Raw genomic sequence first — 48,871 nt, 5'->3', positions numbered from 1 at the left:
CACCGTCACCGTCGCACTGCCGACGTAGCTCCCGGAAGCGTCCTTCGTACCCGACACCGACGCCGACGTGTCCGGCGGAGTCGTGTCGTTCCCGGGGGCCGCGGTGACGGTCAGCTCGCCCGACATCATGTGGCCCGGCATGGCGCAGTAGTAGTGGTAGACGCCGGGGGTCAGGGTGACCTGGGCCGTGTGCCTGCCTCCGCTGGAGTCCGACGGGCTCGCCTGGATGTTGAGGTCGACGTCGGTGTTGTAGTCGGGGTTGGACGTGTCGAACGTCAGCGTGTGCGGCATCCCCGTCGTGTTGCCGGTCGCCGCGCTGTTCTCGAACACGATCGTCGCCGGGCCGGCCACCGCGGTGGTGGGGGCGGACGTGTAGCCCATGTAGCCGTCGCCGGCCGTCCAGGTGAGCACCTGGGTGTCCGTCGCGGCGGCATCGCGGCTCTTCGCCGCCCATGCGGCAGGCGCGGCCAGCGAGAACGCCGTGAGCACGACGGCCACCAGCGCCACCAGCACCGAACGCGGGCCGAAGCGGCCCTGTGGCGCGGATCTCGAGGGGGGCGGATCCGTCTGGGTATGGAGCAGTCTTCTGAACACCGCTGCACCTTTCGCGAATCGCTGGTTGCGGGACCGCGCACGGATCCGCGGTCCCGCCGGATGGACGACCAGCCGCCGGGACGACCACGTCGGGGCCCGTCCGGCCGGGTGCCGCGCGGAGCTCGGCCCGGGGCGGCGGTGGCGCACGGTCCGTCGCCCGGGCGCCTTGAACTCAAGAGGACCGAGAGGGGCTGGGGGTGGTCGCCGGGCAGTGACGACGGCGACCGGCCGACACACGAACGAGCGGTGTCAGCTCCGCCTCGGACCGAAGCGGTGACGCCACAGGCCCGCGCGCGGACCTCACCCACCTCTCCTGGATAGCGGCAACGAGGGGAAGTTAGCCGTCTTTTGATGGACAGCCAAGACCTATGACCACAACCCAACGAACTTTGACCTGAGTCTGGAAAAACTGGTGAAGCGCCGTTACGGTGGGGCCGTTCCGAGACGCAGTCCGCCTCGCCGAGCCGAGCCGAGCCGGACCCGGACGTACGGCCGGACCGCTCCCGGACCGGATCCAACCCGACGACCTCTCCGCCGGCCCCGCGGGGCCGGAGGCCCGGCGCACCACCACGACCAGCCCGTCCGTATGCCGTGCTGCCGGGGCATCGCACCTCACGACCACGAAACGCCGTCAGGCACCCACGCCTGTCGAGGATTGGAGAGCGATGACCGACTCAGGCGTAGGCACGCGACGCCTCTTCTCCCGGCGATCGTTCGCCACCGGAGCCGCGGCCGCGGCCGTCGTCCCCGCGGTGCTCGGCACCATCGCCGCCGCGCCCAAGGACAAACCCGCTTCGAGTGGCGGCGGCGAGGTCCGCAACCTGACGCTGTACATGGAGAAGCTGCCGAACGGGGAGATGGGCTACGGCCTGCATCCCGGTCAGGCGACGATTCCGGGCCCGCTCATCGAGCTGACCGAGGGCGACACGATGAACATCGAGGTGGTCAACAACCTCGACGTCGCAGCCAGCCTCCATGTGCACGGCCTGGACTACGACACCGCCAGCGACGGCACCAGGATGAACGACAGCGTCGTCCAGCCCGGCGCCCGGCGCACCTACGTCTGGCGCACCCACGCGCCGAGCCGCCGCCACGACGGGACGTGGGAGGCCGGAAGCGCCGGCTACTGGCACTACCACGACCACAACGTGGGCACCGAGCACGGCACCGACGGGATCAGGAAGGGGCTCTACGGCCCCGTGGTGGTGCGCCGCAAGGGCGATGTGCTTCCGGACAAGACGTTCACGGTCGTCTTCAACAACATGACGATCAACAACAGGACCGCCCCCGACACCCCCACGTTCAAGGCCGTCCGCGACGAGCGGGTGGAGTTCCTCGTGATCACCCACGGCGACTTCTTCCACACCTTCCACGTGCACGGCCACCGCTGGACGGACAACCGCACCGGGATCTGGCAGGGTCCGCAGGACGTCAGCCAGGTCATCGACACCAGGACCACCGGCCCCGCGGACTCCTTCGGGTTCCAGGTGATCGCCGGTGAACGGGTCGGTGCGGGCGCCTGGATGTACCACTGCCACGTCCAGAGCCACTCGGACATGGGGATGTCCGGGGTCTTCGTCGTGACCGAGGCCGACGGCACGGTCCCCGGCGACCCGCACCCCATGTAGCGGGCGCGGCCGGTGCCCGTCCCGTTCCCACCCCCTGAGCCACGCCCGTCACACCTGACCGGACGGTCTGCCGGGCGTGTACCACCTGCCGCCGGCCGGTCCCGGGCCGTGAGGACCCGGGGCGTCCGCGATCCCACCGGTTCCGGCGCCCCGGCCGCCCTCGGACGTGCCGCGGCCGATCCGGACCTCCTCGCCCGGCGCGTCCGGGCGAGGCCGTGCGGCAGCCCTTGCTCCACCCCCTGGCCACTCTCCCGCTGTCGGATCGAGTCAAGGAGCAATCATGGGCCGAAGAGACCGGTTCACGATGTCACGACGAAGCGGGGCGCCGCCGTCGCGTCCCGCGCGGATCCCCCGCCACGCCTCGCCCTGGCGCCGCGCGGTCGTCCTGCTGTCCAGCTCGGCGCTGGCACTGGGACTCTCCGCGCTGCCGGCCGTGCAGGCACAGGCGCAGGCGCAGTCCGCGCACGGTCGGGGCCAAGGCGCCGAGACCGAAGCCCCGGTGAACGTCCTGGTCTTCCACGGGCCCGCCGCCCAGCAGGACGACCCGGTCGGGGCCGCCGTCTCGACGATCAAGGAACTCGGGCAGAAGAACGGCTTCACCGTGGACGAGTCGGACGATCCGGCCGTCTTCACCGCCGAGCACCTGGCCCGCTACCGCGGCGTGGTCTTCCTGTCGGCCAAGGGCGTGTCCCTCACCTCCGACGAGGAGTCCGCGTTCCAGGCCTACGTCAAGGGCGGCGGCGGCTTCGTCGGCGTCCACGACGCCGCGCGCGCGGACGCCGACTCCACCTGGTTCACCGGCCTGATCGGCACACGCCCGGCCTCCAGCCTCTCCGCCTCCGAGAAGGTGGCGGAGGTCACGGCGAGCGACGACAACCCGCCGAACGAGACGAAGGACAAGCTGTTCGACGGCAGCAACAACACCAAGTGGCTGGCCCACCAGCCGACCGGCTGGGTCACGGCGAAGATGCAGAAGTCCGTCGCCGTGGCCCAGTACGCGCTGACGTCGGCCAACGACTATCCGGGCCGGGACCCCAAGGACTGGAACCTCCAGGGCTCGCAGGACGGGAACACCTGGAAGACGCTGGACACCCAGACCGGCCAGAACTTCCCCGACCGTTTCCAGACCAGGCAGTACACGTTCTCCAACACCACGGCCTACCAGTACTACCGGCTGAACGTCACCGCCAACTCCGGTGAGCCACTGATCCAGCTGGCCGAGCTCCGGCTGTTCGGAGCCGACCCGGCGCCCGCGCCGGAGGCCAAGGTGCAGCAGGCGGTCGTGGACCTCACCGACCGCCGGCACCCGGCGAACAAGGGCCTGCCGCTGAAGTGGACCCGGTCCGACCAGTGGATGAACTGGGACCCGAATCCGAACGGCAAGGTCCAGACGGTCGCCCAGGTCGAGGAGAACTCCTACGACGCGGGGCCCGCGGGCAACGGCCCGTTCCACCCGATCTCCTGGTGCCGGGACTACGACGGCGGCCGGTCGTTCTACACCGGCATGGGCCGCACCGAGGACAGCTACACCTCGGACACCAAGTTCCGCAGTCATCTGCTCGGTGCCATCGAGTGGACGACCGGCATGGTCCGCGGTGACTGCCAGGCGACCATCGCGTCGAACTACTCGGTCGAGCGGCTCACGGGCAAGAACCAGCCGGGCCGGCTCGACCAGATCGGCGAGCCGCACGGTCTGACGATCGCCCCCGACGGCAAGGTCTTCTACATCGGCAAGGCGGCCTGCCCGAGCGGCCCGATCCCCGACTGGAACGACCCCGAGGTGGGCCTGGGCTGCGGCACCATCCACCAGTGGGACCCCAAGAGCAAGCAGGTCAAGCTGCTCACCACGCTCGACGTCATGGGCAACCGGGGCAGCGGCAGCGAACTGGTCAAGAACGAGGAGGGTCTGGTCGGCATCACGCTCGACCCCAAGTTCGAGCAGAACGGCTGGATCTACGTCTACTGGATGCCGCACGAGTCGGTCGACCGGGACAAGCAGACGGGCCAGCGCACCGTCTCCCGGCTGACCTACGACTTCAAGGATCAGTCGATCGACAAGAGCACCCGCAAGGACCTGCTGCACTGGACCGCTCAGATCCACAGCTGCTGCCACACCGGCGGCGGCATGACCTTCGACAACGACGGCAACCTCTACGTCGGCGTCGGTGACGACAACTCCTCCCAGGGAGCCGGGGCCGGCTACTCCGGGAACAACTGGACCCAGGACTACAAGGGCCTGTCCTTCCAGGACGCCCGCCGCACGGCCGGCAACACCAACGACCTCAACGGCAAGATCCTGCGGATCCACCCCGAGCCCGACGGCACGTACACGATCCCCAAGGGCAACCTCTTCACCGGCCAGGAGGAAGGCGGCGGCAAGACCCGCCCGGAGATCTACGTCATGGGTGTCCGCAACATCGCGCGGATCGCCTGGGACAGGACCAACAACTGGCTGACCGCCGCCTGGGTCGGCCCCGACGCCCCGCAGCCCGACCCGGAACTCGGCCCGGCCAAGTACGAGACCGCGACCGTCATCACCTCCGCGGGCAACCAGGGCTGGCCGTACTGCATGGGCGACAAGCAGCCGTACCGCGACCGCAGCAACACCGACGCCAGCGTGCTGACCGGCTGGTACGACTGCGACCACCTGAAGAACACCTCGCCCCGCAACACCGGTCTGGTGGACATCCCGCCGGCCCGCGACAACATGATCTGGTACTCGCCGCAGGGCGGCGGCGTGGTCTACCCCCGGCGCAGCGACGGCAGCGGGCTGCCCACGTACGTGCAGAGCGACGAGAAGTACACCGAGCCCTACCTCAAGGGCGGCGGCCAGGCCATCATGGACGGCCCGACCTACCACCGCTCGGAGGTGGACACCGGCAGCGGTGTCGCCTGGCCCTCGTACTGGGACAACAAGTGGTTCATCGGTGACGAGTCCAACGCCAGCAACCGGGTCGCGGTCACCGTCGACCAGGACAAGGTGAAGGACCAGGGCCCGCCGGTCTTCGGCGAGGACCTGCGCCAGACCCTCCCCGGCGGCAGCGGGGACAACAAGGTCCAGAGCTGGATGGACGCCAAGTTCGGCCCGGACGGCGCGCTCTACGTGCTCGACTACGCCGGCGGCTTCTTCAGCCTGGACCCGAACCAGAAGCTGGTCCGCGTCGCCTACCACGGCGGCCCGGCCACCCCGAACCCGAGCGACGCCTCGGGCCGCCCGGTCGCGCAGAGCAAGCCGCGGACGATCCAGTTCTCGGCCGCCAAGGCGGGCGGCATCGCCTGGGAGTGGGACTTCGGTGACGGCAGCCAGCCGTCGCACGAGCCCAACCCCGTCCACACCTACGCCTCCTACGGCACCCACCACGCCACGCTCAAGGTGACCTACGCCGACGGCGAGCAGTCCACCGGCAAGATCGACGTGACGGCGGGCTGCACGGCGCCCGACGCCCGTTCCACGGTCCGGCTGCTCGACAGCGACACCGGTGTGGCCAACCACGAGGCCGGCGGCGGGTGCACGATCAACGACCTGATCGACGACGAGGGCACCTGGGCCAACCACGGCGCGTTCGTCAGCCACGTCAACGACCTGGTGGACCAGTGGCGCAAGGACGGTGTCCTCGACAACCACGAGGCGGCGGACCTCAGCAAGGCCGCTGCCCAGTCGCCGATCGGCAGGACACCCGGGTACAAGTCCCTCTTCGACGGATCGGCGGCGAGTCTCGCCGGATGGAGCCAGGCGGGCGCGGGGCAGTTCTCGCTCCTGCCGGACGGCACCATGCGCAGCTCCGGCGGTATGGGCATGCTCTGGTACAGCAAGCAGGAGTTCAAGGACTACTCGATCCGGCTGCAGTTCCGGGACGTCGCTCCGGACGGCCACCGGGCCAACAGCGGTGTCTTCGTGAGGTTCCCCGACCCGCGGACGCCACTGGACCAGCGGCCTGCCGGAAGCTGCGGCACTCAGGGTGCGGCTCGCACCGCTCCGGAGTGGGTGGCGATCTACTGCGGCAACGAGATCCAGATCTACGACGGTGACACCGGCGAACCGCAGAAGACCGGCTCGGTCTACAACTTCGATCCGCTCGGCCTGGACCAGGCGAAGGTCACCCCGAAGGACCAGTGGAACGACTACGAGATCCGGGTCGTCGGGCAGCACTACACGATCATCCGCAACGGCGTGGTGATCAACGAGTTCGACAACACGCCCGGCAAGTCGTCGTCGCGTGCGGGCGACCCGCCCACGGACCTGCGTCAGTTCTTCAGCGGCTACGTGGGCCTGCAGAACCACAGTGACAACGACCTGATCGAGTTCCGCAACATCCGGGTGCGGAACCTGTAGCACGGGAGCGGCCGGTGCCGGGTTCGGGGCGGCTGTCCCGAACCCGGCACCGCCGCGAGTCGGCGTGCTCGAGCGCCGGCGGCAGACCCTCCCGGGCCGTTCCGCCAGCGGATCGACCCGTTCGATCCGGCAGAAGTTTTCGTGTAGAGCGCACCAAACCCGGACCCATGCAGCAGCGCGGCTCTTGACCGTGCGCTGGCGAACAGTTACGCAAGCTACAGCAGTTACCCACTTGACACGTGATAGGCGATTGACATCCCGCGGTCGATCACGGGTTCGGGCCTCCCGTCCGGGTGGCGGCCTCCCCCGCGTTCCCTGCCGGCCGCACTCGGCGAAGGAGGACGAACGTGTCCACGCTCAGCTACGAGACGGACCGGCAGCCCCAGCCTGACAACGTTGCCCTGCGCGGCGACGAGGTGCATCTGCTGTCGCTCCTGGCAACCGGCCTGCCGGTCGAGTCCGTCGCCCGACGGCTTCATGTCTGTCCCCGCACGGTGCGGCGACGTTGCCGGGGCGTGTGCGACAAGATAGGCGTCAGCAGCGTCATCGAGGCCGTCGCGTGGGCGGCGCGACGCGGACTGATCTGAACCCGCCCCTGAGAGCCGCCGGGAGTCCCTGAAGTCCCCAACGCGCCCTGGCGCGCCCTCGAGGGCGCGCCAGGGCGCGACAGGGTCTGACGGGGCACGGTCGGTCCCCGCAGGGGCGCCGCGCGCGAGGGCGACCGGGGCTCAGCCCGCGGGTCCGCCGTAGGCCAGCTCACTCGCCAGCACGGCGGCGCCGACGACCCCGGCGCGGGCGCCCAGCTCGGACAGCACGATCGGAAGGTCGCCGGTGGCCAGCGGCAGCGACCGCTGGTAGACGACGCTGCGGAGCTCCGCGAGCAGGATGTGCCCGAGGTCGGCGAGGTCGCCGCCGATGACGATCATGGACGGGTTCATGAAGCTCACCAGCCCGGCGAGGACCTGTCCGACCCGCCGCCCACCGGCCCGGACGATGCCGATGCAGACCGCGTCACCGGCCGCCGCCCCGTCGGCGACGTCGCGGGCCGTGAGGGAGCCCTTGGCCGCCAGGCGCTCCGCCAGCACCGGGGACCGGTCCCCGTCCGCGGCGGACTCGGCGTGGCGCGTCAGCGCCTCCCGGCTGAAGTGCGCCTCCAGGCACCCTGCGTTCCCGCAGAGGCAGACCGGGCCGTCCCCGTCGACCTGGATGTGGCCGATGTCCCCGGCGCAGCCCGTGGCGCCGCGGTAGACGCGGCCGTCGATCTGCACTCCGCAGCCGATGCCGCTGCCGATCTTCACGAAGATCAGGTTGTCCACGGTCCGGGCGACGCCGCTGTGCCGCTCGCCCAGGGTCATCACGTTGACGTCGTTGTCGACGGCGACGGGGCAGCCGTGCTCGCCGGAGAGCACGTCACGCACCGGATGGCGGTCCCATCCCGGCATGAGCGGCGGGGAGACGGGGATGCCGTCGCGGAAGCTCACCGGGCCGGGCAGGCCGATCCCGATGGCGTCCAGCCGCGTGAAGCGGCCCTCGGCGCGGATCTTGTCCAGGATCTGCGTCACCCGTCCCAGGACGGTCTCGGGACCGGTGCGAATGTCGCAGTGCTCGCTGTGCGACGCCACTGTCCGCAGGCAGCCGTCGGTGACCTCGACGCCGACCGCGCGGGCGTCGAGGTCGATCGCGGCGAAGCGCAGGCCGGGGTCCAGCTTCACGAGAGTGGAGCGGCGTCCGCCGCGGGAGGCGGTCGGGCCCGCCTCCACGATCGTCCCCGCCGCCGTCAGGCGGTCGAGCTCGGCCAGCACACGCGGCCGCGGCACCTGGAGACGGCCGGCCAACTGGGCGCGGGACTGCGGCCCGTGGTCCCGCAGCAGGGCGAGCAGACCGTAGCGGACGCTCACTTCGCTCACCTCCTGGTGGAAGGCACTGCTCGCCGGGCCGCGTGGTCGGGGCCGGCGAGGGCATGAGAAGCGTCCACCCCGTTCCGCCGCTCGCCCCGGCACGTGCGGGGGAACGGCGGAACGGGGCGGTGACGGCAGGTCAGGAGAGCAGGTCCGCGAGCGCCGTGTAACTGCGCTGCGCCGCTCCGAACGAGCCGGGCGGGTCGGGCTGGGTGTCGGGGGCGGTGTCCTGCTCCCAGATGCCGTGGTGGTTGCCGAACGGACCGATCGCGTGGATGAACCGCTGGTAGGGCATGTTGCCGGCGCCGAACTCGGTCATGTCGTAACCGTCGCCGACGTCGGGGTCGGACGTGCCGTCCTTCATGTGGAACAGCGTGTACCGGTAGGGGTGCTCGCGCACGTACGCGGCGGGGTCGAAGCCGGGGTAGCGGTACTGGCCGACGAATGCCCAGAACACGTCCATCTCGAGGAAGACGTTGGCGGGGTCGGTGTTCTCCAGGAAGACGTCGTACAGACGCACCGCGGGCTGGTCGGTGGCGAAGGCGAACTCCGCCCAGTGGTTGTGCTGGTAGAGCTTGAGTCCCCGCGCCGACGCCGCCGCGCCCCAGCGGTTGAAGTCCTCGGCGGCCGCCTGGTACCCGGAGACCGTGGCGGTGTCCGAGGGGGCGTTCGGGGTCCCGATGTTCGGCATGCCGAGGATCTGGGCGTTGTCGAGCTCCTTCTGCAGGTTGCTGCGGAAGCTGCCGATGCCGATGTGGCTGCCGATGGCTCGCAGGCCGTTGTCGTCGAGCAGCGTGCGGATCTCCTGGAGGGTGATCTGCCGGCCGAGGATGGACGGGTCCTGGGTGTAGCCGGCGAACTCGACCTCCTTGTAGCCCATCCGCGACAGCTCCTCGAAGACGACGCGGAAACCGAGTTGGTAGACCTTGTCGCGGACGCTGTAGAGCTGGATGCCGATGGCGTCCTTGGGGATGCTCAGGCCGGCGCCGTGCTTCTCGGCGCCGGGTCCGGGCGTCTGGGCGGCGGCGGGGAGCGCGCCGGCGAAGGTCGCCGCACCGATGGCCACGGTGCCTGCGGCTGCCGCGCGCAGGAAGCCTCTGCGGTCGAAGTCATGGGCGAACTGACCCATCATCACTCCTTTGTTGTGGAGCACCGAGCCGCGATGGGGCCGCGGCAGGGGCCGTCAGGGGAAGACGTCCTCGCTCGTTGTCCGGACGGGGCTGGTCGTAGGGGGCGTTCGTCGGCCCGGAACGCCTGGCGGACGGGCGGTCGGCGGAACTGGTGCCGGGGCGAACGGAGTCGCGGTCGGTGAGCGAGGGCGGTACGGCTCGCCGGGGCTCGGTCTCCCCGCGGACCGCGCGACGGCTACGGGACGGCCTCGACGATTTCTCAGAGGACGATGAACGTCTGAGACCGCCGATAGTTCACCACGAACGGCTGTGACTTTTCACCGGATGAGCAAAAGATGTGGCCACTTCAGGCCATGAAACGCGGCTACCGAGCAGTACCTGCTTGACAGTCCATCGTCACGGCCACACGCTCATGACGCTTCTTCAGGGGGCCGCGAACCCCTCCGAGCCCTCTCTCCACGTCCCGCCCCGGACCGCGCGACCGCATCCGCCTCCGTCCGCGGTCACATCACCCCCGAGACCCGTCGCCGGCGGCGTGCCCAGCAGGCCCTGTCCATCGCTGAACCGGCGTACGCGGGCCCGGGCATCCGGCCCCGGCCCGCCGCCCCGCGCGACGCGACCGCTCGCACGACGTGCGGCGCAGTGCCCCAAGAGAGGTAGGCAGTCACGTGCGTACACCAGTAGGCCGACTACTCGCCGCCACGTTGAGCGCAGCGCTCAGCGTGGGCGTCGCGGTGGCTGGATCGACGTCCGCGCACGCGCGGACCCAGGCATCAGGCAGAACGGCTGCGGCCGCCCCCGCGGCCGCAGCGTCCGACTTCCAGCAGGTCACCCTCGCCAAGGGAGCGGACCAGGTGGGCGAGCCCATGGGGCTGGCCGTGCTCCCCGACGGCAGCGCTCTGCACACCTCCCGTGACGGCACCGTCTACTACACGACCCTCGACGGTCTCACCGACGTGGCGGCGAAGCTGTCGGTCTACACCCATGACGAGGACGGGTTGCAGACCATCGCGCTCGACCCGCACTTCTCCAGGAACCACTGGGTCTACGCGTACTACGCGCCGAGACTCGACACCCCCATGTCCGACGCCCCGGACAACGGAACGGCCGCCGACTTCGCGCCCTACAAGGGCCACAACCAGCTGTCCCGGTTCACCTTCACCGACGGCAGGCTCGACCTGTCGAGCGAGAAGAGGATCCTGCAGGTCGGCACCGACCGCGGGCAGTGCTGCCACGTGGCGGGCGACATGCACTTCGACGGCAACGGCAATCTGCTGCTGAGCACCGGCGACGACTCCAACCCCTTCGCCTCCGACGGCTACGACCCCATCGACCGGCGGCCCGACCGCAACCCCGTCTACGACGCGGAGCGTTCGACGTCCAACACCAACGACCTGCGGGGCAAGCTGCTGCGGATCAAGGTGCACGACGACGGCACGTACACCGTTCCGGACGGCAACCTGTTCCCGAAGGGCACCGCGAAGACCCGTCCCGAGATCTACGCGATGGGCTTCCGCAACCCCTTCCGGTTCAACGTCGACAAGAAGACCGGCGTCGTCTACCTGGCCGACTACGGTCCGGACGCCGGCAGCGCGAACCCGCAGCGCGGGCCGGAGAACACCGTCGAGTACAACCGGATCACCAAGGCCGGCTACTTCGGCTGGCCCTACTGCATCGGTGACAACACCCCTTACGTCCAGTACGACTTCGCCACCAAGAAGTCCGGCCACGCCTTCGACTGCGCCCACCCGGTGAACGACGCTCCCCTGAACACCGGTCTGAGGAACCTGCCGCCGGCGCAGCCGGCCTGGATCTGGAACCACTACGCGGGCAACCCGAAGTTCCCCGAACTCGGCGGCCAGGGCGCACCGATGGGCGGCCCCGTGTACAACTACGACGCGGGGCTGAAGTCGGCGGTCAAGTTCCCCCAGAGCTATGACGGCCAGTTCTTCGCCTACGAGTTCAGCGACCACTGGATCAAACCGATCTCCTCCGACAGCAGCGGGAAGATCCAGTCGATCAACACGTTGACCGACGGCCACGACTGGGCCCACCTGGTCGAGCCCATCGACACCCAGTTCGGTCCGGACGGCTCACTGTACGTGCTCGACTACGGCAGCGCGTGGTTCGGCGGCTCTCTGGACGCCGGGCTCTACAAGATCGAGTACGCACCGGGCAACAAGGCGCCGACCGCGGTGATCAAGACCGACACCTCGTCGGGCAAGGCGCCGCTGGCGGTCACGTTCGACGGTACGGGCTCGACCGACCCGGAGAACGACAACCTCACCTACGCATGGGACTTCGACAACGACGGCAAGACCGACTCCACGAGTGCCGACCCGACGTACACCTACACCGCGAACGGCCAGTACCACGCCAAGCTCACGGTGACCGACCCGAGCGGCAGGACGGGCGTCGCCGCCGTCCTGGTCACGGTGGGCAACACCGCGCCGGTGCTGTCGTTCTCCCAGCCGCCGAACGGGCTGACGTTCAAGGACGGGGACCAGGTCGCGTGGAAGGTCGACGTGAACGACCCCGACGGCACTCCGGTGGACTGTTCCAAGGTCCAGGTCAGCTACTCCCTCGGCCATGAGATGCACTCCCACAACCTCTCGCAGGCGACGGGGTGCAGCGGTACGTTCTCCATGACTGCGGCGGGCCACACCGACGCCGAAGACTTCTACGGCATCTTCTCGGCGAGCTACACCGACACCTCCCCGACCGCCGGGGTGCCCGACCTCACCGGCACGACACAGATCGTCCTGCAGCCCAGGTCCCGGCAGGCCGAGTTCTTCCGCACGCAGTCCGGCGTGCAGACGAGCTCCGACGCCGGCGCCCAGGGCAACGCGGCGGTCACGTCGATCGACAACGGTGACTGGATCGAGTTCGACCCGTACGACCTCCAGGGTGTGAGCAAGATCGACTTCCGGGCCGCGTCGAGCGGTGGCGGCGGCACCATCGAGGTCCACACCGACGCGCCCGACGGCCCGCTGGCCGGCACGGCGACGGTCGGCGACACCTCCGGCGCCTACACGACGGTCGGTGCACCGGTGACCGACCCGGGCGGGACGCACAAGCTGTACTTCGTCTTCAAGGGCGGCAGCGGCGACCTGTTCCGTCTGGACTCCTTCACGATGAGCTGACACCGCGGTCCCGTCCGCCCCGCCGGGCCGTCACCGACGGCCCGGCGGGGCGGTCCGTCGGTGACGGCCCGGGTGACGGGCAGGCGGACCGGACGGCGTACTTCCGCGTGCCCTCCGCCCGTCGCGACGCCACAGTGGGACCGGAGAGGCCTGTTGGAAGGGAGCGCCCACCCGTGGGGATCCGGAGCCTGCATCGCTTCCCGGGGACGGGCGCCGGCAGAGGGCCACGCCGGCCGGGCAGTCCCCGGCTGCGCAGCGCAGCGGTCACGGTCGCGCTCGCCGCGGCGGCGGGTTGTCCCGTCTCCGGTCCGACGGGCCGTACGGCGACGTCCCACATCGCGGCGGAGCGGCGTATGACACCGGCCGTGACCAGGGTGGACCACACCTATCAGGTCCCCGATCCGCTGCCGGCCGCGGAGCCGGGCACGCTGATCGCGGCCACGGACCACGGTCGCGACGCACGGCTGGAGGGCGCCCGGCGCTACACGGTGCTGTACCACTCCACCGACGCGCGCGGTGCGGACGTCGCCGTCAGCGGCACCGTACTGCTGCCGTCGGGCAGCCCGCCCCGGCAGGGCCGGCCGGTGGTCTCCTGGGCGCACGGCACCACCGGCGTGGCCGACGCCTGTGCCCCGTCCCAGTCGCCGAACCTGGGCCTGGACGTCTTCGCCGAGGAGCTGCGCGCGCTCCTCCGCGCCGGGTACGCGGTCACCGCCTCGGACTACCCCGGACTGGGCACCCCGGGCCCGCACACCTATCTGGTCGGCGCGGACGAGGGCAACTCCGTGGCCGACATCGTCACCGCGGCGCACCAACTGCTGCCCGGCCTGGCGCCGGTGTGGTTCGCGGTCGGCCACTCACAGGGGGGTCAGGCCGCGCTGTTCGCCACCCACGCCGCGCGCCGGACGGGCGCCCAGCGTCTCGGCGCGGTGGTGGCCGTCGCCCCCGCCAGTCACCTGGAGGCGATGCTCGCGGGGGTGAAGGCCTCCCACGTGCCCAGCGAGCTGTCGTTCGCCTTCTACTCGCTGGTCGGCCTGGCCGCCACCGAACCCCGCGGCCGTGCGACGGACCTGTCCTCGCTGCTGGGGCCCTCGGCGGCCACCACGGCCTCCCGGGTGATCGCCGACTGCGTGACGGACAGCGACCCCGCGCTCAGGGGGGTGAGCACCGAGCAGATGCTGCCGCTGCCGGGGGACCGGTTGCGGCGCATGGGCGAGCGGATGGGCGCCTACGGCGATCCGGACCGCTCCGCCCTCACCGTCCCCACGCTGGTCGTCCAGGGTGACGCCGACGAGGACGTACCGCCCGCCTGGACCGACGAAGTGGTGGCCCACCTGCGCCGCCTGGACTCCCCCGGGCTGATCTACCGCACCTATGCCGGTGCGGGCCACAGCCAGGTCCTGGGCCGGTCCGTCTGCGACGTCCTGGCGTTCCTCCGCTCCCACGGCGGAGCCCGCTCCGTCGCCTGCACCCCGCCGCCCAGCAGCCGCAGTTGAACCGGCCGGGCGGCCCGCGGCCGTGCTCCGGGCCGCGCCCCGACCCACTCGTCGGCAGCGCGAGCCGACCTCCTCCTCGAAGCGGCGGCTCCGCCAGACCGACGCTCGGTCATGAGTCCACCATCTGGCGGGAGTTCGCCTGCAACGCAGGCCGCCTGTGACCCTTGACACAGCTCCTGCACCATTGCATTCTTCCACCATTCGGTTGGTGTCTACCGAGTAGTGGAATCGACCTCGAACTCGGCGAGCGCATCACGGTGCCGACCCGTCGCGCGGCCCAGCCCCTCCTCTCCGGTGTCGTAGAAAAGGGTGCTCCATGACTCTCGCCAACTACCGGCAGGACTACAGTCCGGTGAGCCATTCGCTCGGGCTGTCGTCCGCCATCGCCATCCTTCCCCTGCTCGTGCTGTTCGTCCTGCTCGGCGTGGTGCGGATGAGGGCGTGGCTCGCCTCGCTGATCTCCCTCGCCGTCGCCGTGGTGCTCGCGGTCGCCGTGTACGCGATGCCGTTGGCCGACGCGCTCGACAGCGGGCTGCTGGGTGCCGCGTTCGGCTTCTTCCCGATCATGTGGATCGTCATCAACGCGATCTGGGTCTACAACCTCACCGTCGAGACCGGTCACTTCGACGTACTGCGCAGGTCGTTCGCCTCCATCAGCGACGACCAGCGGGTCCAGGCGATCATCATCGCCTTCTCCTTCGGCGCCCTGATGGAGGCGCTGGCCGGTTTCGGCACGCCCGTCGCGATGAGCTCGGTCATGCTGATCGCCCTGGGCTTCAGGCCGCTCAAGGCCGCCACCGTCGCCCTGGTCGCCAACACCGCACCCGTGGCGTTCGGCGCGATAGCCGTGCCGATCACCACGCTGGCGGGCGTCACCGGCCTGCCCGTGGACGACCTGGGAGCGATGGTCGGCCGGCAGACGCCGATCCTGGCGCTCTTCGTGCCGCTGGCTCTGGTGTTCATCGTGGACGGCCGACGGGGGCTGCGTCAGACCTGGCCGCCGGCGGTGGTCTGCGGCGCGTCCTTCGCGGTCTTCCAGTATCTGTCCTCGAACTTCTGGTCCGTGCCGCTCGCCGACATCGTCGCCGCGCTCGCCTCCGCGCTGGCGGTCCTGGCGTTCACCCGGGTGTGGCACGCCGAGGAGACGTACCAGGAGAGCGACGAGGACGACGGCCTCGGCAGCGGCCTCGGCGGTGCCGGGGCCGCCTCTCGCGAGCCGCGGACGCCCGGCGGCGAACCGGACTCGGGCGGCGACGAGTTCGTGGACACCCGGGTGCTGACCCGGGCCCGCGCGGACGCCGACCGCGACACGCACGACTCACCGCTGGACGTCTTCAGGGCCTACGCGCCCTACCTGGCCATCATCGTGGTGTTCGTGCTGGCCACCCGGGTGCCGGCGATCACCGGAACGGCACCGGCCAAGGTCGGCATGACCGGTACCGGCCTGGAGTCGGTGACGCGCATCGTCAACTGGCCGGGGTTGCACATCATCAAGCCGAACGGCGACCCGGTCGCCACCACCTTCAAGCTCAACTACCTCTCGGCGGCGGGGAGTCTGCTGCTGATAGCCGGCCTCATCAGCATGGTCCTGCTCCAGGTCGGCCCGCGCCGCGCCCTGCGCGCCTACGGACGCACCCTGAACCAGCTGAAGTTCGCGGTGCTCACCGTCATGCTGGTGATCGGGCTCGGCTACATCATGAACGAGTCCGGTGAGACCACCACGCTGGGTCTGTGGGTGGCCGGCGCCGGCGGGGCCTTTGCCTTCCTCTCACCGATCCTCGGCTGGCTGGGCGTCGCCGTCACCGGCTCCGACACCTCCTCCAACTCCCTGTTCGGCGCCCTCCAGATCACCGCCGCCCACCAGGCCGGCCTGTCGCCCACCCTCATGGCCGCGGCCAACTCCTCCGGTGGCGTGCTCGGCAAGATGATCTCCCCGCAGAACCTCGCCATCGCCGCGGCCGCGGTCGGTTTCCAGGGCCGCGAGGGGATCATCTTCCGCCGGGTCATCGTGTGGAGCGTGGTGTTCATGCTCTTCATGTGCGTGCTGGTCTACCTGCAGAGCACCCCGGTGCTGGACTGGACGGTCGTGAGCACACCGACGGCGGCTCCCTGACAGGGACGGGTGCCTCGCCCCGTACGGGGCGAGGTGACGTCCCGGGCCCGGCTCGGCATCGTGCTTCGGGCGGGCGAAGCGGTGATCGGCCCGCCGGGTCCCGGACGTACCGGCGGTCGTCAGCCGCGTGAAGGCGGCGTCGCGTCCAGGAATACGGGGTTGGTCAGCGCGGCCATCGGGCCGAACATCAGCGCGGCCCCCATGGTGTTGCCCTGTCCCGGGGTGCCGTCCGGCATCGGGTGCCGGACTTCGGCGCGCACGTACGCGGCGAGCGAGGCGGTCGTCCGCCACACCACCGTGCCCGAACCGGAGGCGTCCACCGACTCCTGGTGCATCTGCCCCTCGTCCGTGATGAAGCGAACCGTCCCGCCGGGCACGCCCCGGACGTCGAGGCGGACATCCACCGGCGCGTCGGCGGGCACACCGAGCCTCTCGCCGATGCCGGCCTGCCTGCCGTGGCCGCTGGCGGTGAAGGTCAGCTCGACGGAGGACGACTCCGCGATCCAGTTCCGGCCGGCGCGGATGCCCTCCATGAGGGAGTCGGTGGCCAGGTCGTCCGCGAGGACGACGTTGTGCGGCAGGCCGATGACCTGCGGGTCGCTGTGCGCGTCGCTGTTGCCCATGGCCGGCAGCCAGCGCCTGCCGGCGCGGACGGCCTCACCGAGCTTCTGGTCCCAGGTGCTGACCGCGTGCTCGTCGTCGTAGGTCCACGGACCGGTCCACACCTCCGTGGCATCGGCGTCGTCGAAGCCGAACTTCCACTGGCAGGCCACGTACGCGCAGTACATGTGTGCGGGCACCACGAGGCCGCCGCCGCGGTGCACCTGTCGCGAGAAGCGACCGAGCGCGTCGTCCCGCGAACGGTAGCGCCAGTCGATCCACTCCCCCGCCGGGATCCCGAGGGCCAGCCAGTGCCCATTGCGGGTGGTCACCTCCTCACCGGTGATGATCAGCAGGTCCGGTCCGGCGTACCGGCCCCACACCGCGTGCGAGGCGGGTGTGTTGTGGTCGGTGGAGACCATGAAGTCGAGCCCGGCCGCACGCGCGCCGGACGCCACCTCGGCCGGCAGGCGCTTGCCGTCGGAGTACACGGTGTGCAGGTGGCAGTCGCCGCGGTACCAGTCGCGACCGCGCCCCTTGGCCCGCTGCGGAGGATAGTGCTTCACGTAGTCGGGCCCGGGCTCGCCGTAGGTGAGGGTCACCTGGACCTGGTAGTGCATGCCCTGCGGCGCCACCTGGTACGGGCCGAGCACGACGTTCCAGGTTCCGGCGTTGACGGGGCCCGGCAGATAGCCGGGCGTGGCATCGCTGTTGCTGATCTCGAACGAGGACCGGGAACCGCCGGACCAGCCGCGGAAGCCGCGGCCGCCGAGCGCGGTCCCCCGCTCGTCGAACACTCCGACGTCACAGGCGTTGCCCGGCGTGCCCGCGGGGACGGCGGGCTTGTCGTAGGAATACGAGACGGCGATCTTCTGCACGCCCCGGGGGACCTCCACCGGCAGGTGGACGAAGTCCGCGGCCCCGGTCTCCAGGAAGCCGGTGATGGTGCGGGTCGCCTCGGTGCCGGCGGCAGGTGTGCCGCCGGAGGTACCGTCGGCCGCCTGCGCGAAGGAGACCGGGAAAAGGGTCAGCGCGGCCGCACCGGCCATCCCCGCGCCGAGGAGCCGTCGCCGGCCCAGTCCCGCACCCGAGTCGTTCGCGGCCACGGCGTCGGGCGGGAGGGGGTCGGCGTTGTGCTCGCAGTGTCCGTCAAGGCACATGTTTCCTCAGCAGGGTCGGTGATAGGTGCACGATGAATACACCCGAAGCCCCCCAGATGCTCATCCGCCTCCGTGGACGGTCGATGGCCTCGGAGTGACGGCACAGCGGCGAGCGGGCATCGACCTGCTGCCCAGAGGTGGGGCGCGGTGACGACCCCGGCGTCCGCCCGGTACCACCCGGACCGTCCGGCCCGGCGCGGAGACCGGGGCCCGATGCCGCGCACCCGCTCCATCAGGGGTGACGCCCTTCAGACGCCGCGTGCGGTACCGGCCGGCTCGGCGCGCCCCCAGACGCTCTCGAACGTCAGTCGCAGGCAGTGGGCGAGCGCCGGGTGCTCGATGTAGAGCGCGGTGGTGGCGCCGGTGCCGGCCACCGGGTCCGGCATGTCGCAGAGCACGAGCGAGGCGTCGGCGATGATCAGCTTGAGCGGCAACTCGGAGGTGAACCGTGCCTCCTCCCCGGCCTCGCCGAAACACCGCACGTGCTCGAGGACTTCCGCGTCGCCGAGAGCGTCGTGGGTGTAGACGGCCCGGGCCCGGCCGCCTGCCCTGCGCAGCCGGCGCACCGCCGCGATCCCCTCGGTGTTGGCGACCGGGGCGAGGAAGGGCGGTCGGCAGAAGCTCAGCAGTTCGCGTCCGGCCTGTTCCTGAATGTCGGCGAAGCGCTCGGCGATGGCCTTGGGGTCGCGCAGCACCTCGATGTAGTCGAGCGGGTCGGTCTTGGTGCGCCCGTCGGACCAGACCGGCAGCAGAGCGGTGACCAGCGCCGAGGACACCTGCTCGAGCCGTTCCAGGGACTCGCGTTGCAGCGCCATGAGCCGGGCGGTGGCGAGTTCGGGTGCGACCGCGGAGAACGTGGCCACCCGGCCCTGGCGGACGGTGGCGAGCCGGCGCCGCACCAGGCCGTCGAGTACGTCGTAGACGCGCTGGCGGGGCACGTCCGCCTCACGCGCCACCTCGGTGGCGGTGTACGACTCGCGCCTGACCAGCGCGAGGTAGACCCGCGCCTCGTAGCGCGCCAGGCCCAGTGCCGTGAGGTCACCGACCGATCCGTCATCCACGTCCATGGGGTCACACGCTATAACCGTTACGCTCCGGACCCCCCGTGAAGGACGCGCGACATCAAATCCGTCCCGATTCCGACGGGTTGGGGCTCGCCTGCGCCCCTTGAACGAGGGAAAGACTTTGCCGTCGGCGGATAGTCGACCGGGGTGGAACTCAATAGCATCACATCCGGCCACCACTCTCCGGGGTGGCAGTACAGCTCACATCGAAGAACGTGCGCTCCCCCAAGCCCCCCGGCACCAGTTGACCAGCGTCGTAGCCAACAGGCGACTTGTCATGCTCTGGTCACCCCCGCTTCTCGCCGTGGGGCGCCGACTCCCCAGGAAGGTCAGTCTTTTGCGATCGCAGAACCCGGACCACGCGAGACCCCACCCGCTCCGGCGGTTCACCCGCCACGGATCCGCCGTCCTGATGTCGGCCGCAGCACTGGTGGTCGGCGGCATGGTGGCCGCCGCACCCCAGGCGGCAGCCGCCGCGCCGAAGGCGTCGAGCCACTCCGTCGTCAACCCGTACAGCCCCGCGTACAAGCACGCGTACCGGCACGGCGTCGTGCCGACCCTCCAGCAGCACGCCAAGATGAAGGCGTGGGCGAAGTCCCAGCCGTCGACGGCTGCCGCGACCGGGCCGGAGACGCTCGCCTACGGCGGCGGCATCGACGGCATCGGTGTCCAGAGCGGCCACTCCAAGGTCTACCTGGTCTTCTACGGCAACCAGTGGGGAACCCAGGGCACCAACAGCAAGGGCGACGCGACCTTCACCGGTGACGCGGACGGCGCCGCGCCGGTCGCCCAGGAGATGTTCAAGGGCATAGGCACCGGCAACGAGCTGTGGTCGGCCGACCTGACCCAGTGGTGCGACGGCCCGAACGTCTCGGCCGGCGCCACCAGCTGCCCCTCGAACGCCAACTACATCCCCTACCAGAGCGGCGGCGTGCTGGCCGGCGTCTGGTACGACAACTCGACCGCCTCGCCGAGTGCCGCGTCGGGACACCAGCTCGGCGTGGAGGCCGTCAACGCGGCCGCCCACTTCGGCAACACCACGGCCGCGTCGAACCGTGACGCGTACTACGTGATCCTGTCCCCGCACGGCACCAACCCGGACTCGTACCAGGGGCAGTACTGCGCCTGGCACGACTACAACGGCGACTCCACGCTGACCGGTGGCGCGGTGACGTCCAACTACGGCGACATCGCGTTCAGCAACCAGCCGTACAACATGGACTCGGGCGCGGGCTGCGGCGTCGGCTTCGTCAACTCGCCCGGAACGCTCGACGGCTGGACCATGACCCTCGGCCACGAGTGGCACGAGATGATGTCGGACCAGAACCCGGCGGGCGGCTGGACCAACCAGACCGGCAGCTCGTACAACGGCCAGGAGAACTCCGACGAGTGCGCCTGGATCTCGCCGGGCTCCACCGGCGGGGCGGCCAACATCACCATGGGCACCGCCGGCACCTTCGCGGAGCAGGCCAGCTGGTCCAACGACACCAACGCGTGCGCCATCTCCCACCCGATCGTCGGCGGCGGCAGCTCGGGCAACACGGTCACGGTGAACAACCCCGGCAACCAGACCTCCACGGTCGGCACCGCCGTCTCGCTGCAGATGAGCGGTTCGGACTCGGCCTCGGGCCAGACCCTCACCTACAGCGCGACGGGGCTCCCCGCCGGGCTGAGCATCTCCTCCAGCGGCAAGATCACCGGCACCCCGACCACGGCCGGCACCTCTTCCGTCACGGTGACCGCCAAGGACACCACGGGAGCCTCCGGCAGCACCTCCTTCACCTGGACCGTCAGCAACACCGGCGGCGGCTGCGCCAGCCCGGGTCAGAAGCTCGGCAACCCCGGCTTCGAGACCGGCACCGCCTCGCCGTGGACCGCCAGCACCGGCGTGATCGACAACTCCAGCGGTGAGCCGGCCCACTCGGGCAGCTGGAAGGCCTGGATGGACGGCTACGGCAGCGCCCACACCGACACCCTGTCCCAGTCGGTGACCATCCCGTCCGGGTGCAGCGCCACCTTCTCCTTCTACCTGCACGTCGACACCGCCGAGACCACCACGACCTCGGCCTACGACAAGCTGACCGTCCAGGTCGGCTCCACGACCCTGGCCACCTACTCCAACCTGAACGCGGCGAGCGGCTACGCGCTCAAGTCCTTCAACCTGTCCAGCTACGCCGGCCAGACGGTGACCCTGAAGTTCACCGGCACCGAGGACTCCAGCCTGCAGACCAGCTTCGTCGTCGACGACACCGCCCTCAACGCCTCCTGACCTTCTGAGGCCCCCGGGCACAGTTCGACACGCTCCGCCCCGGCAGGGAACCACGGCCGGGGCGGAGCCGTCCCATCGGCACAAGAACGCCCGGAAATGAGGAGGGGCTCGTTCATGACGCTCCCGCGCACCCACGTGGCACTCCGCTTCGGCGCATGCCTGGCTCTCGCCACCCTCTCGGCCTGCGGCGCCGACACCGTGCAGCCCGCCGCGCCGGCCACGCCCGCACCTCTCCGGCTGGACGAGCACGCGAACCGCACCACCGTCTCGGCCACGGTGGGCACCCCGGTGGTGGTCACGCTGCACAGCACCTACTGGTCCGGCCTCACCAGCAGAACACCGGCCGCCCTGGCCGCCGCCGGCACCCCTCGGGTCGCACCGGCCCACTCCTGTGCCCCGGGCGCCGGATGCGGCACCGTCGAACTCGACCTGCGGGCCGTCCGGTCCGGCTCGGCGGAGATCACGGCCCACCGCACCAGTTGCGGCGAGGCCCGGCCGTGCGTCGGCGGCGCGGGCACGTACACCGTCACGGTGAAGATTCGCGGATGAGCCGGACACCAGCAAGACCCCTGGTGAACAGGGGCCTTGCTGGTGTCCGAGGGATGATTCGACGGCTGACGACACGGTCGTGGTGGCGCAAGAGAGGCTCTACCTCTGATGAGGTGCGTTCGGGAGACAGGGTGACCCGCAGGATGGCGTGAGCAGCGGCGTGGGATCCGGTGATCACGTAGATGCCCACGGCGGCCGCCGGCAGCACCATCGCCCGGAGCGCCCTGCGGACGCGCCGTCGGCGCACGAGGCGTTCTTTCCGGGGATCCTGGGCCGGCGGCAGCTGGGTGTGCCCAACCGTCGCAGGCGGAAACGGCGGCGGCAGGGTGACCGTCGTGGCACGGCCTGCCAGTACCTTCCCGATGGCGTCGCGCATCTCTTCGGCGGTCTGGTACCGGTCCGCACGATCCTTGGCCAGGGCGCACAGCACCAGGGTGTCGTGGGCGGCAGGCAACGGCGGGCCCGAACAGCGAGTCAGGCCCGCACCGGACCCTGGCGGCGCCGCCAGGGTCCGGTGCGGAATCGCGTCGAGCAGGAGCATGAACTGGTTGAAGCCATGACGGTTCCCTCCGGTTGGCGGGACGGCGACCGGAGTGCCGTACACATCGGTGATCAAGCCTTTCGGTCCGGCAGTTGCTTGCCACGCGGGTGGCGAGAGCAGCGCTCGCGGTTGGCCTGCGGCGGCACCCGGGCCAACAGCAGAGGCAACCCCACACCTCCGCGAGGTGTCCGCCGAGCAACGAGCCGATCCGCACCAGCCTCATGGTGACGGCCGCAGGCATGATCCTGTCCCCCCGTGCTCGTGGCCGTGTACGCGCGCGACCGGGACGGGCGCGCCGAAAGCGAAGTCGAAGGACAACGGTTCGATCTCTGTGCGCGCCAGGGGCTGACACCGGAGTCCTGGTACGCGGTACCGTGCGCGCTCGGTCCGATCATCGTACTGTCCGGGGACTGTTATGCCTGAGCCTTCCACGCCGCCGGACGACCGGCAGGTGTCACCCATGACCGCCCGGACGGCCGAGTCACGAAGTGGATTCCTGAGGCGGCGTCAGGTGCTGGCAGCCGTGCTGCCGCCGGGCGTGGTCGCCGTGACCGGTGTGGTGGCCACCGCGCTGGTCAGCGATGGCCACCTGGACCGGGCGGACCAGGGAGCGGTGTTCACCGCCCTGGTCCTCATCGGCGCCGTGGCGTCCGGGATCGCGGGCATACGGGCTTCGGCGAAGGCCCGAGCAGTCACCAGGCACTGGGCGGAGTTGTCCCGCGCGGCCGACCGGAACCGTGCCGAGCTGGCCGAGCTGACCCGTGCCACGGCGGAGGGCAGGGCCGAACTGGAGTCGCTGTGCCGCCGGTTGCGGGCTGGGGAGCGGGCTGTGCGGCGCCGGCCGGAACTGCCGCCGCAGACCGGCCCGGACGAACTCTCCCGCCTTGGATTCGAGATCGCTGCGGCCCGGCACGAGGCGGAGGCAGCCCTGCTGGAGACTGCCGCCTGTGCGGTCGGTGCGGAACACAGCTCCCGACTGGAGCAGCTCGAGGTGTTCGCCAACCTGGCGCACCGCCTGGAGTCCCTGGTGCACCGCGAGATCGGCCTGCTGGACAACCTGGAGAGCGAGGTCGAGGACCCCGACCTGCTCAAGGGGCTGTTCCGGGTGGATCACCTGTCCACCCGGATCCGCCGCTACGCCGAGAACCTGGCCGTGCTCGGCGGCGCGAACACCCACCGCCAGTGGACCCGCCCGGTCGGCCTGACCGACGTGCTGCGTTCCGCCGTCGCAGAGATCGACCAGTACGCTCGGGTCAAGCTGGTGCCGCCCATCGATGGAACGGTCAGCGGCCACGCCGTGGTCGACGTCGTCCATCTGCTGGCCGAGCTGCTGGAGAACGCCACGGTTTTCTCACCGCCCCAGACCACCGTGCACGTGCGGGTGGAGCCCGTCGCCGCGGGGGTGGCGATCGAGGTCGAGGACCGGGGCCTGGGCATGTCCCCGGCCGAACGCAACCAGATGAACACCGTTTTGAGTGCACCCGACAAGGTAGCCCTCGGCGAGCTGCTGCAGGACGGCCGGATCGGCTTGTACGTGGTCTCCGCCCTGGCTCAGCGGCATGACATCGCCGTGCAGTTGCTGAGCAACGTCTACGGCGGCACGCAGGCCGTCATGGTGCTGCCCAAGGCACTGCTCGGCCCGCAGCCCGCAGCTCCCGCGTCCGTCCACCACACCGTCCCGGCCTCTGACGCCGGGCCGCAGGACCCGGTGGAACCTGGGACGGCGGACCCCCGTGCCACAGTGGTGGGTGTCCTTGCGGATCCGCTCGTGTCCGAGTCCGGAATCCAGCCCGCCCCGGTGCCCTCCGACGGCGAGGACGACCGTCCGCGGCTGCCTCGGCGACGCCGCCAGGACCACGCCGCCGAACGGCCGCACCCGGTCCCCAGCGCCGGTGCCGCCGAAGACATCGCACACGACCCGGGCCTGATGGCCGCGTTCCAGACCGGACTGCGCAGAGCCGAGGAAGCGGAGACGCACTGACAGCCGAGCAGCCCCGAAGGCCCGGGGCCCCGTCCAGCAAGCCGTTTCCTTCCGTCGAAGAGGAGTACACGATCGTGGCGAGCGAAGACCTTTCCTGGCTGTTGACGGGTCTGGTGAACCGGGTGCCACACACCCGAAGTGCCTTGTTGCTGTCCTCGGACGGGCTGGTGAAGGCAGCGGAGGGACTCGACGAGGACGCCGCGGACCAGTTGGCCGCCCTTGCCAGTGGGCTGTACTCGTTGGCGCGCAGCGCGGGCCGGCACTTCGACGACGGCGGTGACGTGCGGCAGATCGTGACGGAACTCAGCACCTCGCTGCTGTTCGTCTCGGCCGCCGGGCACGGCGCGGTGCTGGCGGTGCTGGCCGGACGCGAGGCGGACGCAGCGGTGCTGGGCTACGAGATGGGGATGATGGTGAAGAGCGTGCGCCCGCACCTGGCCACACCGCCCCGGCACCCGGTGGGGTAACCGATGACGCCGGTCCTTCCGGACGGACCGCTGATCGACGAAGCGGTCGGGCGGCTGGTCCGTCCCTACACCGTGAGCGACGGCCGGACCAGGGCCACGTCCCACTTCACGCTCGTGACCGTGGTGCAGGCCACTGGCGCCCAGACGCAGGGCGCCTTCGGACTGGACCATGCGCAGGTGCTGGCGCTGTGCGAGCGGCCTGTGAGCGTCGCCGAGGTCGCGGCCCGGATGCAGGTGCCCGCCGCCGTGGTCAAGGTGCTGCTGTCCGATCTGGCCGAGGGAGGAGCGGTGGTCGCAGATGATGCGCCCCCGCCTTCCCCGGGCCACTGCGCACGACCTGATCGAGACCTCCTGGAAGCGGTACGCGATGGCCTCCTCAAACGACTGTGATCCGCTGCCCGCCGGAGTCCTGCCGGTGGGAATCAAGGTGCTCATCGCCGGCGGGTTCGGCGTGGGAAAGACGACCTTCGTCAACGCGCTCAGCGAGATCGAGCCGCTGAGCACCGAGGAGATACTGACCGCCGTCAGCGCGGCCACCGACCGGCTGGACGGAGTGGAGAACAAGGCCACCACCACGGTGGCCCTGGACTTCGGCCGGATCACGCTCAGTCCGTCCCATGTCCTGTACCTGTTCGGCACGCCGGGGCAGGAACGCTTCTGGTTCATGTGGGACGAGCTCTCCGAGGGAGCGCTGGGGGCGGTGGTCCTCGCCGACACCCGCAGGATGGAGCACTCCTTCGCAGCGGTGGACTTCTTCGAGCGGCGTGGCATCCCCTTCGTCGTGGCCGTCAACGAGTTCGACGGCGCCCACCGCTACCGCGCGGAGGAGGTGCGGACCGCTCTCGACCTCACGCAGGAGGTGCCGGTCGTGCTGTGCGACGCCCGCGTCCAGAGCGCGGGCATCCGCGTGCTGCTCGAACTGATTCAGCATCTGCTCACGACAAGGAGTTCCCATGGCAGCGACACCGACCAACTCCTCCGGGCCTGAGTCCGGGATCGCCCTGCGCCACCTGCTCCTTCCCCCGGAGGACCCACAGGTGCGTACCCGAACCGAGCGGCTGCGCGAGCTGGGCATCGAAGCCCGTCCGGATACGGAACTCGACGCCTTCGCACGGAATCTGGCACACCGTACCGGTGGCTGCTACGCCGGCGTCAACTTCTTCCTCGACGCCGACCGCCAGTACTTCGCAGGGCTGTACAGCATCGCACAGGACACCACGGTCCACGTGGGACCGCCGTTGCTGGAGGACCCGGTGCCCGGCCGCGTCATGCCCCGCGACATCGACATGGGCATCTGCCCGCACGTGGTCAAGCGCCGCCGGGCGCTGGTGCTGGAGGACATCCGGGACTTCCCGCGGTTCGCCGGCAACCCCGTGGTCGACGCGATCGGCGTCCACTCCTACCTGGGCGCACCGCTGATAGACAGCACCGGCGTGGTGCTCGGCACGATCTGCGTAGTCGACCAGGACCCGCACCCCTGGGGGCGTACGGGGCTGGAAACGATCAAGGCCATGGCCGCGGAACTGGTCGAACAGCTCGAGGAGTCGGCGCGCCGTCGGATCTGACCGGCGCTGCCGAACCCGCACGCGGCCGCCCCGGAAAGTGCCCGGCGCGGCCGTCCAGCACCCGCCCATAGCGAAAATTGAGCCTTCGAAGCCGCCCAGCGGGCCCGCAGGCAACGCGCCCGCACCTACCAGCGGCAGGAACGCCCTAACCGGCGAAGCAGCCGGCGGGTCTACGTCCTACGAGGCCGGGCGAAGTGCACTCCGTGCGGACGCAAGATGCAGCCCTCTGCGATCCGCGACCGCGTCTACTACCGATGCGAGTACGAGGAACAGGAAGCAGCCCTCTACCCCGGACTCGATCATCCGCGCACCATCAACCTGCGCGAAGACATCATCTGCCGGGCACGGGATGCATGGATCGCCCGCGCCTGCACCCCCGAGCGGCTCACCGCCACCATCACCGCACTCAGCCAGGCCGGCATCGCGGCAAACGCCGCACAGCCCCAGACCCCCGAGCAGGCCCAAGCCCGCCCGGCGATCAAGGAATGCGAGCGGCGCCTCGCCCGCTACCAAGCCGCCCTCGGCTCCGGAGCCGACCCGGCCGTCGTCACCCAGTGGATCAACGACGCGCAACTGACAGACTCGGAAACATCGCACAACGTGTCCAAGCCGCCGACGCCGAGGAGAGAGAGCCCCTTTACGACGTCCTGGGCGTCACGATCATGTACGACAACGCAACGAGGACCGCGACCGTTAGGTCGAGGCCCTCGATTCCGCATCGCTATAAGGAGTAAGGAGTGTCCGAGGGGCGAGTCGACCGCTGACGATACGGTCGTGGTGGCACGAGGGATTCTCTACCTTTGATGAGGTGTGCGGGGAGGCAGGATGACCCGCATGATGGCGTGACGTAGCGCCCGGCTGCGAGGCGAGGGTGTCTGCTCACGCACTCGGTCGACGGGCGTGCCAGGGTGAGGGCACACTCGGTGCCGGATGGGCTGGACGCGTACGCCGACTGCCTGAGCGCTCGATCGGGCTTCATTCATCGTCTCGCCGATCAGCGAGGGTGCCGCGACCCGGGGACGACAGGGGCCCACTGCTGGTGACGTCTGCACCCCAAGCCTGAACGCCACAGGGCGGTTGGGCCCCCCGGCAACCTTCCCATCGTGGAGGCAACGCTAGTGCACCTCGCGGTAGAACGCCTGCCCGGCAACCTCGGCCCGAAGCCACTGGCCGTGTGGTGCGCCACGTTCGGTGGCCGGGATGACGCGGCGTTGGCCCTGGTCGACGAAGACGACAGATGGCGGGCTCCCTGCCGGCCCGGTGCGCTGGGGCCGGATGGTCACCGACCGGCCGGGCACCGCCTGTGAGACCTGGGGCGTCCCCGACATCGCCCAACGCTCCAACACCAGGCAACGCCACGAGCGCCTCGCCCGCCTCACCGCACAGGAAACGGCCCGAGCCTATGGACTGATCGGGCGTTGCTAGGGTCTGGTGGTGATCTCCCTCCGTGAGCCCGTCTTCTTCACCCGCCTGCGCGAGGCGGACCGGGTCCTCGTCGCCGGTGCGGGCGGGGGCTTCGACGTCTACGCCGGACTACCCCTGGCCCTCGCACTGCGGTCGGCCGGCGCCCAGGTCCACATGGCCAGCCTGTCCTTTTCCGACCTGTACGGCCTGGACCTGGGATCCTGGGTGGCGGAAGACGTCGCCGCCGTCCGCCCGGACACCCCACTGCGTGGCGACTACTTCCCCGAGCGCTCCCTCGCCCAGTGGCTCCACTCGCAGCAACTGCCCGACACCGTGTACGCCTTCCCCCGCACGGGTGTCCAGCCGCTGCGCGCCGCCTACCGGGCCCTCCTGGAGCACTTGGGCGGCGTGGATGCGGTTGTACTCGTGGACGGCGGAACCGACATCCTGATGCGCGGGGACGAGCACGGCCTCGGCACTCCGGAGGAGGACATGGCCAGCTTGGCGGCCGTCGCCGGGCTCGACGAGGTCCCGCACCGGCTCGTGGTCTGCGTGGGCTTCGGTGTGGACGCCTACCACGGGGTCAACCACTCTCTGGTGCTGGAGAACCTGGCCGCCCTGGACCGCGCCGGAGGCTACCTGGGTGCGTTCTCACTCCCCCGCAAAAGCCCTGAGGGTGCCGCCTACCTCGACGCGGTGGCCCATGCCCAGCGGTGCCACGCAAGTCATCCGAGTATCGTGCACGGCTCCGTTGCCGCCGCCGTGCGGGGAGAGTTCGGCGACGTACGCTTCACCGAGCGCACCCGCGGCAGCGAACTGTTCGTCAACCCGTTGATGGCACTGTACTTCTGCGCCGATCTGCCCGTCCTCGCACGCGCAAACCTCTATCTCGATCAACTGGAGGACACCGTTCTGATGCGCCAGATCAGCTCCGCCATCGCTGCCTTCCGCGAGGAACTGCCCAGGCAGCGGCCGCCCCGGGCATTCCCGCACTGAGCCCGGCAGCAGCATGAAGACTCCTGTACCGATGAGCGAGTTTGCGATCCTCTCGCGCAGCGGCACAGGAGTTTTGCATGAACTTTATGGATCTCAGTCCGTCGGCCTGAACGGTCCAAAGCGGGAGGGCGTCATGGAGTTCCCCTCATCTTCGTGCCATTGACAGTGTGTCGCATGGACATAGCCAACACCCTCGTTGACGATGAACCATTTTCCTCGCGGGCTCTCGATCTCCACCCCCGGCATGATGAACTGATCGTCCTCGTGCACCTCAAACCGGTCGAAATCGGTGGGTAGATGCATAAAGTTGACGTTTGAGAAGAGCACGTCCACTCGAGTCGGGGAGTACTCGGTCAGGCTGCGCAGGAGCAGTCGCTGATAGCTTACCGAGTAGTCCCACACCCGAAACCTGCGTTCCCATCGAGCAGGAGGCATTTCAAGAACCCCCTAGGTACTTGGATCCCGAAAAGACTTCATCGGTGACGTCTTTTCCTCCCAGATAGAAGGTGAGCCTGTTCCGGGGCAGCTCACCTACGCGGTAGGCTCGTTCCAGGTATGCCATCTCCTTCTGCGTGGTATACCAATATTTCCCCTGGCCTTCCTTGACGGCGTCGTCGAAGAGTTCGGCGGGGGTTCCACCGGCCTTGCCTCCCGACAATTTGAAGCCATCAAGGCGCACATGTACGTGCGTTTCGGGATGGCCGTTCAACACATCGCGAACGGCAGCCAAAGCGTCCTCCATGGAATTGCCCATGAAATGCGTGTAGCCGTTGCCGTTCGCCCAGTCCTCAAGCCCGTGATCGGAAGTCCCGAGCGCGACATCGGGAATTTTCGCGTCACAGTTGTGCACGAGGATCGGCGTCGTGCCGGCCAGCACATAGTACGTGTGGAAGCTGTCGACTGTGAGGTTGTAGGTGCGAGTGTGCTGGTCGAAGGGGCGGTTGGCCTGGACCCGGACGGGGGCGTTGTGGGTGCTGAGGAGGGTGGTGCCGGGTGTGAGGTCGTGGGCCTTGATCCAGTGGTGTGCTGAGGGGCTCCAGAAGGGGTGTTCGTAGGTGGCGGTGAGTTTCCGGGGGCCGTCGGGGGTGGCGATGGTGAGTTCGTCGAAGTGCTTGTCGCCGTCGGTGATGATGAGACGGCTGACCTTGCGGGGTGCGGTGCGGCCGGTGAGCGGGTCGGTGGCCAGGACGGTGTCGCCCGGGTGGATCGTCTCGATGCTCCGCGGGCCGGCGTTGGCCATGAGGACTTTGGTGCCGGCTGGGAAGCACTGGGTGCACGCCTTCAAGTAACGGAGGCGGCGCAGGTCCTGAAGCGCTTCCACGCCTTCTTCGAGGAGCTTCCACTTGCTGCGGAACGCCTGGTCTTCAGCGAGTTGCGTGCAGGCTTCGAGGTCGCCCTTGCTGCAGGGGTACCAATTTCCGAGGCCGAAGTCCTTCTCCACGGTCCACAGCTCTTCGGCCGCGACCTCGGCGCCGGGGCCCATGGAGGCGAGGTCGCACAGCACCTCGTTGTGCTGGCAGTAGCGGGCCGGGTGTTCCACGGGGTCGCAGCCGAGCATGCCGCACCGGTAGCGTGCTTCATCCTGGGCCCCGGTGTCCTTCTCGGCGGCCTTGCGTTCGGCTTCCTTCTTCTGCACGGCCGCCTGGAAGGCGTCCGCGAAGGCCTGGTCGGCGGCCTTGGAGTCCTTGCCTGCCGCGAGTTCGGAGGCGCGGCCCTGCTCTCCGGCGGTGTAGGCGGCGGTGGCGGAGGCCTGGGCCCACTGGGCGGAGCCGGCGGCGTCGACGGCGGAGGTGGCCGCGTCGCTCGCGGCCTGGTTGGCGGAGGCGGCGGCCTTGGAGGCGGTGTGGGCGGAGGCGGCCGCCTGGTCGGCGGAGGCCTGCGCGTCCTTGGCGGACTGGGCCGCCTGGTCGGCGTAGCCCTTGGCCTGCTTGGCCGACGCATCGGCCTTCTTCGCCCAGTCGGCAGCCTTGTCCTGGGCCCTGGCCGCGAGAGCGGCGGCCCTGTGGGCCTGGGCGGCGTTCTGCTGGGCGGTGGCCGCAACCCCGGCGGCGTCCGCGATCAGCTGGGCGATCTGCGCGGTGTGGGTGGCGCCGAGGAAGTCCTGCCGCTGCGCCTTGTACTGCCCGACGTGGATGAACTGGTCCATCAGGTCATCGGGGCCCTCCAGGGCGATGCGGGCCGCGGACTTCACGTCCGGGCCGCTGGCGCTGTTCTTGGGGTCGGCGAGCTGGGCGGCGCGGACACGTTCGTCCTGGTTGCGTGCCTGGTACTGGCCGGTGGTGAGGAACTGCCGGTATTTCTGCGGGTCATTCGAGTCCAGTGCGGCGCGGCCGGTCTGCTGCACCACAGGTCCGCTGGCGTCGATGATTTGGGCGATGGCGACCCGGAAGTCCTGTGCCCCGGCCTCGTACTGCCCGGTGGCGAGGAACGCGGAGACCTGGTCGTCGCTGCCCTTGAGCGCGTCCTCGGCGGCACTGCGCACCGAGGCCAGGGAGCTTTCCTGGGCCAGGGTCTGCACGCGGTAGCGGTCGTCCTGGTGGGCGGCCTGGTCACGGCGGGTGGTGAGGTAGTCGAGGACGTCTTGGTCGGTGCCGGTCAGGGCGTTCTCGGCGGCGCCCTGGCTCCACGGCCCACCGGTCTGCATCGTCGCCAGCGCGACCTTGCGGCCGGCCGGGGCAATGGTCTTGGGGTCGGCTCCGGGCTGGGCGGCCTGCGCCGCCAGGCTCTTGGCCTGGGCGTCGGTGTCCTTGGCCTGCTGGGCGGCTGCCGTGTCGGCGGCTGTTTGCTGGTCCTGCTGGGCCTTGAGGTCCTTGGCTTTGGCGATGCCGAGGTTGGTGCGCTCGGTCAGCTCCTCCGTCTCGATCTTGACGGTGGTGACGTGGGTCTTCTGGGCTTTGGCGACGGCCGCGGTGGCGGCGTCGGCCGCGCCCTGGGCGGCCTTGGCGTGTGCCGCGGACTGGGCTGCGGCAGTGGCAGCTTCGCCGGCGTGCTTGGCCGCGTCATCGGCGTCCTTGGCGGCGTTGTCCGCATGCGTGGCCGCCGCGTTGGCCGCGTCCTCCGCGTCGCTGGCCGCGCTGGCCGACTCCGCGGCCAGCGACGCAGCCGAGTTGGCGGCGCGGTTGGCTTCCTGGGCGTGGCGGTGGGCCGCGGCTGCTTCGGCACCGGCCTCGGAGGAGTGGACGCCGGCCTGGTTGGCGTAGGTGTTGGCCTGGTCGGCGGCGTCGGCGGCGGCGTCGGCGTTGGTGCCGGCGTCGGCGGCGGCCTTGGCCGCGTTGCCCGCGTCGGCCGCCGCGTTGCCGGCCTGCTTGGCGGCGTCCGCCGCCAACCGTGCGCCCTTGGCTGCGGTGCGGGCGTCGTCGGCCGCCTTGCGCGCCGCGGAGGCCTTGCCCGCGTCCGTGGCCGCGTCCGCGGCGGCACTCTGCGCGCGGGATGCGGCCTGCGCGGCACCCACCGCCGCCGAAGCGGCCTGCTCGGCGGCGCTCGCCGCCAGCCGGGCGGAGTTGTTGGCGGCGGTCGCCGCGTCGATCGCTTCCTGCGCGGCCTCCGCGGCCTGCTTGGCCGCCGACGCCGCCCGGCTGGCCGCCGAAGCGGCGTGCACCGAGTCGTTCTTCGAGGCCTGGGTCTCGGCCGCCGCCTTCTGTGCAGCCTCCTTGGCCAGCTTCGCCGCCGTCACGGCGCGCGCGGAGGCGTCCTTGGCCGCCTTGGTCTGCGCGGCCGCACTGCTCCCGGCCTTCGTGGCCTGCGCCGCCAGCTGGGCGACCGTGGCGTGTTCCTGGTCGCGGGCGCGCGCCACGTACTGGCCGACCTCCAGGAACTCGTGGATGTCGTCCGCCGAACCGTTCAGCGCGATCCGGCCTGCCGCCGCCACGTTGGAGCCGCCCACGCTGATGATCTGCGCGACCTCGACCCGCTCGTCCTGCGCCCGCCGGTCGTATTGGCCAGTCGACAAGAACGCCCTGATGTCGTCCGGCGTCCCGTTCAGCGCGGCCTGCCCGGCCTTCTTCACCTCCGGACCGCCCGCATCGATGGCCTGCGCGACCTGAACCCGCTGATCCTGAAACAGCGGGTCCTGCCAGCCGGAGTCCAGGAAGTCCTCGAGGTCGTGTTGTGTTCCGTCCAGCGCCTTGCGGGCCGCGTCCTGCAGACTCAGTCCGCCCACGCTGGCGAGCTGGGCCACGGCGACACGCTCGTCCTGGAACGTGGCATCCTGCGCTGTGTCGAGGAAGTGGCGTACGTCATCGTCACTGCCGGTCAGAGCGACTTCCGCGGCGGCACGCACCTCGGGGCCGCCCGTCGACCACAGGTCGAGCGCCCGACCGCGGTGGGTCACCTCGTCGGTGGCCGAAGTGCCGCCACCGGTCGGAGTGCCGTCGGCCATCGCACGGGAGGCAGTGCTCCCGAGCAGGCCGATTATGAGTGCAAGAGGCAGCAGACACAGACAGAGCATCCGTGTCGTATGCGCAACTCTTCTCACCGCGATGCTCGCGGGTTTCCTTGTTTTCAACTGTCTCTCATATCGTTCGTGGTCACCTGACAGTCACGCCGGAGACGTCGGAGCAGGCGACGACTAGGGGGCGGCTCGACGGTCGTCCGCGAGCCGCCCCCTCGCCCGTAAAGTGGCCGTGTCCAAGTGGTTCAGTTGGCGGGTGCGAGCTGGATTTCGTCGTGGAGGCCCTTGGCGTCGACGCCGGTGAAGTAGCTGACGTGGCCGTCGTTCCAGCGGACGAGGATGTCGTTGGCGGTGGTGTTGGTACTGAAGGCGCCGACGGTGACCGCGGCTGCGTTGGTCCAGTACGACTTTTCGGGCCGGATCCTGATCTCACCGGGCAGGGCTTTGCCTGTCATGCCGGGGTAGATGGTGGTCTCTCCGTCGATCCAGCGCACCAGCACATCGTCGGTGGTCTTGCCGGTGAAGGAGCCGCTGGCGAGTTTCTCGGCGTAGGGCCAGGTGTTGTTCTTGGCGACCGTCTGGGTCTGCTTCTTCAGCCCGTTGACCGCCAGGTCACTGAAGACGGAGACGTGGCCGTCCTTCCAGGTGACCAGCAGGTCGTCGCGCAGGCCGTTCGCGGTGAACCGGCCCGCGGTCAGCTGCTGGGCGTCGTTCTGCCATTCGGCGGTGTGGGGCGGGGCGAGCTGCTTCTCGCCGTGGAAGCCCTTGGCGTCGACCGTGGTGTAGAGGGTCATCTCGCCGTCGGACCACCGCACCACGACTCCGTCGGTGCCGCCGCCGGTGTTGGTGCTGGTCACGTTGACGGCGTGGGTCCAGATGCTCTTCTCGGGCTGCAGTTGGTGTTCTGCGGCGAAGGGGCGCGCGGGGTCGTTGCCGTAGCCGCCCTGGTAGAGGGTGACCTTGCCGTCGTCCCAGACGACGATCAGGTCCATGTGACGGGTGCCGCCGGCCGAGTCGCCCGCGTAGTAGCCGGCCGTGATCTGCACGGCGTGCTTCCACGGTGCTGCCGCGAAGACGGGGGCGTAGGCGACCTGCTGGACCCAGGAGGACAGGTCGTCGACCCGGGCGGCCACCGCGCCCGTACGCGTCTCGGCGGGGTCGGTACCCAGGCAACCGCCCTGCCAGGACAGGCTGCTGACACCCACGACCGCTCCCGTGGTGCTCAGGACCGGACCACCGGTATCGCCCTTGCAGGTCGCCGCCCCGTCCGACTTTGCGGCCAGATCGAGAGTTGTGGCGGCGGTGTCCTGGACGGTGAAAGCAGCCACGTGGACCTGATCGGGCACCCACTCCTCGTGAGTACGTCCATAGCCCGCGGCCTGGACCTCGTCCCCGGCGGCAGGCGCGGCGCCAGTCACCGGGATCGGGGTGATACCACTGGCGGGCTTGGCCAGTTGGGCCATCACCACGTCACGGTCCGTGCGCGGCACCAGATTAACCACCTGCTGGGCGCTACCGCCGATGGTGGCGGTCGTCTTCAGCTTCGGCGCACCGGACGCGAGCGTGCCGCCCGAGGCGTCGGCGAAGCAGCTCGCGGCGGTCAGAAGCCACTGCGCGGCGACCAGGGTGGCTGAACAGCCGCGCTGGCCACCGACATCCAGGCGTGCGGTGGCGGCCGAGACCGTGGCAGAAGCCGTGGGGCCGGACACGGCACTGGCGGGTGTGGCGATCAGGGAGACGGCCAGCGATGTGGCGGCGATCAGGCCGCCGGTCCACGCGACGCGCGGACGAAAGCCAGACATGGAAAAGTTCCTTGCTGTCGTGCGAAAGCGGAGAGAGGGCGGGCAGACGTGCCGGTCAGCCGGTGACTCGGAGTTCCAGCAGCACGGCCGGGGAGCCGCCGGCGGCTCCCTCGCCCACGCTCTGGTAGGCGTTCTTGTCGACAGTCACCGTCTTGGTCGGCGCGGAGGGATCGGCCTGCGGCCGCAGATCGGCGCTGATCGGGTGGTCGGCGGTCTCCAGGGCGAACACCCGCGGGAGTTCGAGGGTGAGATACCCGGTCTTGGCGCTTGCCTTGAAGCAGTAGGCGCCCTGGGTGTCGCCGCTGGGCCCCTGCACGGTGAGGACCTTGATCTGCTGAGCGGAGTCGCCACATGTGGCGAGGGTGATGTGCCCGTCCCCCTTGATCAGCTTGATGCCCTGATCGTGCTGGATCTGATCCGCGTTCGGATACGCGTAGTCCTCCACCGCGGACGGCGGCGTGGCCCCGGTGGTTCCCCCTGTCGGCTGCGGGTCGGCGGACGCGAGCATCGGCGTGCCCGCCAGCGCCAGGACGGCAGCAACCCCCGCGACGGGAAGCATCCTGCGCATTTGAGGATTCACCCGAAGTCCTTTCCAGGCACGGGTGACGGCATGACGAAATAACATCTGCAGCCCCCATGCACAGATGTAAAGCAAAAATAAGTGGTCGATCAAGACCCTAAAACGGCGTCAGATCCGAAGGCAACGTGACCATCGTCATGCCCAGTTCACGGAACCTGTGCAGCAAATTCACAGTACGACCTGGGCATAACTCCACACACTTCGCACTCTACGACCAAGGCCGACGCGCGAGCCGTCGAGCTGCACTAGATGTCACCACGATAGTTTTAAGCTGCATATATTTAGCGAAGTCTTACCGTAAATTAGAGATGTGGAAGGAACGAGAGACATCCCTCGCTACCTCTCTCCTACTCAACACACGCTGGCGACACCGTTGCCGCTAGACCGTCCATGAGGCTCATTCCTCCGCGCCATGTCGTGAACGGTGCCTTCCCCCACGCTATCGGCGGGACGTGCACGCGAGGCGGCCGGACACCGCGGGAAGGAGGTGCCCGTGCCGTGTCGCCCCGCCGCCTGCAGGAGACACCACCGATACTCGCGGCTCTGGCCATCGCCCTGATTCCCGCTGCGGCGGCACCAGCCCAGGTGCCGGGCCGGTCTCAGTCCCAGGTTCTGGTGAACCAGGGGAAGTCATCGGGATTGCGCATCTGGGTGAGAGACCAGAGCAGGCCGATGCCGTCTTCGACGTCGCGCAGCCAGGGAACCGATGCAAGGAGTGCCGCCAGGTCGTCGGTGACCGCGGTGTCAAAGAGGGTGCCGAGGTCGGCGGGGATGGGGTCGTCGACGAGGCAGAGCCAGGCGAGGACCGCGCTCACGCGCACCTCCGCCGGCCGGGCGGGGTCCTGCCACCATTCGCTGGTGCGTGCAATCGTCGCGGGTTCGCCTTCTTCCCATGCCAGTTGGCCAATCGCCAGGACGAGACACGAGCGCACCACGGAGTCGTCCTCGCCCTGAAGCCCCGCGTGCAGGGCGGCCGGGTACCGGGAGGGCGGCCGCCAGGGCGTAGGCAGCGGCCGCGCGGACGGGCGTTTCGGGACTGCCGAGCAGAGAGAGCAACAGGTCCGTGTCCCCGGCGACGGCCCGCCGTGCGGCCTGAATCGCCCAGTTTCCCAGGTATCCGCTGGGTTCGAGGGAAACCCAGTCGGAGGGCTCGCCGACGCGCAGGAACCCGGTGCGGGAGCCGTCGCCGAAGTGGGGCCGGCGCGCGAGGGCCGCCACAAGGAGCAGAAGGGCCGCCCTGTGGCGGGGTTGCGTGAGGGCGGTGCGGATGAGGAAGGGGACTGCGAGGGCGCCGGGAGCGGAGGTGCCGCCCTGGTGGCAGATCCGGTTCCACAGCGTTTCCAGGGCCCGGTCGGCGCTCCGCACGTCGCCGCCCCGCATCTGCGTCAGCAGGCCGGGTACGTCATGGCCGGGGCCGTAGGAATGGTGGAACCGGGCCCACGGCACGGCGTCGCATCGCAGGCCGTCCTAGACCTCCACGGGCATCACGGCCACGACCGTACGCACGTCCTCGGGCGTGCCACCAAAGGTGTCCCAGGAGGAACACGGCGTGGGTCGCGCTGCTGGGCACTTGCTGGCTGGAGCTGCTGCTCGTGGAAGAGCGGAGCCTCACCTGTTCTGGATGCGCCGGGCTTCAGCCTCGAGTTCTGCCGACAGGGCGGGATCAGCAGGTCCGGCACCGCGCCCAAGACCTGTACGAGCCGCCCCGCCCAGGACCATCACGATCACGCGTACGCGAGTTGCGGAAGGCCCGGGGAGTGTCATGAATGACTTCGGCAACTCCAACATCCTCAGTAGAGTCAAGCTCAGACGCGCAGCCTGGGATCGGTCAGGAGTACGGCGTCAAGTGGGTCAATCTGCCCTGCGACTTCCCGTCGTACCGGCGGGTGCACGCGTTCGCCCGACGCTGGCAGGTGACGGGCCTGCTCACCGAACTCCACGACCGGCTGCGTGACAAGGTCCGCCAGAAGGAAGGCCGTTCGCCGGACCCGACGGCCGCCATCGTGGACTCGCAGTCGCTGCGGGCGGCGGCGAACATCCCGCGCTCGACGTCCGGGTGGGACGGCGGGAAGAAAGTGGGTGGCCGCAAGCGGCACCTGGTCGTGGACTGCCTCGGCCTGGTCCTGGCCGTCGCAGTGACCGCGGCGAGCGTGCAGGACCGCGACGCCGCCGTCCCGCTGCTCGAGCGGCTGCGCACCATGTACTTCTCCATCCGCCTCGTCTGGGCGGACGGCGGTTATGCCGGTCGGCTCGTCGACTGGGCGGCCGAGAAACTCCAGCTCGCCCTTGAGATCGTCAAACGCACCGACGACACCAGCGGGTTCGTGGTGCTGCCGCGCAGGTGGGTGGTGGAGCGCACTCTGAGCTGGCTGATGCGATCGCGCCGCCTGGTGCGCGACTACGAGACACTGCCCGCCATGCACGAGGCCATGGTGCTGTGGTCCATGACCATGCTCATGAACAGCCGCCTGGCCCGGCGCCGCCCCTGCGCCTTCAGCCGGCCGACGCCCCGAGCGGGGTGAACACCCCCGGCCACACCTGGAGCGCCCACCCCCGCTCCACCAGGCGTTTCGCCTTCGACCGCAGCCCCTCGACCATCGCTGGAACCGCCTGAAGGCCCAGGGCCACGGCCAGCTGCTGGCACCGCATACCCTCCCGGGCCGCATCCGACTCCAGCACGGACATGATCCGCTGGTAGTCCGGAGGCAGGACCGTCGCTGTCATGCCCTCGGTCCGTCTGGGCACCACCGACCCCGCCACCGCACTCACCACCGGCTCCGCGACCGCGACGGGCGGCTCGGCCAGCACCTCAGTCACCGTCACACGGGCATCCGCCAGACGCTGAAGTGCCCGTTCCACCTGGCCGAGGGCAGCCTCCACCCGCTCGGCCTCCTCCCACAGCCGTGCCACCCCTTCCCGGACCTTCTTTTCCCGGGCCTCCAACAGACCGAGCACCGACGGCACCAGCCACCTCCACAAACAGGACGAGCAGACGAACCACGCCCATCTCTCCCGCCACCAGCCGGAGTTTCATGCCCACCCAGCCCGAACCAAATGATCACGTTCGGAAAGCGGATGGCGTCTTAGGAACCAGGTGAGCTCACAAGCCCAGCTCCAGGGCCGCTACCTCGGAGGGCGACCGCCCTACGGCTACCGGATCGCCGACGCCGGCATGCACCCCAACCCCGCCAAGGCAGCCGCCGGACAGCAACTCCACAAACTCGAACCCGACCCCGCCACCGCACTCGTCGTCCTGCGCATCTTCACCATGTACGTCGACGGCATGAGCGACGAGGCCATCGCCCTCCGACTCAACCACGACGGCATCCCCTGCCCTTCCGCCCACGACGCCGCCCGCAACCCCCACCGGACGAAGAAGGCATGGCAGGCCGGTGCGGTCAGGGCGATCCTCCACAGCCCCCGCTACACCGGCCACGAGGTCTGGAACAAACAGCGCAAGGAAGAACGCCTCCTCGACATCGACGACGTCACACTCGGCCATCGCACCACCATGACCCACAACCCCAGCGACGAATGGATCTGGTGCAACGAACCGGCACACGACCCACTCATCACCAAGGAACTCTTCGAAGCCGCCCAGCGGGCCCGCAGACAACGCGCCCGCGCCTACCAGCGGCAAGAACGCCCCAACCGGCGAAGCGGTCGGCGGCCCTACGTCCTGCGAGGACGGGTGAGGTGCACTCTGTGCAGACGGAAGATGCAGCCCTCTGCGATCCGCGACCGCGTCTACTACCGATGCGAGTACGAGGAACAGGAAGCAGCCCTCTACCCCGGACTCGACCACCCGCGCACCATCAACCTGCGCGAAGACATCATCTGCCGGGCACTGGACGCATGGATCGCCCGGGCCTTCGACCCGGACCGGCTCACCGCCACCATCACCGCACTCAACCAGGCCGGCATCGCAGCGAGCGCAGCACAGACCCAAACTCCCGAGCAGGCTCAAACCCGCCAGGCGATCAAGGAATGCGAGCGACGCCTCGCCCGCTACCAAGCCGCCCTCGGCTCCGGAGCCGACCCCGCCGTCGTCACCCAGTGGATCAACGACGCGCAACGTGACAGGGAAGCGGCACAGAAGAAGCTTGACGCACTGCCCACCGTCACCCGGAAGAAGGAACCACCCCTCACCGCCGACCAGATCCGGGTGATCACTGACAGACTCGGAAACATCGCACAACGTGTCCAAGCCGCCGACGCCGAGGAGAGAGAGCCCCTTTACGACGCCCTGGGCGTCATGATCATGTACGACAACGCAACGAGGACCGCGACCGTTAGGTCGAGGCCCTCGATTCCGCATCGCTGTAAGCGAGTGTCCGAGGGGGGACTTGAACCCCCACGCCCGATAAAGGGCACTAGCACCTCAAGCTAGCGCGTCTGCCATTCCGCCACCCGGACCAGGTGTGCCGCCCGGCGAGGTGTTCCCCGCGGCGACGAGACAACAATACCAAGGTTTCGGGGCGCCCTTCACCTGCGTATCCGGGCCGTTGCCCGGGTGGGCACGGCCGGTGGGCGGGCGGAAGGTGCGCAGGTCACGGCAGGTGCCGGGGGTGTCACGCTGCGGAATGTCCGGCCACTGGCGGCACGCTCGCGGGCAGGCGGACCGCACGGCCGGGGCGGCGGTCTCAGGGGCAGCGCACGACCTGGCCGGCGTAGGAGAGATTGCCGCCGAAGCCGAACAGCAGGATCCGGTCGCCGGTCGACACCGCGCCCTGCTCGATGAGCTTGGACAGGGCCAGGGGGATGCTCGCGGCCGAGGTGTTGCCGGACTCGGAGACGTCGCGGGCGACGACCGCGTTGACGGCGCCGAGCTTCTCGGCGAGCGGCTCGATGATCCGCAGGTTGGCCTGGTGGAGCACGACCCCGGCGAGGTCCTCGGGCGTGACGCCCGCCCGCTCGCAGGCCTGCCGGGCCAGCGGCGGCAGCTGCGTGGTGGCCCAGCGGTAGACGCTCTGGCCCTCCTGCGCGAACCGCGGCGGGGTGCCCTCGATCCGCACCGCGTGGCCCATCTCCGGCACCGATCCCCACAGCACCGGCCCGAGGCCGGGCTCCTCCCCCGGCGCGCACGCCTCGACCACGGCCGCCCCGGCGCCGTCGCCGACGAGCACGCAGGTGGTGCGGTCGCTCCAGTCGGTGACCTCGGACATCTTGTCCGCGCCGATGACCAGGGCGCGGGCCGCGGCACCGGCGCGCACGGTGTGGTCGGCGGTGGCCAGGGCGTGGGTGAACCCGGCGCACACCACGTTGACGTCCATCGCGGCCGGCCGGGGCACGCCGAGCCGGGCGGCGACGCGGGCGGCGGTGTTCGGGGAGCGGTCGACGGCGGTGGAGGTGGCGACCAGGACCAGGTCGATGTCGCCGGGCGTGAGGCCGGCCGCCGCGAGGGCCTTGGCGGCGGCGTGCGCGGCGAGCTCGTCGACCGGCTCGTCGGGTCCGGCGATGTGCCGGGTCCGGATGCCCACCCGGGACCTGATCCACGCGTCACTGGTGTCGACGATGCCCGCCAGGTCCTCGTTGGTAAGCACCCTGGCGGGCTGGTAATGGCCGACGGCGGCGATGCGCGAGCCGTTCATGGGATCCCCCTCGGTGCCGTGGGTAGCGGGATCCACCAGTCTGTTCGGTGACTCACGGGTACGGCCGCAGGCGAAGCCACAGGAAACGGGCGTCCGACTTGTCGGCTTCCGTCATGCCGCCGGCTCGTGCGCCCCCCTCGGGGGTCCGGCCGCCCCCCGGTGACCGGCCGGACCCCCGAGGGGCCGGCCGCGTCACCCGGTGAAGAGCTGCGTCGCCTTCCGCACCAGCTCGTAGAGGCCGTAGGCGAGGGGCGCCCCCACCCACAGCCAGGCGAGGACGGTCAGGGCGACCCTGCGGTCAGGCGGACTCTGGCTGCTGTCGTGCGTCATCGGGGGCCCTCCCGGGGGCGGGGACGTGGTGGCGGGGGTGGACGGGCCGGATGAACTCGTTCGCCGCGAGGCCGACCACGAGCAGCCCGATCATGATGGCGAACGACAGCCCGTACAGGGACGCGCCGTGCCGGCCGGCCGCCTTCTGGTGGTCGGCGATCCGGTTGACGATCAGCGGGCCGAGTACGCCGGCCGTGGACCAGGCGGTCAGCAGGCGGCCGTGGATGGCGCCGACCTGATGGGTGCCGAAGAGGTCCTTCAGATAGGCGGGGACGGTGGCGAAACCGCCGCCGTAGAAGGAGAGGATCACCAGCGCGCACACCACGAACAGGGGTTTCGAGCCGTCGCCGAAGAGCGCGATGAGCAGGTACATCAGCGCCCCGGCCCCCAGGTAGAGGCGGTAGATGTTCTTGCGTCCGACGAGGTCGGAGGCCGAGGACCAGCCGATGCGCCCGGCCATGTTGGCGGCCGAGAGCAGGGCGACGAAGCCGGCCGCGGCGGAGGCGGAGACAGGGGTGGAGGAGGTCCTGAAGAAGTCCGTGATCATCGGGGCGGCCTTCTCCAGGATGCCGATGCCCGCGGTCACGTTCGTGCACAGCACGACCCACAGGCACCAGAACTGCGGGGTCCGCACGGCACTGCGGGCGGAGACCCGCACGCCCTCGACGGCGCCGGGAACGCCGGGCACGGGCCGCTCGCCGCTCGGCACCCGCACCAGGAACACGCCGAGCGACATGAAGACCGCGTACGACAGTCCGTGGACGAGGAACGCCAGCGCGATCCCGGTGGAGTCGGTGCCGAAGGACGCCAGCATCTGCGCCGACCAGGGCGAGGCGATGAGCGCGCCGCCGCCGAAGCCCATGATGGCGATCCCGGTGGCGGTGCCGGGCCGGTCCGGGAACCACTTGATCAGGGTCGAGACCGGCGAGATGTAGCCGATACCGAGTCCGGTGCCGCCGACCGCGCCGTAGCCGAGGACGATCAGCCAGAACTGGCCGGTGTACGCGCCGAGCGCGGAGATCAGGAAGCCGGAGCAGAAGCACACGAGGGCCACGGTCATGGCCCACCGCGGCCCCCTGCGCTCGACGAGCGTGCCGCCGAACGCGGCCGACAGGCCGAGCATCACGATGGCGCACTGGAAGGGCAGCGCGCTCTCGGTGCCGTTCAGGTGCAGGGCGGACTCGAGGGGCGGCTTGAAGACGCTCCAGGCGTAGGCCTGGCCGATGGCGAGATGGACGGAGAGGGCGGCGGGCGGGACCAGCCGGCGGCTCCATCCCGGGGGTGCGACCGGTGGGCTCATGATCCGGAACCGTAGGCACCGGCCGGGGAGTTGGGAAGGACTCGGGGCGGCCGGGTGCGACGAGCGGTATGCAGCGCGCGACGAACGGTCGCCCTCCCGCGGGTGCGCGTCGCCCCGTGCCGTGAGGGGACGGCGCCCGCGGCGGCGCCGTCCCGCCCGGACGCTCCCCCCGACGGACCGGCGGACCGGCGGACCGGCGGACCGACGGACCGGCGGACCGGCGGACCGGCGGACGCGGGCCGTCGTGGATTCCGTGCGTGCAGGACAATGGCACGGTGCAGGCCGTCCGCCGCGCGCGGGCACGAGGACGGGGGCACGCGTTGCGCCGAGGGCCGGGGCGGCGACCCGTACGGACAGGAACCGGGGCTGATCACGACATGGGACGAGTCACGGAACGACGCAAGGTCGTCCGGATCCGGGACGGGGCGGTCTCCTCGCGCCCGGACACGCTGGTCGCCGAGGAGCCGCTGGAGATCCGGCTGAACGGCAGGCCGCTGGCGATCACCATGCGCACCCCCGGCGACGACTTCGCGCTGGCCGCCGGCTTCCTGGTGAGCGAGGGCGTGCTGGCGGCCGCACCGGACCTGGTCAACATCGTCTACTGCGCCGGTGCGACCGAGGACGGCTCCAACACGTACAACGTCGTCGACGTGCGGACGGCCCCCTCGGTCGTCCTCCCGGACATCACGCTGGAGCGCAACGTCTACACCACGTCCTCGTGCGGTCTGTGCGGCAAGGCGAGCCTGGACGCGGTCCGTACGACGGCCCGCTGGCCGATCGCCGACACGCCCCCGGTCCGGATCTCCCCGGATCTCCTCGCGCGGCTCCCCGACCGGCTGCGCGCGGCGCAGCGGGTCTTCGACCGGACCGGCGGGCTGCACGCGGCGGCCCTGTTCACCGCGGACGGCGAGCTCGTGGACGTACGGGAGGACGTGGGCCGGCACAACGCCGTCGACAAGCTGGTCGGACGCGCCCTGCAGAGCGGCGACCTGCCCCTGTCCCGGTCGGTGCTGCTGGTGTCGGGCCGGGCCTCCTTCGAGCTGGCGCAGAAGGCGGTCATGGCGGGCATCCCGGTGCTGGCGGCGGTGTCCGCGCCCTCCTCGCTCGCGGTGGACCTGGCGGCGGAGACCGGGCTGACCCTGGTGGGTTTCCTGCGCGGCAGTTCCATGAACGTGTACGCGGGCGAGGACCGGGTCGCCCTGCCGGCCGCCGCCGCCCGGGACTGAACCACTCCGCCGGCGCTCCCCCCGGGCCGGGCCGCCCCGGAGCCGTGCCGCTTCAGCAGGTCTTGAAGCGGAGGCCCGCGACGCGGGCGGCCGTGCCCAGCCGGGGGAAGTCGAGGCCGGCGGACGCCTCGTGCTCGGCGGCAGTGAAGGCGGCCATGGCGTCCTCGGCGAAGACCAGTTCGCAGCCGAGGTCGGCGGCGGCGCGTGCGGTGGACTCCACACCGAGGTTCGTGGCGATGCCACCGAACACGCGGGTGGAGACGCCGTGTTCACCCAGCCACCGGTCGAGCCCGGTGCCGCGGAAGGCACCGAGGGTCCTTGACGATCTCGAGGTCGCCGTCGCGGCGCAGTCCGGCGACGAGCCCGCTGCCGGGCGGCTGCTCGGCGGCACCGGGGCGTTCGACCCGGACCGGCACCACGGGCGCCCCGGCCGTACGGAAGCGGTCCGCCGGCGTCTGCGCCGCGGCGAGGACGCCGGTGCCCGGCCGGGGTCGCAGCGGCAGGGCGACGGTGCGGTCCGTCAGGTCGACGAGGTAGAGGGCGCGGCGCGCCGGATCGAGGGCGTCAGGCGCGGTCAGGACGGAACGTTGGCCGCCGCGACCTCTCCGTACCGGGAATCGGGTCAACGGGGCCGGGAGCCGGGCCCGTTCGGCCCGTGCGGCACGGGCCGCCGGTCACCGCGGGCGCGGGCCCGCGGCGGCGTCCTCGTCGTGTGCGCCGCGTACGTCGTCCACGTCGCGCGCCTCTCCCGCGCCGGACTCCTGGTGCACGTCGGGCGCCTCCTGTGCGTCGCGGGCCCGGCGCTTGGCGATCACCGCGCACACCATGAGCTGCATCTGGTGGAAGAGCATCAGCGGCAGGACCGCGAGCGAGGCGTGGGCGCCGAACAGCACGCTGGCCATGGGCAGTCCCGAGGCCAGCGACTTCTTGGACCCGGCGAACTGGATGGCGATCCGGTCGCCCCGGCCGAAGCGCAGCGCCCGTGCCCCGTACCAGGTCAGGGCGAGCATCACCCCGAGCAGCACCGCCTCCACGGCGAGGAGCGCGCCGAGCCGGGCCGGGCTGACCTGGTGCCAGATGCCGCGCACCATGCCCTCGCTGAAGGCGGTGTAGACGACCAGCAGGATCGAGCCGCGGTCGACCAGTCCGAGCACCTTCCTGTGCCGGGCTACGAAGCCGCCGATCCAGCGGCGCAGCACCTGCCCGGCGAGGAACGGCACGAGCAGCTGCAGGACGATCGTGACGAGCGAGTGCGCGGAGAAGCCGCCGCCGCTGCCGCCGAGCAGCACGGCGGCGAGCAGCGGGGTGAGCACGATGCCCACCAGGGACGAGAAGGACCCGGCGCAGATCGCGGCGGGCACGTTGCCGCGGGCGATCGAGGTGAACGCGATCGACGACTGGATGGTGGACGGGACGAGTGCGAGGAAGAGCAGCCCCTGGTAGAGCGGCTGGGTCAGCACCATCGGGACCAGGCCGCGGGCGGCCAGGCCGAGCACCGGGAAGACCACGAAGGTGCAGGCGAGCACCGTGACGTGGAGCCGCCAGTGGCGCAGCCCGTCGAGCGCCTCACGGGTGGAGAGCCGGGCGCCGTAGAGGAAGAACAGGAAGGCGATCGCGGCGGTGGAGGCGCCGGAGGCCACGTCGGCGGCCGCCCCGCGGGCCGGGAACAGCGCCGCGAGGCCGACCGTCCCGATCAGCAGCAGGATGTACGGGTCGATCGGCATCCAGCTCGGCCAGCGCAGGCGACTCACGGTGCTCCACTTGCTCGGTTCGCTCGTAACTCGTTGTGCTCGTACTCGGCGTGCTCGTACCCGGATCGTTCGTGCTCACGGCGGCCGGGCAGCCGGACGGAGGGACCCCGGGGGCCGGCGCGGCCACGCGTCCCCGGCCCATGCTCCCCCGTCGGGCAGCGATCGGGAAAGCGTCATACCACTCTCACTGTCATCACGTATCGCGATAACCTGGGCTCGTGTACGACCCCGCCCAGCTGCGGACCTTCCTGGCCGTGGCGCAGACGCTGAGCTTCACGCAGGCCGCGCGGCGGCTCGGGCTGCGCCAGTCCACGGTCAGCCAGCACGTGCGCCGGCTGGAGGACGCGACCGGGCGGCCGCTGTTCGCACGGGACACCCATTCGGTGGAGCTGACCGAGGACGGCGAGGCGATGCTGGGCTTCGCCCGCCGGATCCTTCAGGTGCACGAGCAGGCGGCGGCCTTCTTCACCGGGACGCGGGTGCGCGGGCGGCTGCGGTTCGGCGCGTCGGAGGACTTCGTGCTGACCCGGCTGCCGGAGATCCTGGAGGGCTTCCGCTCGGCGCACCCCGAGGTGGACCTGGAGCTGACGGTGGAGCTGTCCGGCACCCTGCACGAGCAGCTCGCCGCCGGGCGCCTGGACCTGGTCCTGGCCAAGCGGCGGCCGGAGGACCCGCGCGGGGAGCTGGTCTGGCACGACCGGCTGGTGTGGATCGGCGCCGAGCGGCTGCGGCTGGATCCCGACCGGCCGGTGCCGCTGATCGTCTACCCTCCGCCGGGCATCACCCGGGCGCTGGCCATGGAGGCCCTGGAGCGGCAGGGGCGGGCCTGGCGCGTCGCCTGCACCAGCGGCAGCCTGAACGGCCTCGTCGCGGCCGCACGGGCGGGCCTGGGCGTGATGGCGCACTCCCACGGGCTCGTCCCGCCCGGCCTGGTCCGGATGCCGGAGCGGATGGGGCTGCCGGAGCTGGGGCGGGTCGACTTCGTGCTGGTGCACGGCCGGCGGCGGCCCTCCGCCCAGCACGCGGCGGACGCCCTGGCCGCGGCGATCCTCACCGGCGGCGACCGCCTCCACCGCGGCTGACACCCCGCCCGGGCCCGGCCGCCCCCGGCGGTCCGGACGGGCACGATCGGCCGACGGGCTCGCACTGCCGTGCCGCCCGGCCCCCGGCACGCCCCGGTCCCCCGGCGTCCGGCCGAGCGCGGCGGAGACGGCCGGTCCGGCCCGTCACGGCCGACGGCTCCGCACCACCCGAAGCCCCACACGGCCCGGCCACCATGCCGCCCGGACCCGATGCTCCACCGGCGTCCCGGCGACCGACGGGCCGACCCCGTCCCCGCCCCCGCCCCCGTCGTGCCCCGGCCCCAGTGCGCACGCCGTCACGCCCGCGGGGTCGGGCCCCACCGGCGCCGCGCCGCAGCCCTGCGGCCCCCGAATGCACCGCCGCGGACCCCCGCCGCGGCCGGGCGGGGCTCCGCGCGGGGGCGGAACGGCCGTAGTCGCGTCGTACAGATTCGGTGGAGATTGCGGCACCGAAACTTACTGAACCGTAAGGATTTCTGTCCGACCCTTACCCATGTGAGGGCATTTTCCGTCACTGACCAGCGCATACCCGAGCACTGCCCGCCTTCGTCCCCCCTCCCGCCCCGTCCGGCAGTGGGGTAGCTTTCACGGCGCTGTGCGGAGCGTCACAAAGAGCGGGAGCGGGGTTTGCGCGAGTTCACCAGCCCTCCGTCCACCTTGGCACCGCCGGTGGGCGGACTGGCAGATGTCGTGTTCCAGCGTGCCCTGGACGATCCCCTGCACGTCGTGCTCGGCCGCAAGGACGAGTCCGGCGAGTGGCGGGACGTCACGGCCGCGGAGTTCCGGGACGAGGTCCTCGCCCTGGCCAAGGGCCTCCTGGCCCGGGGCGTCCGCTTCGGCGACCGGGTCGCGATCATGTCGCGCACCCGCTACGAGTGGACGCTGTTCGACTTCGCGCTGTGGACGATCGGTGCCCAGGTGGTGCCGGTCTACCCCACGTCGTCGGCGGAGCAGTGCTTCTGGATGCTGTACGACGCCGAGGTGTCCGCGGCGATCGTCGAGCAGGAGGACCACGCGATGACGATCGCCACCGTCATCGACCGGCTGCCGCAGCTGCGCCAGCTGTGGCAGCTGGACGCGGGCGCCGTGCAGGAGCTGTACGACGCGGGCGGCCACATCGACGACCAGGTGGTGCACCGGCACCGCGAGGCGGTCACCCCCGAGTCGATCGCGACGATCATCTACACGTCGGGCACCACCGGCCGCCCCAAGGGCTGCGTGCTGTCCCACGCCAACTTCATGTACGAGGCCGACACGGTCATGGACGGCTGGGAGCCGGTGTTCCACTCCAAGCGGAACGACCAGGCGGCCACGCTGCTCTTCCTGCCGCTCGCGCACGTCTTCGGGCGGATGGTGGAGGTCGCCACCATCCGCGCCGGGGTGCGCCTCGGCCACCAGCCGCAGCTGAACGCGGCCGCGCTCCTGCCCGACCTGCAGGCGTTCAAGCCCACGTTCATCCTCGCGGTGCCGTACATCTTCGAGAAGGTGTTCAACGCCTCCCGGCGCAAGGCGGAGAAGGAGGGCAAGTCCGGGCCCTTCGAGAAGGCCGTCGACGTGGCCGTGAAGTACGCGGACGCGGTGGAGGCGAAGGCGTGGGGCGTCGGGCCCGGCCCGACGGCGGGACTGCGCATGCAGCACCAGCTCTTCGACAAGCTCGTGTACGCCAAGGTGCGCGCGGCACTCGGCGGCCGGCTGCGCAACGCGATGTCGGGCGGCTCCGCGATGGACCGCCGGCTCGGCCTGTTCTTCGCCGGCGCCGGCGTGCAGATCTACGAGGGCTACGGCCTGACCGAGTCCACGGCGGCCGCCACCGCCAACCCGCCGCGGCGCACCCGCTACGGCACCGTCGGGCAGCCCATCCCCGGGGTCACCGTGCACATCGCCGACG

Annotated in this window: 35 protein-coding genes, 1 tRNA gene and 2 pseudogenes (1 of these 38 running past the window's edge); 20 read left to right on the top strand and 18 right to left on the bottom strand. The window is 70.5% G+C overall.

What is annotated here, in order from left to right; translation table 11 throughout:
• The coding region (locus P3H78_RS09025; protein ID WP_438827927.1) for a plastocyanin/azurin family copper-binding protein at positions 1–513 on the bottom strand (513 nt) is incomplete at its 3' end.
• A 746-nt stretch (positions 514–1,259) separates the two neighbouring features.
• On the opposite strand from P3H78_RS09025, the gene P3H78_RS09020 reads away from it, so the two are divergent.
• The 3 genes from P3H78_RS09020 (at position 1,260) to P3H78_RS09010 (ending at position 7,142) form a co-directional block, all read left to right on the top strand.
• Positions 1,260–2,222 carry a multicopper oxidase domain-containing protein gene (locus P3H78_RS09020; protein WP_276108310.1) on the top strand — a complete coding sequence of 321 codons (963 nt, stop codon included), beginning with the start codon at positions 1,260–1,262 and terminating at the stop codon, positions 2,220–2,222.
• A 280-nt stretch (positions 2,223–2,502) separates the two neighbouring features.
• A complete protein-coding gene (locus tag P3H78_RS09015; protein WP_276108309.1) occupies positions 2,503–6,555 on the top strand; it encodes a ThuA domain-containing protein in 4,053 nt (1,350 codons plus the stop codon).
• Between the two features lie 347 nt (positions 6,556–6,902).
• Positions 6,903–7,142, top strand: coding sequence for a LuxR C-terminal-related transcriptional regulator (locus tag P3H78_RS09010; RefSeq protein ID WP_276108308.1), 240 nt, complete (start codon positions 6,903–6,905; stop codon positions 7,140–7,142).
• A 141-nt stretch (positions 7,143–7,283) separates the two neighbouring features.
• Here P3H78_RS09010 and P3H78_RS09005 read toward each other — a convergent pair whose 3' ends face one another.
• The gene (locus P3H78_RS09005) at positions 7,284–8,453 is read right to left on the bottom strand and encodes an ROK family transcriptional regulator (RefSeq protein ID WP_276108307.1); all 1,170 of its coding nucleotides are present in this window, start codon (positions 8,451–8,453) and stop codon (positions 7,284–7,286) included.
• Positions 8,454–8,592: 139 nt separating this feature from the next.
• The gene (locus P3H78_RS09000) at positions 8,593–9,585 is read right to left on the bottom strand and encodes a sugar phosphate isomerase/epimerase family protein (RefSeq protein WP_276108305.1); all 993 of its coding nucleotides are present in this window, start codon (positions 9,583–9,585) and stop codon (positions 8,593–8,595) included.
• A 666-nt stretch (positions 9,586–10,251) separates the two neighbouring features.
• On the opposite strand from P3H78_RS09000, the gene P3H78_RS08995 reads away from it, so the two are divergent.
• The 3 genes from P3H78_RS08995 (at position 10,252) to P3H78_RS08985 (ending at position 16,335) form a co-directional block, all read left to right on the top strand.
• A complete protein-coding gene (locus P3H78_RS08995; RefSeq protein WP_276108304.1) occupies positions 10,252–12,726 on the top strand; it encodes a PQQ-dependent sugar dehydrogenase in 2,475 nt (824 codons plus the stop codon).
• Between the two features lie 365 nt (positions 12,727–13,091).
• Entirely contained in the window at positions 13,092–14,222 is a 1,131-nt protein-coding gene (locus P3H78_RS08990) for an alpha/beta hydrolase family protein (protein ID WP_276108303.1), read from the top strand.
• 316 nt (positions 14,223–14,538) lie between these two features.
• Complete coding sequence (locus tag P3H78_RS08985) at positions 14,539–16,335, top strand: L-lactate permease (protein WP_276108302.1); 1,797 nt, start codon at positions 14,539–14,541, stop codon at positions 16,333–16,335.
• Between the two features lie 119 nt (positions 16,336–16,454).
• Here the strand turns inward: P3H78_RS08985 and P3H78_RS08980 are convergent, their stop codons facing one another.
• Positions 16,455–17,984, bottom strand: a complete 1,530-nt coding sequence (locus P3H78_RS08980) for a CehA/McbA family metallohydrolase (protein ID WP_276108331.1) — start codon at positions 17,982–17,984, stop codon at positions 16,455–16,457.
• Positions 17,985–18,343: 359 nt separating this feature from the next.
• The gene (locus P3H78_RS08975) at positions 18,344–19,162 is read right to left on the bottom strand and encodes a TrmB family transcriptional regulator (RefSeq protein WP_276108301.1); all 819 of its coding nucleotides are present in this window, start codon (positions 19,160–19,162) and stop codon (positions 18,344–18,346) included.
• Positions 19,163–19,571: 409 nt separating this feature from the next.
• Between P3H78_RS08975 and P3H78_RS08970 the strand changes: the two genes are divergently transcribed.
• Together P3H78_RS08970 and P3H78_RS08965 are read left to right on the top strand one after the other, a co-directional pair.
• A complete protein-coding gene (locus tag P3H78_RS08970; protein ID WP_276108300.1) occupies positions 19,572–21,428 on the top strand; it encodes a putative Ig domain-containing protein in 1,857 nt (618 codons plus the stop codon).
• Positions 21,429–21,542: 114 nt separating this feature from the next.
• Positions 21,543–21,977 carry a hypothetical protein gene (locus P3H78_RS08965; RefSeq protein WP_276108299.1) on the top strand — a complete coding sequence of 145 codons (435 nt, stop codon included), beginning with the start codon at positions 21,543–21,545 and terminating at the stop codon, positions 21,975–21,977.
• Here P3H78_RS08965 and P3H78_RS08960 read toward each other — a convergent pair.
• On the bottom strand, positions 21,955–22,593 hold the full coding sequence (locus P3H78_RS08960) for a serine/threonine-protein kinase (RefSeq protein ID WP_276108298.1): 639 nt from the start codon (positions 22,591–22,593) through the stop codon (positions 21,955–21,957). The two genes, P3H78_RS08965 and P3H78_RS08960, sit on opposite strands and share 23 nt — an antisense overlap.
• A 385-nt stretch (positions 22,594–22,978) precedes the next feature.
• Here P3H78_RS08960 and P3H78_RS08955 point away from each other — a divergent pair, with 385 nt between their 5' ends.
• From P3H78_RS08955 to P3H78_RS08925, 7 genes are all read left to right on the top strand, one after another.
• Positions 22,979–24,499 carry a sensor histidine kinase gene (locus P3H78_RS08955; RefSeq protein ID WP_276108297.1) on the top strand — a complete coding sequence of 507 codons (1,521 nt, stop codon included), beginning with the start codon at positions 22,979–22,981 and terminating at the stop codon, positions 24,497–24,499.
• A 74-nt stretch (positions 24,500–24,573) separates the two neighbouring features.
• Complete coding sequence (locus tag P3H78_RS08950; protein ID WP_276108296.1) at positions 24,574–24,966, top strand: roadblock/LC7 domain-containing protein; 393 nt, start codon at positions 24,574–24,576, stop codon at positions 24,964–24,966.
• Positions 24,967–24,969: 3 nt separating this feature from the next.
• Positions 24,970–25,356 (top strand): DUF742 domain-containing protein, encoded by a 387-nt coding sequence (locus P3H78_RS08945; protein ID WP_276108295.1) that lies wholly within the window; start codon positions 24,970–24,972, stop codon positions 25,354–25,356.
• Positions 25,334–25,954, top strand: coding sequence for a GTP-binding protein (locus P3H78_RS08940; protein ID WP_276108294.1), 621 nt, complete (start codon positions 25,334–25,336; stop codon positions 25,952–25,954). Before P3H78_RS08945 ends, P3H78_RS08940 begins: the two co-directional genes overlap by 23 nt.
• Positions 25,920–26,531 (top strand): GAF domain-containing protein, encoded by a 612-nt coding sequence (locus P3H78_RS08935; RefSeq protein WP_276108293.1) that lies wholly within the window; start codon positions 25,920–25,922, stop codon positions 26,529–26,531. Before P3H78_RS08940 ends, P3H78_RS08935 begins: the two co-directional genes overlap by 35 nt.
• A 216-nt stretch (positions 26,532–26,747) precedes the next feature.
• Positions 26,748–27,335 carry a hypothetical protein gene (locus tag P3H78_RS08930; protein ID WP_276108292.1) on the top strand — a complete coding sequence of 196 codons (588 nt, stop codon included), beginning with the start codon at positions 26,748–26,750 and terminating at the stop codon, positions 27,333–27,335.
• Positions 27,336–27,965: 630 nt separating this feature from the next.
• A complete protein-coding gene (locus P3H78_RS08925; protein WP_276108291.1) occupies positions 27,966–28,931 on the top strand; it encodes a DUF1152 domain-containing protein in 966 nt (321 codons plus the stop codon).
• Positions 28,932–29,024: 93 nt separating this feature from the next.
• Here the strand turns inward: P3H78_RS08925 and P3H78_RS08920 are convergent, their stop codons facing one another.
• The 5 genes from P3H78_RS08920 to P3H78_RS08900 all read right to left on the bottom strand — a co-directional run bounded on the left by P3H78_RS08920 (position 29,025) and on the right by P3H78_RS08900 (position 36,518).
• On the bottom strand, positions 29,025–29,333 hold the full coding sequence (locus P3H78_RS08920) for a hypothetical protein (protein ID WP_276108290.1): 309 nt from the start codon (positions 29,331–29,333) through the stop codon (positions 29,025–29,027).
• Between the two features lie 34 nt (positions 29,334–29,367).
• Entirely contained in the window at positions 29,368–33,309 is a 3,942-nt protein-coding gene (locus tag P3H78_RS08915) for a polymorphic toxin-type HINT domain-containing protein (protein ID WP_276108289.1), read from the bottom strand.
• Positions 33,310–33,566: 257 nt separating this feature from the next.
• Complete coding sequence (locus P3H78_RS08910) at positions 33,567–35,123, bottom strand: S1 family peptidase (RefSeq protein ID WP_276108288.1); 1,557 nt, start codon at positions 35,121–35,123, stop codon at positions 33,567–33,569.
• A gap of 55 nt (positions 35,124–35,178) precedes the next feature.
• The gene (locus tag P3H78_RS08905; protein ID WP_276108287.1) at positions 35,179–35,682 is read right to left on the bottom strand and encodes a hypothetical protein; all 504 of its coding nucleotides are present in this window, start codon (positions 35,680–35,682) and stop codon (positions 35,179–35,181) included.
• Between the two features lie 620 nt (positions 35,683–36,302).
• Entirely contained in the window at positions 36,303–36,518 is a 216-nt protein-coding gene (locus P3H78_RS08900) for a hypothetical protein (RefSeq protein ID WP_276108286.1), read from the bottom strand.
• Positions 36,519–37,589: 1,071 nt separating this feature from the next.
• Here P3H78_RS08900 and P3H78_RS08895 point away from each other — a divergent pair.
• The gene (locus tag P3H78_RS08895; RefSeq protein ID WP_276108285.1) at positions 37,590–38,225 is read left to right on the top strand and encodes an IS5 family transposase; all 636 of its coding nucleotides are present in this window, start codon (positions 37,590–37,592) and stop codon (positions 38,223–38,225) included.
• On the opposite strand, the gene P3H78_RS08890 is transcribed toward P3H78_RS08895, so the two are convergent.
• The gene (locus P3H78_RS08890; RefSeq protein WP_276108284.1) at positions 38,197–38,667 is read right to left on the bottom strand and encodes a hypothetical protein; all 471 of its coding nucleotides are present in this window, start codon (positions 38,665–38,667) and stop codon (positions 38,197–38,199) included. The genes P3H78_RS08895 and P3H78_RS08890 overlap by 29 nt on opposite strands.
• A 208-nt stretch (positions 38,668–38,875) precedes the next feature.
• Here P3H78_RS08890 and P3H78_RS33375 point away from each other — a divergent pair.
• Positions 38,876–39,262: pseudogene (locus P3H78_RS33375) on the top strand (recombinase family protein); the annotation flags it as partial.
• 772 nt (positions 39,263–40,034) lie between these two features.
• Here P3H78_RS33375 and P3H78_RS08880 read toward each other — a convergent pair.
• From P3H78_RS08880 to P3H78_RS08865, 4 genes are all read right to left on the bottom strand, one after another.
• Positions 40,035–40,119: transfer RNA gene (locus P3H78_RS08880), tRNA-Leu, on the bottom strand.
• A gap of 227 nt (positions 40,120–40,346) precedes the next feature.
• Positions 40,347–41,294, bottom strand: a complete 948-nt coding sequence (locus P3H78_RS08875; protein WP_276108282.1) for a beta-ketoacyl-ACP synthase III — start codon at positions 41,292–41,294, stop codon at positions 40,347–40,349.
• 192 nt (positions 41,295–41,486) lie between these two features.
• Positions 41,487–41,624 carry an MFS transporter small subunit gene (locus P3H78_RS08870; protein ID WP_276108281.1) on the bottom strand — a complete coding sequence of 46 codons (138 nt, stop codon included), beginning with the start codon at positions 41,622–41,624 and terminating at the stop codon, positions 41,487–41,489.
• A complete protein-coding gene (locus P3H78_RS08865) occupies positions 41,593–42,924 on the bottom strand; it encodes an OFA family MFS transporter (RefSeq protein ID WP_276108280.1) in 1,332 nt (443 codons plus the stop codon). The genes P3H78_RS08870 and P3H78_RS08865 overlap by 32 nt, the downstream gene beginning before the upstream one ends.
• A gap of 377 nt (positions 42,925–43,301) precedes the next feature.
• Between P3H78_RS08865 and fdhD the strand changes: the two genes are divergently transcribed.
• Positions 43,302–44,150 (top strand): formate dehydrogenase accessory sulfurtransferase FdhD, encoded by an 849-nt coding sequence (fdhD, locus tag P3H78_RS08860; RefSeq protein WP_276108279.1) that lies wholly within the window; start codon positions 43,302–43,304, stop codon positions 44,148–44,150.
• A gap of 52 nt (positions 44,151–44,202) precedes the next feature.
• Here fdhD and P3H78_RS08855 read toward each other — a convergent pair.
• A pseudogene (locus P3H78_RS08855) lies at positions 44,203–44,728 on the bottom strand (isochorismatase family protein).
• A gap of 96 nt (positions 44,729–44,824) precedes the next feature.
• Positions 44,825–45,874, bottom strand: coding sequence for a bile acid:sodium symporter family protein (locus P3H78_RS08850; protein WP_276108330.1), 1,050 nt, complete (start codon positions 45,872–45,874; stop codon positions 44,825–44,827).
• 245 nt (positions 45,875–46,119) lie between these two features.
• Here P3H78_RS08850 and P3H78_RS08845 point away from each other — a divergent pair, with 245 nt between their 5' ends.
• Both P3H78_RS08845 and P3H78_RS08840 read left to right on the top strand, forming a co-directional pair.
• The gene (locus P3H78_RS08845) at positions 46,120–46,983 is read left to right on the top strand and encodes a LysR substrate-binding domain-containing protein (RefSeq protein WP_276108278.1); all 864 of its coding nucleotides are present in this window, start codon (positions 46,120–46,122) and stop codon (positions 46,981–46,983) included.
• A 627-nt stretch (positions 46,984–47,610) separates the two neighbouring features.
• A protein-coding gene (locus P3H78_RS08840; RefSeq protein ID WP_276108277.1) for an AMP-dependent synthetase/ligase crosses the window boundary here: on the top strand, positions 47,611–48,871 show its 5' portion. It continues 566 nt past the right edge of the window; 1,261 of the gene's 1,827 nt are visible here — the first part of the coding sequence; its start codon is at positions 47,611–47,613; its stop codon lies off the right edge, out of view.

Origin of the sequence: Streptomyces tropicalis, assembly GCF_029269835.1 — a bacterium.
Classification (GTDB): domain Bacteria; phylum Actinomycetota; class Actinomycetes; order Streptomycetales; family Streptomycetaceae; genus Streptomyces; species Streptomyces tropicalis.
Note: the sequence above shows the minus strand (reverse complement) of the source record. Positions and strands in the feature narration are given on the sequence as shown.

What these genes read in the sequence shown, in the direction of transcription:
- P3H78_RS08980 (WP_276108331.1), bottom strand. Translation starts at nt 17,984, where the DNA reads ATGGCCGGTGCGGCCGCGCTGACCCTTTTCCCGGTCTCCTTCGCGCAG.
- P3H78_RS08865 (WP_276108280.1), bottom strand. Translation starts at nt 42,924, where the DNA reads ATGAGCCCACCGGTCGCACCCCCGGGATGGAGCCGCCGGCTGGTCCCG.
- P3H78_RS08935 (WP_276108293.1), top strand. Translation starts at nt 25,920, where the DNA reads ATGGCAGCGACACCGACCAACTCCTCCGGGCCTGAGTCCGGGATCGCC.
- P3H78_RS08985 (WP_276108302.1), top strand. Translation starts at nt 14,539, where the DNA reads ATGACTCTCGCCAACTACCGGCAGGACTACAGTCCGGTGAGCCATTCG.
- P3H78_RS08870 (WP_276108281.1), bottom strand. Translation starts at nt 41,624, where the DNA reads ATGACGCACGACAGCAGCCAGAGTCCGCCTGACCGCAGGGTCGCCCTG.
- P3H78_RS08955 (WP_276108297.1), top strand. Translation starts at nt 22,979, where the DNA reads ATGACCGCCCGGACGGCCGAGTCACGAAGTGGATTCCTGAGGCGGCGT.
- P3H78_RS08965 (WP_276108299.1), top strand. Translation starts at nt 21,543, where the DNA reads ATGACGCTCCCGCGCACCCACGTGGCACTCCGCTTCGGCGCATGCCTG.
- P3H78_RS08875 (WP_276108282.1), bottom strand. Translation starts at nt 41,294, where the DNA reads ATGAACGGCTCGCGCATCGCCGCCGTCGGCCATTACCAGCCCGCCAGG.
- P3H78_RS09015 (WP_276108309.1), top strand. Translation starts at nt 2,503, where the DNA reads ATGGGCCGAAGAGACCGGTTCACGATGTCACGACGAAGCGGGGCGCCG.
- fdhD (WP_276108279.1), top strand. Translation starts at nt 43,302, where the DNA reads ATGGGACGAGTCACGGAACGACGCAAGGTCGTCCGGATCCGGGACGGG.
- P3H78_RS09020 (WP_276108310.1), top strand. Translation starts at nt 1,260, where the DNA reads ATGACCGACTCAGGCGTAGGCACGCGACGCCTCTTCTCCCGGCGATCG.
- P3H78_RS08850 (WP_276108330.1), bottom strand. Translation starts at nt 45,874, where the DNA reads ATGCCGATCGACCCGTACATCCTGCTGCTGATCGGGACGGTCGGCCTC.
- P3H78_RS09000 (WP_276108305.1), bottom strand. Translation starts at nt 9,585, where the DNA reads ATGATGGGTCAGTTCGCCCATGACTTCGACCGCAGAGGCTTCCTGCGC.
- P3H78_RS08945 (WP_276108295.1), top strand. Translation starts at nt 24,970, where the DNA reads ATGACGCCGGTCCTTCCGGACGGACCGCTGATCGACGAAGCGGTCGGG.
- P3H78_RS08975 (WP_276108301.1), bottom strand. Translation starts at nt 19,162, where the DNA reads ATGGACGTGGATGACGGATCGGTCGGTGACCTCACGGCACTGGGCCTG.
- P3H78_RS08905 (WP_276108287.1), bottom strand. Translation starts at nt 35,682, where the DNA reads ATGCTTCCCGTCGCGGGGGTTGCTGCCGTCCTGGCGCTGGCGGGCACG.
- P3H78_RS08915 (WP_276108289.1), bottom strand. Translation starts at nt 33,309, where the DNA reads ATGGCCGACGGCACTCCGACCGGTGGCGGCACTTCGGCCACCGACGAG.
- P3H78_RS08970 (WP_276108300.1), top strand. Translation starts at nt 19,572, where the DNA reads ATGTCGGCCGCAGCACTGGTGGTCGGCGGCATGGTGGCCGCCGCACCC.
- P3H78_RS08910 (WP_276108288.1), bottom strand. Translation starts at nt 35,123, where the DNA reads ATGTCTGGCTTTCGTCCGCGCGTCGCGTGGACCGGCGGCCTGATCGCC.
- P3H78_RS08940 (WP_276108294.1), top strand. Translation starts at nt 25,334, where the DNA reads ATGGCCTCCTCAAACGACTGTGATCCGCTGCCCGCCGGAGTCCTGCCG.
- P3H78_RS08930 (WP_276108292.1), top strand. Translation starts at nt 26,748, where the DNA reads ATGCAGCCCTCTGCGATCCGCGACCGCGTCTACTACCGATGCGAGTAC.